This is a genomic window from Bacteroides sp. D20 (assembly GCF_003436255.1).
In the GTDB taxonomy this organism is placed as follows: Bacteria; Bacteroidota; Bacteroidia; order Bacteroidales; family Bacteroidaceae; genus Bacteroides; species Bacteroides uniformis.
The window spans coordinates 115,343-173,013 of sequence record NZ_QSOO01000003.1; the positions used below are offsets into that span (position 1 = coordinate 115,343).

Sequence of the window (57,671 nt, forward strand, 5' to 3'; positions counted from 1 at the left end):
CCTTTCTCCGTGGAATATCTGAAAGTTTGTGTGGCCAATCTGCTGAACAACCGTGAGAAGCTACGGGCTTCTTTTGTCAATTCTCCTTTTGTGCAGACGGGCAGTATGGCAATGACAAAGGCAGATGAATCTTTCCTTAAAACATTGAAGGAAGTGGTGGTTGCCAATATGCAGAATCCGGATTTCTGTCTGGATGATATGGCAAGCCTGCTGAACATGAGCCGGTCGAGCCTGAACCGGAAGATAAAGGGCATATTGGATATGACTCCCAATGACTACATCCGCCTGGAGCGGTTGAAGAAAGCGGCGCAGCTTTTAAAGGAAGGAGAGTGTAAAATCAATGAGGTTTGCTATATGACCGGCTTCAATACTCCTTCCTATTTCACCAAGTGCTTCCAAAAACAATTCGGTATTCTGCCCAAAGACTTCGTGAAATGATAGCATGGAATGCTTGCTAAATATAACAATCCAATCAAATGCCCCTGAGATGTCTCTCAGGGGCATTTTTTGGATTTATAATTGCATAGATTGAAGCGATATTTGCATTAATTTTAGCTTTATGCGGATATATTTGCATCCGAAAGCCAACAATTTATAATACTATGACCCCTATGCCTATGACGTAACAAATCCTAATCAATGTTCTATGATTGGCAGAAGTGACTAATCACTTTCTGCGGTGTATTTAAAAGCGGACGTTAGTTTCCGCATAGTTTTAAAATCTAATTCTATCAAAAATGATCAAGAAAATCTTATTCTTATTCTTTGTTGTGTTTGCAGCTACCGCTTATTCACAAGATGTGACCATAACGGGAACGGTGACGGATGCAAATAGTGAGCCTTTGGTGGGCGTGAATGTATTGGTGAAGGGTACTACTACGGGTGCCATTACCGATATTGACGGTAATTTCTCAGTGAGTGGAAAGAAAGGAAGTACACTCGTTTTCTCTTATATCGGTATGCTTACGCAGGAAGTTGTCTATAAGGGAACTGCCTTGCGCGTGGTGATGAAAGATGATTCGAAAGCACTGGAAGAAGTGGTTGTCATCGGTTATCAGACTGTGAAGAAGTCCGACTTGACTGGAGCGGTTGCCGTTGTTGATACCAAGGAAATGAAGAAAAGCGCTGCAGGAACACTGGTCAGCCAGATGCAGGGTTTGGCAACCGGTATTAACGTACGCAGTAGCGGTAGGGCAGGCGAAGATGCCTCTATTGAAATTCGTGGTGTCGGTTCCTTGAGCAATAACTCTCCGCTGTGGGTTATTGACGGTATGATTACAGACCCGGGTGTTGATTTCAATCCTGCGGATGCAGAGTCCATCCAGATTCTGAAGGATGCTTCTGCTGCTGCCATCTACGGTTCGCGTGCTGCCAATGGTGTGATTATCGTTACTACCAAGAAAGGTACGAAAGGCCCCATGAAAGTGAATGTAAGCGTAAAGGAAACATTGGAATGGAGTCCGAAGTTTGACTTGATGAATGCGGCAGAATATATCAAGTATAATGATATTGCCTACAATGAAGCCATCAAAGACGGTATTGCCACTGTAAACAGCACTCAGAAACACTCACAGTATGATACCAACTGGCAGGATGAAGTGTTGAAGACTGCATTGGTTCAGGACTACAACGTATCGCTTTCTGGTGGTGGTGATTCCGGTAGTTATTTTGTATCAGCCGGTTACTATAACAATGACGGCGTTTCTTATGGAAATACTTTCGACCGTTATAGCTTCCGTGTCAATACACAAGGTAAAAAGGGCTGGTTCTCTTTTGGTGAAAACTTGGCTTATTCACTCACAAACACAGACCCGAACCAGACAAATACCTACAATGACTTTTTGCGTATGATGCCTACTATTCCTATCTATGATGAGAATAATCCGGGTGGATATGGCTATGGTGATGCAGCCAAGTATAATACGTTCGGTGTAAACCCGATTGCCCGTGAAGATTTGGAATACCGTCATTTCCGTCAGAATCGTTTGAATGGTTCTTTATGGTTGGAATTCAAGCCTTTCGAATTCCTTTCTTATAAATTCAATGGTGGTATTGACCTTTACTTTTATGAGAATTCATGGTTCCGTGGAGAAGGTAACTGGACTCAGAACCAGGAACACCGTGACCCGGAAAGCCAGAAGGCACGTGACAATACTTACAATATGCTGGTTGAACATACTTTGAACTTTAATAAGGATTTTGGCAAGCATCATGTGGATGCTGTAGTCGGTACTACTTACCAGCACCATGAGTGGGAAGGTTTGTGGGCTTCCCGTCTGAACTTCCCGATGTTGGGTAACGGTGATTACCTGACCGTATTGAATGCCGGACAGAGCAACCAGCAGAATACAAACAGCATCAGTGAAAATGCGATGATTTCTTATTTGGGACGTGCGAACTACATTTATGATGATAAATACTATTTGACTGCCACCTTCCGTCGTGACGGAACTTCCCGTCTGGCTAAGGAAAATCGTTGGGGTAATTTCCCATCATTCTCCGGTGCCTGGAGAATTTCAAAAGAGGAATTCTTTGATGTACCTTGGATTAATGATTTGAAGATTAGAGGTAACTGGGGCCGTCTTGGTAACTCTTCCATTGGCGATTGGGATTATATTGGAACTATCAACCAGAGTATTGTAACTGTATTCGGAGGTGCTATTGTTCCGGGTTCCACTCAGGTGAAACTTGTGAATGCAGGTCTTGTTTGGGAAACAAAAGAAACAGTGAATGTAGGCTTTGATGCCAGTTTCCTTAACCAGCGCTTGACTGTCAGCGCAGAGTATTACAACTCAAAGACCAGTGATGTATTGGCAGAGACTCCGATTGCCATTTCTACCGGTAACCAAGGAGGTTCTCCATGGAAAAATGCTGCCAGCTTGCGCAACAAGGGCTTCGAGTTTACACTTGGTTGGAAAGATCAGATTTCGGACTTTAGGTATAGCGCTTTGCTGAATGTGACTACTATGGATAACGAAGTATTGAGCTTGGGTCGTGATGGTACTAATAGAGATTATATTGATTCTGGTCAGGCAAGAACTAAACCGGGCAGATCTTTGGCTGAATTTTATTTGAGAAAAACAGACGGTATCTTCAAGACACAAGAGCAGATTGATAATTATGTGACATCTACGGGTACCCCCATTATGATTGAGGGAAAGCGTCCTCAATTGGGAGATGTCAAGTATCTCGATTTGAATGATGATGGAGAGATTACTGATGCCGACCGTGATTATTGCGGTAGTCCCTGGGCCAAGATGCAAATGTCATTGGTATTCAATGCAGAGTGGAAGAACTTCGATTTCAGTATGATGTGGAATGGTCAGTTCGGCAATAAGATATACAACGTATCCCGCTGGCAAGGACGTCTGTTTGCAGACAACTCCAACTATATCCGCTTTGAAAAGGGTGAAGAACCTTACCAGGTAAATCCTAACTCCAATACCCCGCGTATCATTTACGGTGATTTCCGTAACTCCCGTGATGCCGACCGTTTCTTGGAGAATGGCTCTTATTTCCGCATGAAGAATATTTCTATCGGTTATAACTTCAAGCAGAAGTGGCTGACCAACCTGGGTGTTGAGAAACTCCGTCTGTTTGCTACCGGTAGCAATTTGATTACTATCACCGGATATTCCGGCTTGGATCCTGACTTCAAGGGCGCGAATTCCGTTTGGAACAGTGGTACGGACAGTTTTGCATATCCTAATACCCGTTCGGTAATGTTTGGATTGGATTTGACCTTTTAACTTATAAATCAGCTTATAAATTATGAAAAAGATATATTATGGATTAATGCTTGCAGGTGCCTTGACCTTGTGCACCGGATGCAGTTCGAGTTTATTGGATATTGATAATCCCAATGAAGTAACTAATGATACTTATTGGAATAAGCCGGAAGATGCGACAGCCGGTGTCAATGCTTGTTATAGCTTCTTCTATAAGGAAGGCACTTGGATGCGTTGGCTTTCTTTCCGCTATGATTTGACTTCGGACGAAGGATGGAGTTCTTCTCCTTGGATTGAATTGGGCGACTGGACACGTTTTCTCTATAATAATTATAATTTTTATGAAGGCAACAACATACATTGGGAACATTTCTATGTAGGTATTTTCCGTTGTAATCAGGTGTTGGCTCATGTTCCTTCTATCGAAATGGATGAGACGACGAAAAACCAGGTACTGGCACAAGCTTCTTTCTTGCGTGCATTGTGGTATTTTCAGGTAAATTTGTTGTGGGACAAAGGAACTATGCCGTTGGAGCCTAAAGATGCTTCTTATATACCGGAAGATGCTTCCGAGCAGGAAATATGGGACCAGGTAGAGAAAGATTTGACTTTTGCCATGCAGTATCTGCCGGAATCTTGGGATGCTGCCAATCTGGGACGTGCTACCAAAGGTGCTGCCAAGGCATTGTTGGGCAAGGCTTATATGCAACAACATAAGTATGACAAGGCAAAGGAACAGTTGCAATGGCTGATTGATAAAGAGGGCTCTTTATACGGTCTTATCGCCAATCGTGAAGATAATTTCACTGACTTGGACGAGAACAACAAGGAAGGTATCTTTGAGATTCAGTTCGATGACCAGAACAAGGGTGGTACGGGTAATGATGCCAGTATGGCATTCGGTTTCCAGCGTACTCAGTTCTATGCTCCAAGTGGTATAGGTTGGGGAGATGGTAAGGCACGCCGCTGGTTGGTAGACGAGTTCTTGAAAGAGAAACGTGTGGATGGAAAGAATGACTTGCGCTTGTACGGCAGTATCCTTTATCGTGGATTTTCGCAAGACTTCCCCGACCAGCCGAAGAAATATTATGGATTTGAAAATGCCGATTGGAATGACAATTGGGGAACTGACCCGGAAGACTGCTATATCCGTAAATACAATACTTCTTACTATCGTAGTGCAGAAGATTATTTTGCCCGTAACAACTATCGTATCATGCGTTACGCAGATATCCTGATGAACTATGCAGAGTGTCTTGTTGAAACGGGTACTAATCCTGCCGATGCTGCTGTTTATGTGGACAAGGTGAGAGAACGTGCCGGTCTGGCCAAGTTGAAAGACAGTCAGTGGAAAGATTGCTTGAGCTCTAAAGATGCCTTTATCAAGCGTCTGCAGATGGAACGTACTTTGGAACTCTGTTTCGAAGGTTGGCGTTGGGCTGACTTGAAGCGCTGGGGATTACTTGATTCCCAGGCTGGAATTGATGAACTGAAAGCTCGTGACAAAGACTTTGACAACTTTATTGTTGGCAAGCACAGACGTCTGCCTATTCCAAGAGATGAGGTGGAAAACAGCACAGTAGGTGGTGTTGCACATCTTACTCAGAATCCTAACTATTAATAACTAAAGAAGGCTATGCCTGGAAGCCTGTTCTCATTTAGGATGCTTCCGGCATAGCCTTTTCTTTCTTAAATCTTATACCATATGCTTGTCTGTAAAAAACTACTATTACCATTCGCTTTTGCTTGCTGCGGCAGCTTGTTTGCGCAGAACATCCAGAATCCGGTACTTCCGGGAGTGGCGGATGCCGGCGTAATGAAATATAATGGCAAATATTATATTGGAGGGGTCCGTACAAACGGGGATTTCTATGTATCCGATGACCTGGTTCATTGGGGGAAACCTATCCATGTCGTATCCATGGACAATGACTGGACCAGAGGCAGCGGAGCCGGAGATGACCAGATTCATGCCAATGACATGTTCTATCTGAATGGAGATTTTCATTTATACTGGTCAGTCAATTATTGGGGGAAGGACAAGCATGCCGTTCACATTGTACATGCGCAGAGCAAAGATGTCTTGGGCGCTTATACAGAACCGAACAAGAAGACATGGATGGATAACCGTATCGACCCCAAAATATTCAGAGATGATGATGGACAACTATACATGTATATGGTACGTTTTACTGATGGAAATACCATATGGGGACGTAAAATGAAGAACCCGGCAGAATTTGCCGGCGAACCGGTGTGTCAGTTCGCCTCATTGCCGGATACATGGGAAACGATGGATAACAGAGTAGCGGAGGGACCGTGGGTCATGAAGTATAGAGACCGCTACTATATGATGTATAATGCCAACCACACCTCTACAGAGTGGGGCAATTATCAGTTGGGAGTTGCTGAGGCAGACTCTCCTTTAGGTTTTCAAAATGGTAATAAATATAGCTATCCGGTTGTAGGCTGCAATCAGACACAACTGGAGGAGAAGCAAGTGGATTTATTGCGGTATGGCCGCACGTATGAGCCGTTGTTTGCTTATACGGAGAGCAAGCCGGAGGGCGACTGGACAAAAGTGACCTACGATGACTCCGGCTGGGCGAGGGGGGAGACCGGCTTTTCGTCCCGTGAAGTGAAAGGTTCCACAACCCGGCATCTGGGTACTTGGTGGAATACGCCCTCCCTATGGTTGCGAAAGACTTTCTCTGCCGGTAGCGAAACCGGCAATCTGGCACTGCGTGTCGCTCACGACGGAGATACCCGGATTTATCTGAACGGAACAATTGTCTACGAGAAGCAGGGGCGTGATTATTGTATCGTGAACCTGGACAAGAAGCTGCGTGCTGCTTTGAAGGAAGGCACGAATCTGCTTGCCGTAGAAACAAACAAGGGACGTTCGCAATTCTTCGACGTTTCTCTGTTCGATATGAAAGACGGCATTGCCGACGATATTCTGATGACTCCCGGCCAGCCCAATATCCTGAGAGGCCCCAACGGATTTGAATGGTGGCTGATTTATATGGCAAACAAGAACAATGAGCATCGGGGACAATATATCAACCGTGTCCAGTTCTTCGACAAGACGTTGTTTGTGGATGGTATCACCGGCCCCCGCACGGCAGGTTATCATCCCGAACCTTCGATGCCTACCTTTGCGGGTAAAGGCGAGACAGCTTCGTTCGGTGTGTTGCAACAAGTACAGCCGTCCGTGGCTTACTTGTTCGAGACGGGAGTCAAGACCGAGGGTGGAGCCGGCGTCATTGCCTGGTGGAAGGATGCAGATAACTGTGCCTATGTAGGTTTGGATGCCGAGAACCGGAGCTGGTACCTGCGTACACTTGTCGGCGGTAAAGAAAATAAGGAATCCTATGCCCTGCCTGAAGATTTCCGTTGGGGTGTGTACCATCATCTGCGCATTGAGCGTAATGGTGGCTGTCTGAAGATTTGGCTGGATGAGATTCCCGCACCGGGAAAACATGTCTTTGCAGAGGCTCTTCCGGCGGAAGAAGCGGGTGTTCCCGGAGTATTTGACGAGACAAAGTCTGCCTTGTTCGAAGGGGCTACCTATACCATCGGCTTCGATGATGTGCATTTCCAGCTTTCGGGGAATGAGGAGTTGTTGAAGGGCGATTTCTTGAACGATTATGAATTCAGCTTCCAGTTGTCCGGCTTGTCCGGACAAGACAAGGCAGGAAGCTATCCGGTTTATGTGGATAAGGATAACTATGTGAAGGCTCAGTTCGATGGCATCACCCGTATGCTTGAGGTGACAGCCGTGAAGAAAGGGAAAACTGCCTGGAAGAAGGAATTCCCGTTGGGATGCCTGCAAACGCTCTATCCGGATGTGAAGTATACCGACTTCATTGAGAAAGGTTATCGTTTTGCCGCACCTGCATGGTTGGATACACTTTACCTGAATCGTCACGAAGCAGGCAATAAATCCGAATTTGCGGATGACATGTTCGGCAAGTTCGACATAGAATACCTGAATGGCGGCGAATGGCATCCGATAGAAAACAAAGATAGGGGGATAGCAGAACATCCTGCATATAATTATTGTACCTTTACTCCGGTAAAGGCAGAAGGCATCCGCTTCATCAACAAAGAGGCGGAGGATTTGGAACGCCATATCTATAAGATAGGTGTACATGAATTGTGGAAGGAATCCTATAATTTTCGTGCCGTGCGTCGTGCAGACAAGCTGTATCTGTTTGTCGACGGCAGGGAGCTGGGAGCTTTGGATATACGCTACCCTGCATCCCGCATCGGATTCTGTTCGGAGGGCGGCTCTCCGGTTTATAGTGGTACGTTGTATTATCATGTAGGGCAGAGGCGCGATTAGACGCGATCGTGGGATGTGCCGTTCCGTATATATGTAATGAAAGATGTATATAGAAGCCGGTGTTTGTATTTCCTTGTGAATCAGTGTGATGGACTGGGGTGATTCAGTATACGACTGAATGTATTTCAGTATACGATTGAATAGGATTCAGTATACGACTGAATAGGGTTCAATATACGGGTGTAACGGAACATCTTCTTGAAAGTAAATATTTATCATCATAACAATTGTTTAAGAAAGAATCATGAAAAAGAATTTTATATGTATGTATCTGTTTCTGTTGGCCACGCTGGCTTCCTGCCAGTCCTGCTCTTCAGACTATAAGGATGTGGACGATATTGTTGTCGAAGGAGTTGAAACGCCGGTGCTTTTGGGCGACCCGTTCATCATGTTGCACGATGGCACTTACTATGCCTATGGCACCCATGCGGATGACGGCATCGAAGTCTATACCTCCGATGATTTGAAGACTTGGAAGTATAAGGGCATGGCGCTCCAGAAGAAGGATGTCTGGGCCGACCGCTGGTTCTGGGCACCGGAGGTCTACGAAGTGAACGGGAAGTTCTATATGTATTACTCGGCAGACGAGCATATCTGTGTGGCAACAGCAGACTCACCTGCAGGACCATTTACCCAAAGTAAGAAGGAACCGATGATTGCCGATGAGAAATGCATTGACAACTCTCTGTTCATTGATGATGACGGCACGCCTTATCTCTTCTTCGACCGTTTCAACGACGGGCTCAACATCTGGGTGGCCGAATTGGAGAAAGACCTCATGACTATCAAGAAGGAGACCATGCACCCTTGCATCCACGTCTCTCAGGCATGGGAGGAAGTGTGGCCCCGCGTGAATGAAGGTCCGTTTGTCATCAAGCACAACGGACTCTACTATATGACCTATTCCGCCAACAGCTATGAGAGTCCTTTCTACGGCATAGGTTGCGCCACAGCTACCGATTTGATGGGTACCTGGACCAAATACGAGGAGAATCCCTTGCTGCAGAAACCCGGAGAACTGGTTGGGGTGGGGCACAGTGCCACCTTCACCGACAAGGCGGGCAAGCTTCGTATCGTTTTCCATGCCCATAAGGACAAGAGTAGCATCCATCCGCGCGCCATGTACATCAGTGACGTTTCTTTCGAGAAAGTGGACGGTGTGGACCGCATGAGAATCAGCAAGGACTATATGACACCCAAAATAGTAAAATAAGAGATGGATATGAAGAAGAATTATATATTGCTGCTGTTGCTTTGTCTTTGCTTTGCAGGCTGCAAGGAGAAGACGGTTGTAGAATCAGACTATCTGCCGATTGCCGACCCTTACGTAATGCTTTACGACGGCAAGTATTATGCTTACGGCACTGGAGGTACGGTGGAGGGGGAGGGCTTTGCCTGCTTCTCTTCCGATGACCTGAAAAGCTGGACGCGTGAAGGCCAGGCATTGTCGGCTGCCGACTCCTACGGCACGTGGGGATTCTGGGCACCGGAAGTCTACTACATCGGGTCGAAGAAGAAGTTCTATCTGTTCTATTCCACCGAAGAGCATATCTGCGTGGCAACGGCAGATGCTCCCCAAGGTCCGTTTCGTCAGGAGGTGAAGCAGCCGATATGGGATGAGAAGAGTATCGATACCTCTCTCTTCATCGACGATGACGGCACGCCTTACCTCTATTTCGTGCGTTTCACGGATGGCAACGTCATCTGGGTGGCAGAGATGAACGATGACCTGACCGGCATCAAGCAGGAGACGCTGACGGAGTGCATCAAGGTGGGAGAGCCTTGGGAGCTTTCGCAGGACAAGCCCGCCAGGGTTGCCGAAGGTCCTTCCGTCTTGAAGAAAGAGGGTGTATATTACCTGGTTTATTCGGCCAATCACTTTGAAAGCAAGAACTACGGTGTGGGCTACGCCACTTCGGACAGCCCGATGGGACCGTGGAAGAAATACGAGGGAAACCCTATTCTGCAACGTGCCGACGGCTTGACGGGCACCGGACACGGAGCGCCCTTCCGCTGCAAGGACGGCAGTTGGAAGTATATTTTCCATGCACACTGGGATTCTACGAAGGTACAGCCGCGCACTTCGTACATCAAGGATTTTGCCATTTCCGACCGGGGAACGGTTTCCATCGGCGGCACTCTTGTCTGTCCGCAGGTATTGGGCGGCGTATCATCTGAAAAAGTAAAATGAAAAAAATACATAGTATGAAAAAGTTTCTTGTATTATCGGTGTTATGCTGCCTGATAGCATGCTCCTCGTCATCGGCCACAAAGGAAGACAAACCGGGTGAACAGCCGAATGAACAACCGAAGAATGTCTACCGCAATCCGGTGATAAACTACAGTTTGCCCGACCCTTCTGTGATAAAGGGCGGTGACGGCTACTACTATCTGTATGCCACCGAGGACATACGCAATCTGCCGATTCACCGTTCCAGGAATCTGGTGGATTGGGAATATGTAGGTACTGCCTTTACCGACCGTACCCGGCCTGATTTTGAGCCGAACGGCGGTTTGTGGGCACCGGACATCAACAAGATAGGTGATAAATACGTGCTCTACTATTCCATGTCCGTCTGGGGAGGCGAGTGGACTTGCGGCATCGGTTGTGCTGTTGCCGATAAACCGGACGGGCCTTTCAAGGACCACGGGAAGATGTTCCGCAGCGATGAAATCAATGTGCAGAATTCCATCGACCCTTTCTACATAGAGGAGGGAGGGAAGAAATATCTTTTCTGGGGTAGCTTCCGTGGAATCTATGCGGTTGAGCTGTCCGATGACGGTCTTTCCCTGAAGGAAGGCGCCACACCGCAGCAAGTGGCGGGAACCGCTTACGAGGGTACTTATATCCATAAGAAAGACGGACATTACTACTTCTTTGCTTCCATAGGAAGTTGTTGTGAGGGGTTGAAGAGTACTTACACTACTGTTGTAGGCCGTTCAGATAATCTTTTCGGCCCCTATGTCAACAAGAATGGCGGTAGCATGATGGATAACAAGCACGAAGTGCTGATTCAGAAAAGCAATTCCTTTGTGGGTACCGGCCATAACTCCGAGATTGTGACGGACAATGCCGGCAATGACTGGTTCTTCTATCATGCGGTGAGCACAAAGAAGCCTGAAGGCCGTGTATTGATGTTGGATAAGATTAGCTGGGAAGACGGATGGCCGACGGTAGAAGGCTCCGTTGCATCCACGGAAGCGGAGAAACCGAAATTTTGACAAGTATGAAGAAATCTATTTTAATCTCCTTGTTGGCCCTATTGATGATGGGCTGTCAAGTATCGGGTGGCAGTTCCTTGAAAGTGGAGGAAACCACTGTTGAAATGCGGAAGAATCCCGAAGGAGTAGCTGTATCGGCTCCCCGTTTCTCATGGCAACTGGTAACCGGCAAGCAGGATGTGATGCAGACTGCTTATCAGATTGAAGTGGCGGACTCGGACAAGGGTTTGCAGACCGGCTCCGGGCTGGTATGGAACAGTGGTCGTGTGGAGTCTGGCCAATCGGTGCTGGTGAAATATGCAGGGGCGCCTTTGGAGTCGGGACAGAAATATTATTGGCGTGTCACGGTATGGACAAATACCGGTGACAAAGCGCAAAGCAATGTCCGGCACTGGTCAATGTCCTTGCTGGACAGTTCGGACTGGAAAGCCGGCTGGATTGGACTGAACGACAGTACAAACTTGAAACTGGACGGTGAACGGACCATCCTTCCGGCACGTTATCTGAGGAAGGAGTTTGATTTGCCGTCACAGCCGAAGCGTGCAGTCCTTTATGTTTCGGGAGTAGGCTCTTCCGTATGCTATATGAATGGCGAGAGGATTGGAAACGATGTATTCGGTCCTTTGCCTACCTGGTACGATGCTTCTGTATCTTATCTGACCTATGATGTCACCCCCTTGTTGAAGTCCGGTACCAATGCGATAGGCGTGGCTCTGGGCAACGGCCGCTATCTTTCCATGCGCGCCAATGGGATGGTAGGTTTTGGTTTGCCCCGTCTCATGGCGCAGTTGAATATAGAGTACGACAATGGTGAGACGGTGTCGGTAGTCAGCGATGATTCCTGGAAAGCGACGAACCACGGTCCTATAACTGCGAACAACGAATTTGATGGTGAACATTACGATGCCCGCTTGGAATTGGGTAAATGGACGGAAAGCGGCTATGATGATTCCGGATGGCAGTTGGCCGAACGGATGGAGGCTCCCAAAGGAAAACTTGTGGCACAGCTTTCTCCGAGTCTGAAGGTGATGGAGGAGATAAAGCCAATATCCGTTAAATCGGTAGGTGATGGAAGATATATCGTGGATATGGGGCAGAATATGGTAGGAATACAGCAGGTGAAACTGCGTGGCAAGAAGGACAAGCCCATTACTATGCGTTTTGCCGAAGTGCTGAAGGACAATGGTACGGAACTGTATCTTGACAACCTGCGCAGTGCCCTTGTCACGGATATTTATACTCCTGCCGCTGACGGTGAGTTTGTTTGGGAACCGTTGTTTGTTTACCATGGTTTCCGTTTTATGGAAATATCCGGTTTGGACTATGAACCGGCAGCGGATGATTTCACCGGTAAGGTGGTGTATGATGAAATGGCAACGAACGGTACGTTCGAGACTTCCGAGGAGTTGATTAACAGACTTCACAAGAATGCCTATTGGGGAATCCGTGGAAACTATCGCGGTATGCCTACCGACTGTCCCCAGCGTGATGAACGTCTTGGATGGCTGGGCGACCGCACTACCGGTGCCTATGGTGAAAGTTTCATTTTCGGCAATGCCTTGATGTATAAGAAGTGGCTGGTGGATATAGAAGAGTCCATGAATGAAAATGGAAGTATCTCTGTGGTATCTCCCCGTTACTGGACCATCTTCCATGATGACGTGACTTGGCCGGCTGCCTATTTTTACGTAGCCGACATGCTTTACCGCCAGTTTGGCGATGATAGCTCCATCAAAGAGCGTTATCCGTCCATGAAGCGTTGGGTAAACCACATGACGGAGACCAAAATGAAGGACTATATTCTGGTGAAGGATGAATACGGGGATTGGTGCATGCCTCCCGAGTCGCCGGAGCTGATTCATTCGGAGGACCCTGCCCGTAAGACGAACGGTGAAGTGTTGAGTACAACGGTGTTTTACAGTATTCTGCAACTGATGGAGAAGTTCGCGCAAATGAACGGACTTCCGGCAGATGCTGAAGAGTATGCAGCACTTGCCATTAAGGTCAAGGACGCTTATAACAAGAAATTCTTCAATACTGAGGCTGCACAGTATGACAACAATACGGTGACGGCAAACCTGCTTTCCCTCAGACTGGGTCTGGTTCCCGACGGATATGAAGATAAAGTATTTGCCAATGTCGTGGAGAAGACGGAAAAAGACTGTAAGGGACATGTCAGTGCCGGTGTGCTTGGCATCCAGCATCTGATGCGCGGACTTACCGAGTACGGCGGACTGGAACTTGCCTATAAGATAGTGACCAATGACACTTATCCCTCATGGGGTTACATGATTAAGAAGGGTGCAACCACCATTTGGGAATTATGGAACGGTGACACGGCAAATCCGGCGATGAATTCAAGAAACCATGTGATGCTTTTGGGAGACCTGCTGATATGGTTCTATGAGGACCTTGCCGGTATAAAGAATGCTCCTGCTTCCGTCGGGTTCAAGCAGATTCTGATGGAACCGGTATTCCCGGAAAAACTGAATTATGTGAATGCTTCGCATGTATCGCCTTATGGCAGAATAGGAAGTTCCTGGAAACGTGACGGCAATAAGCTGGAGTGGAACGTTGAGATTCCCGCCAATACAACCGCTACGGTCAAGCTGCCGCTTGACTTCCATGTACAGGTAGATGCCGGTCAGGCGGGGATTCATTCCGTGGAGGAGGCTGACGGTAAGCTGGTAGTCGAATTGGGCTCCGGCAAGTATGTATTCATGTCTGAATGATATTTTTCTAACAACAATAAAACAGATGTAACTATGAGACTAAAAAGATTGTTTTTGGGGGTAATGCTTTTGGCAGGCATTACGGGTGCAGGAGCGGCAAATGTTGCTCCGGAAGACATCTCTGCTTCTATTTCCTTGAAAGTGCCGGGGAATGATGCCAAGCAATATCCGCTGGCCTTGCAGAAGATGCAGGATGGTATGTACAGCTGCCGGGCTTCGGAAACGTTGCCGTTGGACATCATCCGCCAGGTGGTGGACAAGGATGGCAAACAGCGCATTACCGTCACACTCAAGGCGCTGGAAAATGTGTATTTCAACTACGGGGAACAGATAAAGACCGGTTACAAGCATTCGGACTGCCAGTTCTACATGCCGGGCTTCTGGTATCGCCGCAACCTGCGTTCGCCGAAGGAAGCTCCTTCTTTCCACACATCGGACAGTTGGCTGGTGCGTGAGGACCGTTTGAGCACTCCGCTGACGGCAGCTTTCAATCCGGCAAGCGGTACGTCCATGTCGGTTATCCGTATTGACAAGTTCGACAAGGAAGCTTTGACCACTCATAAGGAGGGAGAGGTAATCTTGTCCGGCGAGACTTCCATCGGATATACCGGTTTCTGCAATGTGGATGGTGTGACTGTCTTGGCATACGGTTTCCCCTATAAGGAAGCACCGAAGACATATATCCGCAAATTGACGCTGGCTCCTGCCGTTGAGGCTTTCCAGTTGCTGCGTAAGGGCGACAGCATCTCCATGACTTGGGAGGTGTCCGAAAGGAATGCTGCCGATTTCTCGGAATGCGTACAGCGCACCTGGGAGTATTGTTATGACACTAACCGCCCGAAACCGGTTGACACACCTTACACGGTAGACCGCATGAAGGAGGTGATGAGCAACTTCTTTGTGGAAAGCTATGCCAGCAATACCCCCACTCATTATTACTCCGGTGTAGAGTTGGAGACTGCTACTTGTGCCAATACCGATGTTGCCGAAGTGGGCTTTGTGGGACGTACGTTGCTGAACGCTTTCAATGCTTTGGAGTATGGCAAACAGCAGAACCGCCAAGACCTGGTGGACAATGCCAACCATATCTTTGACACTTATCTCCAGAACGGTTTTTCGCCTGCCGGTTTCTTCAACGAAGTGGTGCACTACAACCGCGGCTTTAAGGAAACCAGACATAGCATCCGCCGTCAGTCCGAGGGAGTATATGCCATCTTGAACTATTTGAACTATGAGAAACAGCAGAAGCGTAAACACCCCGAATGGGAGAAACGCATCAAGGGCATGCTGGACAGCTTCCTCAAGTTGCAGAACGAGGACGGCAGCTTCCCGCGCAAGTTCAAGGATGATTTCTCTATCGTGGATGCCAGCGGCGGTAGCACGCCTTCGGCAACATTGCCTTTGGTGATGGCGTCCAAGTATTTCAAGGACAAACGTTATCTGGCAAGCGCCAAGCGTACGGTAGACTATCTGGAGAAGGAACTGATATCCAAAGCCGATTATTTCTCTTCTACGCTGGATGCCAACTGCGAGGACAAGGAAGCCTCCTTGTATGCTGCTACGGCTGCTTATTATCTGGCTTTGGTTACCAAAGGAGAAGAGCGTGCACACTATGCCGGTCTGGCAAAGAAAGCCGCTTATTTTGCCTTGTCATGGTATTATACTTGGGATGTTCCTTTTGCCGAAGGTCAGATGCTGGGAGATATCGGCTTGAAAACCCGTGGTTGGGGAAATGTGTCGGTAGAGAATAACCATATCGATGTATTTATCTTCGAATTTGCCGATGTGCTGCATTGGCTCTCCAAGGAGTACAACGAGCCGCGCTTCTCTGACTTTGCCGAGGTGATTTCCACTTCCATGCGCCAGTTACTGCCGTATGAAGGACACATGTGCGGCATTGCCAAAGTAGGCTATTACCCGGAAGTGGTGCAGCATACCAATTGGGACTACGGACGTAACGGAAAGGGATATTACAACAATATCTTCGCTCCGGGCTGGACGGTCGCTTCTTTGTGGGAGCTGTTCACTCCGGGACGTGCGGAGCAGTTCTTGTTGAAAAAATGATAGTCTAAACAGTAACCAATATTGTATTTATGAATAAGATGATGACTTTGTTGGCAAGCGTGATGCTATTGGCATCGGCTTGCACGGGCAAGCAGGCGAGTGAAAAGACTGCTTCTGGACTGGAACCTGCGAACTTCCGTACGGAAGTGGATGGCAAGCAGACAGACTTGTTTGTTTTGGAGAATAAGAATGGTATGGAAGTTTGTATTACGAATTTCGGTGGACGTATTGTATCAGTGATGGTGCCGGACAAGGATGGCGTTATGCGTGATGTGGTGCTGGGCTTCGATTCCATTCAGGACTACATCAAGTTCCCTTCGGATTTCGGCGCTACCATCGGACGTTATGCCAACCGTATCAATCAGGGTAAGATTACAGTGGATGGGGTAGAGTATCAGCTGCCGCGCAACAATTACGGTCATTGCCTGCATGGAGGTCCCAAGGGATACCAATATCAAGTGTTCGATGCCCGCCAGTTGAGCAGTCAGGTTCTGGAACTGACTTATCTGTCGAAAGACGGAGAGGAGGGCTTCCCGGGTAACCTGACCTGCAAGGTCACTTTCTCGCTGACAGATGACGATGCCATCGACATTCGTTACAGTGCCGAAACAGACCGTACCACTGTTGTCAATATGACGAACCATTCTTACTTCAATCTGGATGGCGATCCCTCCAAGTCCAATTCGGATTATCTGCTTACCATCGATGCAGATGCCTATACTCCCGTGGACAGTACCTTCATGACTACCGGTGAGATAGCTTCCGTAGAAGGTACGGATATGGATTTCCGCACTCCTACAGCCATTGGCGCCCGCATTGACAATGACTTTGAGCAATTGAAGAACGGCAAGGGCTATGACCATAACTGGGTACTCAATACGAAGGGTGACATCACCCACCCGTGTGCCACCCTCGAATCTCTCTCAACGGGTATTGTGCTTGATGTCTATACCAACGAACCGGGCATTCAGATTTATGCCGGTAACTTCCTGGATGGCACACTGACCGGAAAGAAAGGTATCGTGTACGGTCATCGTGCGTCCGTCTGTTTGGAGACGCAGAAATATCCCGATACGCCCAACAAGCCGGAATGGCCTTCGGCGTTGCTGAAGCCGGGAGAAAAGTATGACAGTCATTGCATCTATCGCTTTTCGGTGAAGAAATAAATATAAGGCAGGCGTAGCCTGCCTTATATTTATAATAATCTCTTTTGTTAACTTTAAAAATTAATGCGTATGAAAAAGTATTTATTGTATGCTTGGATTGTATCAGCATTTTGTTCATGCAGTGAGAATAGCATGGAACCCCTTCCTATAGAAGTGGATGCTGATTGTGTAGACATTGTAAATGATGAAAGCTTTGTGCCGGTTAGTCAAGCCACAGAGGTGGCCGGCTTGTTTTTAGCTGCTAATGGTAAAGATGCGGTGACAACAAGAAATGGCTCTATTGAGCCAGATGCCTTTTCTGGTAAAACAGTAAAAGATATTAAGACGGTTTACGGTGAAGACAATACGCCTTCTATGTATATAATAAATTATGAAGGCGGTGGTTTTGTTATAGTAGGTGCTACCAAGAATTACTATCCGATTCTGGCATATTCAGATACTAACTCTATCAATATAGAAAAAGCTAAGCAGAGTGGCTTTTCTATTTGGATGGATGAAACAAATTGGGCTATTAAGGAAAGCGATATGCAAAATGCCGAGACTTTGGCAAATATGCGCTCTATGTGGGAGGCTTACGAAATACTGCCTGCCACAACACGTGATGCTACTTCTGATCATTATAGTGATGGGACAATGTTTCGTGAAAGGTTAGGCGAATTGTATACTTTGTGTCCGGGATATTCGTTTGGTCCTTTAAGTTCTGCAAGATCTTTTCTCTCACAATCAGATTATGAAAGTCTTGTAGAAAAGGCTAATTTTTATGGTTCTCCTCTTGAGTTTACAATAGTAGGATATAATAGTAATAACAGAAAAGTTGGGCCTTTGATGAATACAAAATGGGGGCAGGAGGGAGGATATAGTGCATTATGTCCGAATGAATATCCTGCTGGCTGTGTTGCCATTGCTATGGCTCAGATTGAGAAGTATCATGAATGGCCTCAATCCTTTGACTGGAGCGGTATGGCTAATGATAGACCGACTTCTGCATCTCAATCTCTAATAGCGATGATTGGTAAAGCCGTGAATATGGAATATGGTAAAGACGAATCTGGAGCTTCCTTAGGTGATGCCAAAAGAGGTTTTGAGGCAATGGGGTATGCAGTATCTAAAAAGGATCATGACATGTGGGATGTAGAAAGTGAAATCTATTTTAGAGGACGTCCTGTATATATGACAGGTGACAGGAAAAATTTTATCGGAATAACTTGGAAAGGGCATGCATGGGTTTGTGATGGTGCGGAAGAATATGGAAGTTCCTATAGCTATTTTGTGGAGTATCTTGTAAACCGTTCTACAAATCCAAGTTATTCAAGTTGTGGATTCCCTAATTATATGAATCCCACTACTACTTCTTTTGGTTCTGGTCGCATATATTTTCATATGAACTGGGGGTGGTATGGCACTGGTAATGGCTGGTTTAGTGGAAATAATGTGAATCCTACAGATGATAGGAACTATCAATACGACAGAGAAAATCTGTATGTTTCACCCTTAAAATGACGCATTATGAGAAGAGTATATATCTATTCATTGTTATTGTTTGCGATATGCTTTGCCGGTTGTGAACATAAATTGGACTCTTACCCGCCTCATCTCTATAGATACTATTTAGCATTCATAGATAAATCGGGTAATGATTTGCTTGCAGATGTACCATTTGAAATAAACAGCGAGAGGGATTCTGTTTTATTACGCGGAACTTATACTTTTGAGTTTATCAAATCAACGGAAGATGATTATTTTGATACCAAATCATTAATATTAGGAAAGGTAAGTGGCTATCAATCGCTACGCATTGATGTCTGCATGGAAGACTGGTATGGGCATAAGAAGCCGGAAGTCCTTACTCATAAACTTGCCTGTAAGCATATATTCGGTGATGAGAAAGTACATACGATTGTTTCTTATTGGAAGTTTGATACTGATTATCGGGAGGCAGAACTTATCCGTCTTACAATAGATGATGTGGAGAGTCCGATTCTTGAAGGTTTTGACAAATTTTATCCTCAAGCTCTTGTTAGCTTAGATAAATAGAGAGTATCTTATGTTTTTTATATGGACGATATAATGGTTGGTATACAGCTTATGATGTTAGTCCTATAGAAGATAGATTTATCAATATGATAGAGTAAGTTTGTATGTTTCACTTCAGAAAATATATTATGAGAAATTTTAGATTTTTGTTATTGACTGCTTTATTCCCTTTGATTTTCATGGGTTGCAAAAGTGAGGAAGACTCTTATCCTCCTATTCATTATGGATACAATTTAGCATTTGTCGATGAAAATGGCAATGATTTGATTGAGGGAATGCAAACCGGTCTTGGAAGAAATGGTAAGCCTGCTTTGAGAGAGAAAGATTACTCCTATAAATTGGTAGAACCCGATTCTAAAGATGACTTTACCGGACCGGACTGTATCTATGTGGAAAGCAGGGACGGACTTTTTACTTTGGCAATCTTTGATGCATTATGGGATGGATATAAATATGACAAGAAGCCTGAAGTGTTGACACGTACCTTTGTTTGCCCCTATATCTTTGGTGACGAAGAGGAACATTCCATTATTTCCCATTGGAAGTATAATGATGGTTATGGCAGTGTTGAACTTATTAGAATAACTATAGATGGTGTGGATGCCCGCATCGAATCAGGAACAGACAAATATCAACAACCGTTAGTTATCGCTGTGTTGGCAAAGTAACTTGTTTTTCTTAAATACTCTGTCTTGGTAAAATCAGCACTTTATCAAGACAGAGTTTTTATTCTTTGGAATTACCGCATCGCCAGCGCCTTATTCTCCGCCTCCTCCATAATCTCCCGTTCTCCCGGCCCTTTGTCATTGATGCCGCAAAGGTGGAGGATGCCGTGGATGATGACCCGGTACAGTTCACGTTCGTAGTTGTTATCGGCGAACTGTTCCGCATTGGTGCGTACGGTATCGAGGCTGATGAAGAGGTCACCGCTAAGGCGGTTGCCTTCACAGTAGTCGAAAGTGATGATATCTGTGTAATAATCGTGTTGCAGATATTGGCGGTTCACTTCGAGTATCTTCTCGTCCGAGCAGAAGATGTAGGCGATTTCACCGACTCTTTTTCCGTAAGTGGCGGCTACGGATTTTATCCATTCCGTGGTTTCACGCTTCTTGATGGATGGCATTTCCACGCCGTCTGTCTGATAACTAATCATTTTATTTACGATTTAATGATTTACGATGTACGATTGAAATTACGTTCTTGCGATTAAGCTAGTTCTTTTAAAAGAAGAATAAGTAACTGATGATGATGGCTGCAATGATGCCGGAAAAATCGGCAATCAGCCCACACGTCACGGCATTCCTCGTTTTGGTGATACCTACGCTGCCGAAATACACAGCAAGGATATAGAACGTAGTATCCGAAGCACCGCGTGCCACGCAGCTCATACGGCTGACGAATGAATCGGGACCATATTGCTTCATGGTGTCAATCATCAGTCCGTTGGCACCGCTGCCGCTCAGTGACTTCATCAGGGCAGTGGGTAGGGCACCTACAAAGCTGGTATCTACACCGAATAGTCCTACTACATAACCGATACCGTTCACCAGTATATCCATGGCGCCGGAAGTACGGAAAACGGCGATTCCAACGAGGAAGGCAACCAGATAGGGAATGATGCGTACAGCGGTGGTGAAGCCTTCTTTGGCCCCTTCGATGAAGGCATCGTATACATTGATTTTCTTCCATAGCCCCCAGAGGATGAACAGCAGGATGATGGAGAACAGCAGTATGTTGGCAATTAAAGTGGAATATACACCCATTTCATCACGGCTAATCTGTGTGAACAGATAAATGAGCGCGGCAAAGAAAAGACTGATGCAGCCAATCAGGATAAGTATGGGCTTGTTCAGCAGGTTGATGCGTTGTGCAATGCTGACGGCAATGACACCGACAATGGTCGAGATGGCGGTCGTTATCAGTGTGGGGATAAAGATGTCCGTGGGTTGGGCGGCACCCATCTGCGAGCGATACATCATGATGCTGACGGGGATAAGTATCAGTCCCGAGGTGTTGAGGACAAGGAACATTACCATCGGATTGGTGGCAGTATCCTTTTTAGGGTTCAGTTCTTGGAGTTCCTTCATGGCTTTCAGTCCCATCGGAGTAGCGGCATTGTCCAGCCCCAGCATGTTGGCAGAGAGATTCATGAAAATGGAGCCCATGGCAGGATGTCCTTTCGGTATTTCGGGAAAAAGGCGGCAGAATACCGGACTCAGCCAACGGGAGAGGGCGTTGATCATGCCGCTGTTTTCGCCTATCTTCATCACGCCGAGCCAGAGGGCGAGTATTCCCGTCAGTCCCAGGGATATTTCAAAAGCTGTTTTGGAAGAGGAGAAGGTGGAGTTGACGAGTTCTGTGAATATCTCCACATCACCCATAAAAATGAGTTTGCAGAGGGCTACGATGAATGCGATGACGAAAAATGCTACCCAGATGTAATTTAAAACCATGTATCGTTACTTTGTTCTAATGGATTAATATTTGTTTTCGTTGGCAAGATTCCAGGCGTTGAGGAAAGCTGCTTTGGTTATTTCTATCATTTTTTCCCAGTTCAGCCGGTCGGGGTGGTCCGAAGGCTGGTGGTAATCGGGATGTCCGTCTGTGTGGTACCAGATGATGGGGATGTTGCACAGGGCAAAAGAAGCATTGTCACTTCCTCCCGTGGGGCGGTCCCAGGCGCGGTAGTCCGGTTGCAGGCGCAAGCTGTAGCGTGCAATGTCCTGCTTCAGCCAGTCGCCGAATACGGGGTGGGCGGCGGTGTAGAAGTAGACAACGTGTTGAGGCTGCTCGGGCTTATTGTTACGGCCTATCATGTCGAAATTGAGATAACCTTTCACCTGGCTGATGAAAGGACAGCTTTGTACAAAGTATTTTGAGCCGAGCAATCCCTTTTCTTCCCCATCCCAAAAGGCAAAGATGACCGTGCGCAGAGGCTTCTGTCCAGTGGCAAGAAATGCACGGGCTATCTGCAGGACGGCAGAGACACCGGAGGCATTGTCGTCTGCACCGTTGTATATCCGGTCGTTTGCCAGCGTCTCGTCCACACCCAGATGGTCGAAGTGGGCACCTACGATGACATATTCATCCGATCGTTCTCCCGGGATGGTTCCCAATACATTACTCATCTGCAGGATGCGGTGGACGCCTTGTTTAAGGATGGCGATGGAGTCGGGATGCACTTGCCACCGTCCCCGTTGTTGGCGTTCCTTGTTGTAAGCCTCGAAGGGCTGGTAATAATTGTCCTTTTCCAGCGGGGCAATGCCGGCTTCTTTCAGGCAGGATGCCAGATAGCGGGCAGCCAGTCGTGAACCGTGCATGCCTGCTTCGCGTCCTTGCAGCTCATCATCGGCCAGAAAGCCGACAATAGCCTTGGCTGAAGTGCGGCTGATGCTTTGCAACCCCTTTTCTTGTGGAGATTGTGCATGTAAGGATAGTGCGAAAGAAAGGCAGCAGATTGCTCCCAAAACAGCTTTATACATGTCGTACGGTTTTAAGGATTGGACATACCGGTTGCAAAATTAAAGATAACTTTCCATAGTTTCTATATAAATGTTGTATTTTTGTCCATTGGTGGATGAATTCAAATCCGTGTAAATCAAATGAGAGAAGGATGAAAAAGAAGAATGAAGCAGTGGAAACCGTCTTGTGCGAACGTGTGCTTTCGGCAGAAGAAGTGGCGTGCATCTCGGTACAGATTCAGCAGGAATTGGAGGCGTATATCGACCCGGTGAAAAGGGAGTATCTTCCCCGTTTCTTCAAGACCGGAAAGGGGCAGTATGGCGAGGGGGATAAGTTTCTGGGAGTGGTGGTACCCAACACCCGGCAGGTGGCAAAGCAGCACAAGCACGAACCTTTTGGGGTAATGGCAGCCTTGCTTCAGAGTGAATGGCACGAGTGTCGCCTTTGTGCCTTGCTGATGTTGGTGGAGCGATTCAAAAAGAGCGATGAAAAGGGGAAAAAGGAGATTTATGACTTTTACCTTTCGCAAACGGGCCGTATCAATAATTGGGATTTGGTCGATTTGTCTGCCCCCGGCATTGTGGGCGAATATTTGAAAGACAAACTTCGTAAAGACCTCTACCGGCTGGCGGATAGTCCGCTGCTTTGGGACCAGCGCATTGCTGTGGTATCTACCTATACTCTTATCAAAAATGGTGATTTCATCGATATATTAGCCCTTTCGGAACGGCTGCTCCATCATAAGCATGACTTGATGCAAAAGGCGGTAGGATGGATGCTCCGGGAGATGGGTAAGCGGGACAAGGACTTGCTGGTACAATTCTTGGAGAAGTATTGCAGGACGATGCCGCGAACGATGTTGCGCTATGCCATAGAGAAGTTTCCGGAGGAGGAGCGCAAGGAGTTTATGAAGCGCTGATGGGGAATGAAAATCGTTAAACTGTATTTTGCTCTTCTTGCCAACAAGTTGACAAGTTTTTGCCACCTTATTGGCAAGACTTTGCCACCGCGTTGGCAAACTTTTGCCATAGGCATGGCAAAGTTTTGCCAAAGGTGAGGCAAAGAGTTGGCAAAATTAGTCTCTGATGGTCAGTGCGTTACCAAAGGTAGCCTTCTGCGTAACTATCAAATTCTGTAGCCATGCCGGCATCCAGATGTCTGAAGACGTTCAGTACGGATTGTTGCTCTTCGGGGAGCAGCAGGCGTTCGCCTTTGCGGGCGCGGTAGTAGGTACGTTGGCCGAAGCCGGCTATCAGGTTGGCGATGGCGATTCCCCGCTTGTTGTAGGGTAGGCTGTTCAGCATGTTCATGAAGCCTTTGGCGTAGCGCGCCTTCTGACTGGAGCGGTAGAAGGGGCATTCCCCTTTGACGGTGGCAAGGCGTTTGGGGCTGATGATTTTCCAGTAATCCTTTTCGGTAGGCATGCTCTGCATGGCGAGCTGGCGGAGGCAGGTGGCAGCCTTGGGGCATTGACCGTTGAGGCATAAGGGGTAGTCGAAGGGGACTTGGGTAAAGGATATTTCTTCTTTCATAAGTAGCGTGTTCTATGCATTGTGCTTTCAGCAGGGGTAGATTTGGTTTGCTGTCAGTAAATGGCTGGTTATTTTACACAAATGTAGGAAGAAAGTGTGAACCTGCAAATATATTTCAAGTATATATCTTGCTACTTCTATCGTTTTTTTCTGTAATTTGCCTCCGGGCAGCATAATATTCCGTTGTATGGAGCGTGCCAGGCATGCCATACGCCTTTTACTTATGTGAAAAAAGAAAGGGGATGAGTGCTATCTCAAAATAAATTCGTTATTTTGCAGTAGACAAAAAGCTTTGGAGTATGAAGTCATTGTATATCAAGAACTATAAGAACCTAAGAGAGCTGTCTATTGATTCGCTTGCTCGGGTCAATTTGATAGTAGGGTGCAACAATGTAGGTAAATCTACGTTGCTGGAAGCTGTTTCCATTTATTTGGCAAACGGGAATGACGAATGGCTGAAAACGATTTTGGATTTCAGAGGGGAAATGGTGAATGTAGATTTCGCTAAAGGGGATGTGGATTTCAGCCAAGTATTGTCGGAGCATTACAGCTCCTTGTTTTCCGGGCGTAAGATGGATTTCAGGAATGCCACGGCTATTTCCATTGGCGAACAGAGTGACCTACTGAATATCAAACTTGTACATATAGCCGAGGAACAGAGGGGAGGGACAATTGTACGTTGGGTCTATAATGATGACGATGCTGATTCGGGCGAACACTTATTTCGTTACATAGGTGATGGTTTGAGTGTGGTTTCAGGCTCGAATGCCCCTATGCTAATACCTTTCTTTCGACGTGGCTTTCCGGGCAATGTAAAGGACAGAGTTCCGTTTGAGTACGTATTGGCGCAAGACTTTCATCTTAGAAAAAATGTATTGCTTTTCGACCGTATCTCTCTATCCGATAGAGAAGGTTATGTTTTGGATGCCCTGCGCATCATCGAACCAAGTATTGACCGGCTGAACTTCTTGAATGAGAATGAATATTCCAATAGGCGTGTCCCTTTTGTCACTTTGAAAGATACGGGCGAGCGTGTCCGTTTGAGTTCGATGGGTGACGGCATTAACCGGATTCTTACTGTAATTCTTGCGTTGGTCAATTGCAAAGGTGGCGTCTTCTTGCTGGATGAGTTTGAAACGGGGCTTCACTATACGGTACAGACCCAATTGTGGAGAGTTATCTTCATGCTTTCCGAAAAACTGAATGTCCAGGTATTTGCCACTTCGCATAGTCACGATTGTATCAATAGTTTTATAGCTGTGAACCGGGGAGGTCAGATAATTCGCTTAGACAACCGGGGAGGAGAGATCGTTGCTGTGAACTATAGCGATGACAAGGAGATGGAATTTATAGCACAAAATGGTGTTGAAATACGATAGGATATGAGTAAATTAAGCAAGAGCTTGCCCTATCATTTGTTCGTTGAAGGGAAAAATGACCTTCATGTAGTTTCGTCTTTATGCGGACTACATCATGTGAATCAGAATTTCAATATCAAAGTTTGTGAGAGTGTAGAGAACGCAATCGGGCTGTTCAGGCTGACACTTACTAATCCATCGGCATATCCTCGTATCGGTGTTGTGCTGGATGCTGATACTGATGTGGAAAAACGCTGGAGGCAATTGGTTGATATTTTGAAATCCAGTAATAAATATGACTGTGATGGCTTAGATTTGCCTTCTGACGGACTGGTCTTGTATCCGTTGAATGACTATGACGCTGTAGTAGGTATTTGGATTATGCCCAATAATCGTTTTGAGGGGATGTTGGAGGATTTTGCATTGAACATGATTCCGGCAGAAGACCTTTTGATTCGGAAAGTTGAAGTAGTGCTGTCAGAGTTGGAAGCAGAAGGGATACAACGCTACAAGCAAGTGCATCGCTCCAAGGCAAAAATACATACGTTCTTGGCATGGCAGGATGAACCGGGAAAGCCTATCGGACAAGCTATTACTGCTCGTATATTGAATCCGGATGCAGAAGAAGCAAAAGCTTTTATAGGATGGCTGAATAAGTTATATGATAGATAGTATGGAACAAGAAGATTTTGATATACGCAACCAGCAGCCCGTCACCAGCCGAGAACGTGATTTCGAGAACGCTCTCCGTCCGTTGAATTTTGAGGATTTCAGCGGGCAGGACAAGGTGGTGGACAATCTACGCATATTTGTGAAAGCTGCCCGCCTGCGTGGCGAGGCGCTGGACCATGTGTTGCTTCACGGCCCTCCCGGATTGGGAAAAACAACACTCAGCAATATCATAGCCAACGAACTGGGGGTAGGCTTCAAGATAACTTCCGGTCCGGTACTCGACAAGCCGGGGGATTTGGCGGGAGTGCTTACCAGCCTGGAGCCCAATGATGTACTTTTCATCGACGAAATACACCGGTTGAGCCCCGTAGTGGAGGAATATCTGTACTCAGCCATGGAGGACTACCGCATAGACATCATGATAGACAAAGGCCCTTCTGCCCGAAGCATACAGATTGATTTGAATCCTTTCACGCTGGTGGGAGCTACCACGCGTAGCGGTCTGTTGACAGCTCCGTTGCGTGCCCGTTTCGGTATCAACCTGCATCTGGAATATTACGATGATGATGTGTTGAGCGGCATTATCCGTCGTTCGTCCGGCATCCTCGATGTGCCTTGCTCCGTAAGGGCTGCCGCCGAGATTGCGAGCCGCAGCCGTGGCACACCGCGTATTGCCAATGCATTGCTGCGGCGTGTACGCGATTTTGCCCAAGTGAAAGGTTCGGGGAGTATCGATACGGAAATTGCACAGTTTGCCCTCGAAGCCCTGAATATCGACAAATACGGTCTGGATGAGATAGATAATAAGATACTCTGCACCATCATTGACAAGTTCAAAGGCGGCCCGGTGGGACTGACCACCATTGCCACCGCTTTGGGCGAAGATGCCGGCACGATAGAGGAAGTCTATGAACCGTTCTTGATAAAAGAGGGTTTCCTGAAACGTACCCCCCGTGGGCGTGAAGTGACGGAGCTTGCCTACAAGCATTTGGGGCGGAGTCTCTATAGTAGCCAGCGTACCTTGTTTGGCGACGAGTGATTCATTAATCACTAACCATTAATCATTAATCATTAAAAAGAAGTGGCCGGATTAAAATCATTGGCAAAAGAAACTGCCATTTATGGGCTGAGCAGTATTGTGGGGCGTTTCCTCAATTACCTGCTGGTGCCCGTATATACCATGGCGATGTCCGCACAGAGTGGCGGCTATGGCGTAGTGACGAATGTATATGCGTGGGTGGCCCTCATGCTGGTATTATTGACGTGCGGCATGGAAACCGGTTTCTTCCGCTTTGCCAATAAAGGGGAGGATGACCCGATGCGTGTGTACTCCACGACATTACTCAGTGTGAGTATGGGGGCGCTTACTTTCCTTGCATTGGGGCTGCTGTTTCTCGACCCTATTGCCGGATGGATGGAGTACAGTGAGCATCCCTGGTACGTGGGCATGATGATGATTGTGGTGGCGATGGATGCTATTCAAAGCATTCCTTTCGCTTATTTGCGCTACAAGAAGCGTCCCATTAAGTTTGCGGCACTCAAACTGCTGTTTATCTTCCTGAATATAGCACTGAATCTGGTCTATTATGTAGGGATGAAAGGGGATGACGTGGGCTATGCCTTCCTTTTCAATCTGATATGCACCTCTACCATTATGCTTTGCATGATTCCGGAGTTACGCGGGTTTGCTTATGTGCTGGATAAAAAACTGTTGAAGCGGATGCTTGCTTACAGTCTGCCGTTACTGGTACTTGGCTTGGCGGGTATCTTGAATCAGGTGGCCGATAAGATTATTTTTCCTTTTGTCTATCCGGATGAGGCGGAAGCTACCGTGCAGTTGGGCATTTATGGAGCTGCCAGCAAAATTGCTATGGTGATGGCGATGCTTACACAAGCTTTCCGCTATGCATACGAGCCTTTTGTCTTCGGAAAGAGCCGGGACAAAGACAATAAGCAGGTATATGCGCAGGCCATGAAGTTTTTCATCATCTTTACACTGCTGGCATTCCTGGCTGTCATGTTCTATCTGGATATTTTGCGCTATATCATCGGCCCTGATTACTGGCCGGGATTGCGGGTAGTGCCTATCGTGATGGCTGCCGAAATCTTTATGGGTATCTATTTCAATCTTTCCTTCTGGTACAAGCTGATTGACGAAACGCGTTGGGGAGCTTATTTCTCCTTGATAGGTTGCACGGTGCTGGTAGTGATGAACATACTTCTGATTCCCCGATACAGTTATATGGCTTGTGCCTGGGCAGGATTCTGTGGCTATGGCATCGCCATGCTTCTGTCCTATTTCGTAGGGCAGAAGAAGTATCCCATTCAGTATGACCTGAGGGCTATCGGTAGTTATGTGCTGCTTGCGGCAGTACTCTATCTGGCTGCCGAATATGTCCCGATAGAAAATATTTACCTGCGTATGGCGTACCGTACCGTTTTGTTGCTGCTCTTTGTGGCCTATATCGTGAAGTGCGACTTGCCGTTGAGGCAGATTCCGTTCATTGGTAGGCTGGTGAAGTGAGGTTAGAGAAGTTAGATTGATAAACATTGCGTATTTAACAGTTTTGTCAAGAAAAGCATTACTTTTGTACTGTTATTAAAACTGAAGTGACACAATGGACAGAAAAATCAATCGCATAAAGATTGTTTTGAAATCAAGGATTGTGCAGAAGAGCAAACAATAAATTCAGAATCAAGTATGATTAAATCAGAAGCAATTCAGAATTTCCTCGCAAGATTCGAATCCATTGCGTGTGAATACGAAGGCGTGGAGTGCTGGAGTGCTCGCGAATTATATCCCATTCTGGGCTATGCCAAATGGCAAACGTTTGAGAATGTTTTAGGAAAAGCTAAGGAGGCTTGCCAAAACGCTGGTGTAGAGACGAGTAATCATTTTACCGGCATCAGTAAAACGATACTTATGCCTAAAGGTGCATCAAAGGACATTGAAGACTTTATGCTCACTCGCTATGCCTGCTACCTCGTGGCACAAAATGGTGACCCTCGTAAGTCGGAGATTGCTTTTGCCCAAAATTACTTTGCTGTACAAACACGTGTGGCAGAGGTAATAGAGCAACGACTTCTTGACTACGACCGTGTCCAGGCTCGCCATAAGTTGGCAGAGACAGAGAAACGCCTCTTTGGTGTTCTTTACGAGCGTGGTGTGGATGACAAGGGGTTCGGAATCATACGTAGTAAGGGCGACCAAGCTCTTTTTCGCATGAACACTGCTATGCTTAAACGTAAACTTGGGGCACCGGAAAAACGTGCTTTGGCAGATTTCTTGCCAACTCTTGGCATTAAGGCAAAGGACTTTGCTGCCGAGATGACCAGCAGTGTTTTACGAGGCGTTTCATTGAGAGAAAATTGAAAACTGATAATTGATAATGGAAGAAAAGACGACCGACAACAGAAATACCTTCGCTATCAAGACTTTTCTGAAAGACTATCTTGATTTGCGTAAAGACAAGGACAATGAACTGGAAACTGTAGATTCCATCCGTAAGGGAGTGGAATTCAAAGGAGCCAATCTTTGGATTCTGATATTCGCCATATTCATGGCCTCGTTGGGATTGAATGTAAACTCCACAGCCGTGATTATCGGTGCCATGCTCATCTCGCCGCTGATGGGGCCTATCATGGGCGTGGGGCTTTCTGTGGGGTTGAATGATTTTGAATTGATGAAGCGGTCTTTGAAGAGCTTCTTGATAACTACCTTGTTCAGTGTGACCACTGCTACCATTTTCTTTCTGGTGAGTCCCGTTGCCGAAGGGCAGTCGGAATTGCTGGCACGTACGTCACCCACCATTTATGACGTATTCATCGCCTTGATGGGTGGCTTGGCAGGTGTGACGGCGCTCTCTACCAAAGAGAAAGGAAATGTGATTCCGGGTGTTGCCATTGCCACGGCTTTGATGCCGCCTCTCTGTACGGCAGGCTACGGGCTGGCAACGGGTAACTTGATTTATTTCCTCGGTGCATTCTATCTTTATTTCATCAATTCCGTGTTTATCAGTCTTGCCACTTTCCTGGGCGTGCGCGTGATGCACTTCCAGCGCAAGGAGTTTGTGGATAAGAACCGGGAGAAGAAAGTACGTAAATATATCGTCCTGATTGCTATCTTGACCATGTGTCCCGCTGTCTATCTGACGGTAGGTATCGTCCAGGATACCTTCTTTGAGAGTGCTGCCAACCGTTTTGTCAACGAGCAGCTCTCCTTTGAGAATACGCAGGTGCTGGACAAGAAAATCCATCACGAGGGCAAGGGCCACGAAATACGTGTCGTGCTGATTGGGCAGGAGGTGCCCGAAGCTTCCATCGCCATTGCCCGCAGTAAGATGAAAGACTATAAGCTGGACAATACCAAGCTGATAGTCCTCCAAGGCATGAACAATGAAGCGGTGGATATTTCTTCCATCCGTGCCATGGTGATGGAAGACTTCTACAAGAACAGTGAGCAGCGTCTGGTGGAACAGAAACAGAAGATTGCCACACTGGAGCAGAATTTGGAAAGATACAAAACCTTCGATGAATTGGGCAAGAAGATTATCCCGGAACTGAAAGTGCTCTACCCGTCGGTAAAGACTGTATCAATATCTCATGCGATTGAACTGGCGGTAGATTCTGTACGGGTGGATACTGTGACCCTTGCCGTCTTGAAATTCGGCAAGCATCCGGGTGCGCACGAGAAGGAAAAGATTGCGGAGTGGCTCAAGGCGCGTACGGGTGCCAAGCAATTGAGGCTGATTACTGAATAATACAAGAATTGACGGAATGAAAATAAGATTTATACTGATAGCTGTCTGCTTCCTTTTTTCTCTGCCGGGACAAGCGGATGAAGGGATGTGGATGCTGGGAAATCTGAACAAGCAGACACGCCAGACCATGAAAGAGTTGGGCTTGCAGATGTCTGTCAACAAGCTATACAATACGAAACGCCCGTCTCTGAAGGATGCGGTAGTCAGCTTCGGAGGCTTTTGTTCCGGAGTGGTGGTGTCCGGGGACGGGCTGGTGTTTACCAATCATCACTGCGGCTTCAGCAGCATACAGCAACACTCGTCTGTGGAGCACGACTATCTGAAAGACGGCTTTGTGGCACGTAATCTTAGTGAAGAACTGCCTAATCCGGAACTTTACGTCCGCTTCCTCTTGCACCAGCAAGACGTGACCCGTCGGGTACTTGGAGCAGTAAAACCGGATATGAACGAATCTGAGCGTACAAGTGTAGTAGATTCGGTGATGCTGGTCATTGGCGAAGAGGTTTCTCGTAAAGACTCCACGCTGATAGGCATTGTGGATGCTTACTATGGAGGCAATGAATTCTGGCTTTCCGTTTATCGCGACTACAATGATGTGCGTCTGGTATTTGCACCGCCTTCTTCAGTGGGCAAGTTCGGCTGGGACACTGACAACTGGGTATGGCCGCGCCATACGGGTGACTTCGCCGTATTCCGTATCTATGCCGGCAAAGACAACCGTCCTGCCGACTATTCTCCCGACAATGTTCCCTACCATCCCGAATACGTGGCTCCGATATCTCTGGACGGTTATCGTGAGGGTTCCTTCTGTATGACGATGGGCTATCCGGGCAGTACGGAACGCTATCTTTCCTCTTTTGGCATCGAAGAGATGATGACCACCACCAACCAGGCTCAGATAGATGTCCGTGGTGTGAAGCAGGCCATCTGGAAGCGTGAAATGGATAGCCGTGACAGCATCCGCATCAAGTACGCTTCCAAATACGACGAAAGTTCCAATTATTGGAAGAACAGCATAGGAGTGAACCGCACCATCAAGAAACTGCATGTGCTGGATAAGAAGCGTGCCATGGAGACCGAACTCCGTCGCTGGATACAGCAGACACCGGAGGAGCGGGAACATCTGCTGCATCTTTTTTCCGACCTGGAGCTGAACTACAAGAGCCGCCGTGATGCTTATCGTGCCAGAGCTTACTTTGCCGAATCTTTCCTGAACGGTCCGGAACTGGTGCAGCTTGCTTTGTCCATCCTCAACTTCGACTTTGAGGGGGAAGAGAAAACGGTGGTTGCCAATCTGAAAGCTATCGTTGAGAAATATGCCAATCTGGACTTGGGCATTGACAAGGAAGTGTTTACAGCACTGTTGAAAGAATACCGCTCCCAAGTGGATTCCACCTATCTGCCCGAGCTCTACCAGACGATTGCGACAGAATACGGAGGTAACGAGCGTACCTATGTGGATAGTCTTTATGCCCGCTCGGAGCTGACCACCCCCCGTGGATTGAAGCGTTTTCTGGAGCAGGACACCACCTATCAGATATATAATGACCCTGCCATCAACTTGGGCATCGACCTCATCACGAAGCTATTCGAGATGAATATGCAGGTACAGCAGGCTTCCGGTGAAATCGAGCGGAATGAACGTTTGTTCAACTCTGCCGTGCGACGTATGTACGCATCTCGTAACTTCTATCCCGACGCCAACTCCACCATGCGTTTGAGTTTTGGCACTGTCTGCGGTTATGCCCCCTTCGACGGAGCGGAATATGATTATTATACCACCGCGAAAGGTATTCTGGAGAAAGTCAGAGCCCATGCAGGTGATGTGGATTTTGAAGTGCAGCCTGAGTTGCTATCCCTTCTTTCCTCCGGTGATTTCGGTAGATATGCCGATGAGAAGGGAGAAATGAATGTCTGCTTTATCTCCAATAATGACATTACGGGAGGCAATTCCGGCAGTGCCATGTTCAATGCCAAAGGAGAACTTCTGGGGCTTGCCTTCGATGGGAACTGGGAAGCCATGAGCAGCGACATCCTTTATGAGCCGAAGATGCAGCGTACCATCGGGGTGGATGTACGCTACATACTGTTTATGATTGAGAAGTATGGGAAGGCAGGAAATCTGATTCAGGAACTGAAGCTTGCCAATCCTTAACGTGTGCCCCCTGCCTATACTTTTATGGGTGATATTTTCTAAATCACTCCACGGATACGGTCATCGAATGCCGAGAGTGCTGCCTTTGCCCCTTCGCCCATGGCAATGACTATCTGCTTGTAGGGAACATTCGATACATCCCCTGCCGCATATACCCCCGGAAGTGTGGTACGGCAGAAAGCGTCAATCTTAATCTCCCCGGTCGGAGTCGTTTCCAGCTTGTTGCGGAAAGGAGCGCTGTTGGCTGCCAAACCGATTTGCACGAAGATGCCGTCTAACGGGAAGTCGCGTTCCTCGCCGGTAAGGCGGTCCTTGATGCGGATAGAAGTTACTTTTTCCCCGTTTCCATCGACTTTTACGGTCTGTGACGAGGTGAAGATTTCCACATTCGGCAGGCTCCGGGCTTTCTCTTGCAGCACTTGGTCGGCTTTCAGTGTATCGGCAAATTCGAATACCGTTACCTTCCGGCAGATGCCTGCCAGGTCGATGGCAGCTTCAATCCCCGAGTTACCTCCACCGATAACCGCCACATGCTTGCCTTGATAGAACGGACCGTCGCAATGCGGACAGAATGCCACGCCGCGTCCTATATATTCCGCTTCGCCCTCCACATTCAGTTTGCGCCAGCTTGCCCCTGTGGCAATGATTACCGCCGGTGCATGGAACATCTCGCTGCCTACGGTGGAGACACTTTTCTCCGTTCCCTGCAACTCTACTTTCTCTATCTTACGCTCCTCGAAAATCTCTATCGGATAGTGCTCTATATGTGTGCGGAGTGCGTTGGCAAGTTCTGCACCAGTAGTCTGCGGCACGGAGATAAGGTTTTCTATGCCTACCGTCTCTTTTACCTGTCCGCCTATGCGCTCGGCAACAATCGCCACCCGTAGGCCCTTGCGTGCAGAGTAGATGGCTGCGGAAGCTCCGGCTGGTCCGCCGCCCAATACCAGCACGTCGAAATCTCTCTCTATCGGCGCTTCGTCCTCTTGCGGAGCACTGCCGAAGGCTTCTTCCAGCTTCTGCAAAAGCTCTCCTAAAGAACCGCGACCTACGTGAAGCAGCTTGCCATTAGCGTAGACTGACGGCACGGCTTGTATCTTCAGCGCATCTACTTCCTCTTGATTAAGCGCCCCGTCCACCATCTCGTGGGTGACGTGCGGATTCAGCAATGCGATGATGTTCAGTGCCTGCACCACATCCGGACAGTTGGTGCAAGTAAGCGATACATACGTTTGCAGGCTGATGTCGCCTTGCAACGCCCGGATGCGGCGACGAATTGCTTCGTCCGGCAGATTTTTCCCCTTTCCATCGGCATTCAGCACGGCAAGCAGGAGGGAAGTGAACTCGTGTCCGCCGGGGATGCCGCGGAACTTGATGCCGGTTTCCACATCGTCTTTCAGCAATGTGAACTCCAACACGGGGTTCTCTATCTCACTCATCCGGCAGGAGAGCTTGTCGGAACAGCTTGCCACATCCTTCAAGAATCCGATAAGCTCTTGTGCCTGCTCGTGACCCGGATGATAGGTGATGTGAAAGACGTAGCGGGCTTCCAAATGCTGGAATACGCTCCGCACCTGGTCTAATATAGTTGTTTCTAACATGATTAATAGGGTGTTTGGGGTGAGAAAATAGTCTTTTAATATGTTTGATATAGAGTAGTTGCAGAACTTGTGAGGAAGTACTCCAATACTCCTTCGAAAGTACTGCGGTACTCCTTTGAAAGTACTACAGTACTTCTGTACAAGTACTGCGGACGTCTTAAAGGAAAGCGGACGTCTTTCTATGGTGAAAGCGCCCGCTCCTCCTATTACTTATCAAATCTTTCCTACAAGGTCGATGCTCGGCTTCAAAGTTTCCGCTCCTTTCTTCCACTTGGCAGGGCAGACTTCTCCATCGTGTGTGGCAACAAACTGTGCAGCTTCTACCTTGCGCAGCAGCTCGTCGGCATTGCGTCCGATGTTGTTGTCCTGTATCTCGGCAATCTTGATTTTACCCTCGGGATTTACGAGGAATGTGCCGCGATATGCCATGCCTTCCTCTTCAATCATCACGCCGAATGCGCGGCTCAGCACGCCTGTGGGGTCGGCAAGCATGGGGTACTTAATCTTGCGGATGCTTTCGGAAGCATCGTGCCATGCCTTGTGCACAAAGTGCGAGTCTGTGCTTACAGAATATACTTCTACGCCCATTGCTTGGAATTGGTCATATTTCTCTGCGATGTCTACAAGCTCGGTAGGGCATACGAAGGTAAAGTCTGCCGGATAGAAGAAGAAAATGGCCCATTTACCTTTTACGTCTTCGTGGGATACTGTTTTGAAACTTCCGTTTTGGAAAGCCTGAACCTTGAATTCAGGGAGTTGTGAGTTGATGATCGGTTCCATAATTTTTCTCTTTTAATAGGTTTAGTTTTTTGTTTTACCAATGCGAAGATTGTGCAGACAGAATGTAGAAGCCAGTTTGCTTGATGATGCTGAGGTGCAACCGACCTTCGCTTTTTCTGTTTGCAAAAATATAGCATTTTTCCCCGATAGAACAAAAAATCCGATTGAAAGATTTTATGGAGCGATAGATGAAATCTATACGACTGCTTGGGTTGCTTTCAGTGAGAGCATTTCCTTGGGTACGGAAAGTTTTATCTCCTTAACCAGCACTTCGAGCAGCGTGTGGCGGATAAAGTTCTTATTGGTCAGCAGCACGACCTGGCGGGTGGGGCAGGGGATGGCGAAGGAACGTACCAGCTCTTTCTGGGCATCGCCCAGTTGCAGAACGGCCAGTTCGGGGATGAAGGTCACGCCTTTGCCGCTTTCTACCATGCGCATAAAGGTCTCCATGCTGCCCAAGTGATAGGCAAGCTGGCTGGCACGTGCCGACTTCATCTGGCAGAAACGCACCAGCTGATCGCGGAAGCAATGGCCCTCGTCGAGCAGCCAAAGCTGTTCGCCGTTCAGGTCGGAAGTACGGATTACCTCGTTGTTGAAGAGGGCGTCTTCGCGCGACACGTAGGCAAAGAACTGTTCATAGAACAACGGCGTCTGCTGCAACTCTTCCATACCTGCCAGACTCGCTACGATACCTGCATCTATTTCTCCCGTCTGCAGGGCTTTCTTGATGTCGTTTGTTTTCATTTCGACTACCCGGATGTCGAGGTCGGGGTATTTCTTCATCAGCTGCGGAAAGAAACGGGGCAGGAGGTAAGGAGCTACGGTGGGAAGTATGCCCAGCTTGAAGGTGCCGGTCAGTGAGTGTTTTTCTTCTTCTATAATATTCTTTATACGGTTGGCTTGAACCAATATATTCTGTGCTTGTTCTATGATGTGGATACCGACGGGAGTGGGGCATACCGGCTGCTGGCTGCGGTCAAAAATCCGGGTGTCCAGTTCCTCTTCCAGTTTCTGAATCATGGCACTGAGGGTGGGCTGTGTCACGCGGCAATATTCGGCTGCTTTGGCAAAGTGGCGGAACTGGTTGACGGCAAGGATGTATTCCAATTGTTGTAAAGTCATGATGAACAAGGCATTTGAAGGTTATGTATAGAGTTCGTCTATGCAAAGATAGAAATTATCTGTTTGACAAGCCTTGATTTACCCCTTATCTTTGCAATACCCAAAAGAAAAATAGTATAAATATTTAAAACAATAGAATTATGAAAACTTTAGATTACTTGCATTTGAATGAAAAGAAAGTGGCTGGCGTAGCATCAGCATTGCACCAATTATTGGCCGACTTCCAGGTACATTACACCAATCTGCGCGGTATGCACTGGAACATCAAGGGACACGGCTTCTTTGTGCTGCACGAGAAGTTCGAGAGTATGTATGACGATACCGCCGAGAAGATTGACGAGATTGCAGAGCGCATCTTGATGCTGGGTGGCGTGCCCGAGAATAAGTTCAGTGAATACCTGAAGGTTGCCAACGTGAAGGAAGTGTCCGACATCTCTTGCGGCAGTGAGGCTGTGGACCATATCCTCGAGACTTACGGCTACCTGATTGGTGAAGAGAGAAAGGTAATTGAACTGGCAAATGAAGCTGGCGATGACGTGACGGCAGATTTGATGACCGGCTACTTGAAAGAGCAGGAGAAAATGGTTTGGATGCTCGTTGCATTCAGTACGAAAAGCTGCACGAAATAAAGGATAAAGAGTCGTGAAAAAGGATAGGGTGATAAAACGGTAGCGGATGCTGCCGGTTTTATCACCCTATTATCTTTCTATAGTTTATATCACTTCTTCTTCGGTGTCCGTCTTGCCCACCCTTCTTCACTGAAGTCGGGCTCTGCATCCTTAAAGTCATTGTTGCCCTGGAAGAACTGTTTCCAGTCATCCTTTTTGCCACGGGCTTTGGTGTAACCCCGCTCTTCGCGGCTGGGCTTGCCTTTCTTCTTGTCGTTTGCAGGACTTTCGGCCTTTTCGCTGCGTTTGCCGGTGGCATCGTTCCGTTTGCCGTCTTCCTTGTAACTGCGCTTCTTGCTGTCAAACTCTTTTTTTCCATGGCTTCCGGCTGTACCCGGACGTTTGCCCCTCGGAGCCTCCTTACCCTCGTCTCCGGCAACCTCTACGGATACTTTACGGCCGTTCCAGCTGGCGCGGTTCAGGGCCTTCACTACATTGGTGGCTTCCTTTTCCTCCACTTCGAAGAAGGAGAACTTCTGCATCAGGTCAATTCGTCCCAGCTCTACACGTCCACGTGTATTGTTGTTCAGCAGGCTGATTAATTCGTTGGGGAAGAAGTTGTCCATTTTACCCAGGTTGATGAACAAGCGGGTAAAGCCGGGTTCTGCTTTGCGGCTGCTTCTACGGTCGTTGCGGTCGCCCCTCTCGCCACTTCTTGCACCACGCTCACTACCGGTTGCTGTCTCTATCTCGTCACGGCCGCGATAGTAATCCAGGAAACGGTTGAATTCATGCGAAACCATGCGTTTAATCAGGTCCTCTTTGCTCAGCCAGTCCAGCTTGCGGTAGATGTCGGTCATAAAGTCGGCGATTTCCTCCTCGTTCACTTTCACCTTTTCAAGATCGTCTATCACTTTGAGCAGTTGCTTTTCGCATATCTGTTTGCCGGTGGGCATTTCGCCTGCAATGAATTTCTTGCCGATGATGCGCTCAATCTCGCGCATTTTGCCTTTCTCTCGCAGGTTGATGATGGCGATGGAAGTCCCGGTTTTGCCGGCACGTCCCGTACGGCCGCTGCGGTGGGTATAACTCTCGGTGTCATCGGGCAATCCGTAGTTGATGACGTGTGTCAGGTCGTCCACATCGAGGCCGCGTGCGGCAACGTCCGTGGCAACCAGCAGTTGTAGGTTGCGGATGCGGAACTTTTGCATCACGGTGTCACGCTGCGCTTGACTCAGTTCGCCGTGCAGCGAGTCGGCATTATAGCCTTCCTGCATCAACTTGTCAGCTATTTCCTGCGTTTCTTTGCGGGTACGGCAGAAGATGATGCCGTATATCTGCGGATAGTAGTCCACAATACGTTTCAGGGCAGCATACTTGTCTTTGGCATGTACACAGAAGGCTACGTGTTTCACGTTGCTGGTGCTTTCATTTTTGCGTCCGATGGTGATTTCCTTGGCATCGCGCAGGTACTTCTTGGAGATGCGTGCGATTTCCGGGCTCATGGTAGCGGAGAACAGCAAGGTGTTGCGCTCCTGCGGCACATCGGCGAGAATGGCGTTGATGCTGTCTGTGAATCCCATGTTCAGCATTTCGTCCGCTTCGTCCATAACCACGTTCTGTATGGTGGCGAGGGACACGGTTTTGCGTTCCATCAGGTCCAGCAGTCGTCCCGGTGTGGCTACGATGATGTGTACACCCCGTTTCAGGGCGCGTATCTGGCTTTCGATGGACGAGCCTCCATATACGGGCAACACTCGCAAGCCATCGGTATATTTAGAATAATCGTTCAAGTCGCCTGCTATCTGCAAACAAAGTTCGCGGGTGGGGCAGAGAATAAGTGATTGGGGAATTCGGTTGTTGACGTTAATCTTCTGTATGAGCGGCAGGCCGAACGCTGCGGTCTTTCCTGTTCCTGTTTGTGCCAGTGCTACTACATCATTGTTTTCTCCTAAAAGGTAGGGAATTACTTCCTCTTGTACCGGCATGGGCTGCTCGTAACCCATTTCTTCGATGGCGCGGCGTATCTCCGGCGACACACCGAGCTCTTCAAATGTCTTCATTAAATCTTCTGTATATCTTTATCTTTATATTTCGGGCGCAAAGATAGTGCTTTTCAATGGATAATTGATAATTGATGGTTGATAATTATGCAATTACATGATAAAATCGTTTTTTATTGGCTACTCATTATCCATTATCCATTGTCAATTATCCGTTAAAAGAATGTCTTGCAGTCTCTTTCTTTCTTCTTTTGTCAGACCGATGCCTCTTTGCAGGTAGGTGTCGGTATCTCCATACCTTCGTTCCATTTCTTCGATGGCGGCATTCAGGAAATCCTCGCGTGCCGAGAAGAGGGTGGTGATGGCCTCTTGCGAGCGTGCCGGAAGCTGGTAGGCGTATCGGGAGGCCGCCGGGATGTTGAAGTAGTCGTTGCTGAGGCGGTAGTCTTCCATGATGATGTCTTCGTCCACTCCAAGGGAGGCAAGCACAAGTGCCGATACGATGCCTGTGCGCCCTTTGCCCGACGAGCAATGGATAACGACGGGATAATTGTTCTTGTCCAGCAGAATATCGAAAATCCGGCGGTATTCTTTGGTGTAGTTGCTGATGAGCTCGCGGTTCATCTGCTCCACGATTCGGTAGACAGTGTCGCTCTTGATTTTCTGTTCCTGCACACCTTTCAGGATATACTCCATGTCGCCGGTAGGAATGGGGATATGGATCACTTTGAATGCCTGTTGCAAAGGGCTTTGTCTATTCGCTTCGACAGATGAACGCAGGTCGATGATAGTCCTTATGCCTATGTTCTTGAGCTCTTTGCGCGAACACGGTTTCAGTTTATCTATTTCGGCAGAGCGGTACAGCATGCCCCAATGCACTTTCTTTTGGGTGGGATAGGAGGAATAGCCTCCCAGGTCTCGGAAGTTCTGTATGCCGGGGATGTTGATGTTGCGGGTGGCAATCTTTACCCGGTATTTGTCAGCGAATACAAGTGTGTAGTAGTATCGTTGTGTAGGGTCGGTAGTGATGACAGTCATCTTCAGGTCGGAGATGTTGGCGACGGCAACGGGAACATCTTCGGGGATATGGTTGGGATTGGTCGAAGCATATACCTTCACATTTCCTTTGATGAGAGGGGCCATTTCCCATTTTACAATGCAGTTGCCCACGTTGTTTTCTTCGCATACAACGGAAATGTGAGGGGCAGTGCCGCTGCAGGAAGGGAGCAGCACTGCCAAAACAAGCAAGTTCAATAAGTTCTTATACATAATTCGTAACCTCTCTGATGTCGTTAATCACAAATATATGTAATTTACCCACAGAAGGTAACAGCAATGCCAAGCTTTTATATTTCTTTTTTGAACTTTAAAAAAACTGCTATAGATTCTTTCGTGCATAGGCAGGTTGGTTTACAATGTTACATCAGCGAACCGGGAGGTGGTAATGGGGGGAGTTTCCCTTGGGGCTTTTGTCTCCATGACAGCATGATGTAATTGAGTTGTTTTCCCACTTCTCCGGGTTTAAAGTGTATTTGTTCTTTCAGTTTTACTTCGATTTCCCTATATACATGCAGTGGTACTCTGGCGTATGGGCTAAAGGTCGTGAAATTGAAATTCACTTCCATTACTTTCCCCGTATCCGGACTGAGTAGCATGGTTATTGTGAACTCACGCTTTCCGAGTTCATCTGCCATGGCTTTGGTAAAAGCTTCGTCCACAATGAAGTCTGCTTGTTTACTCATGGAGCTATTGTATTCAATTACTTTTTTTTCATTCCAGCTACCGATGTATATTTTTCCTGTGGCTTTATATACAATATCTTTGTATGTCAACTTGTTCTCTTTGTTATAAAGAGTCACAAACTGGCTACCGTCATCTACGTCACATTGATACGTATAACCATCTACCTCGAAAGTGGTGGTTTTTTTATAAATGACTGTTCCTTCAAGCGATTCTTCTGTTCTGATAGGTTTATCCTGTGCTACACAAGGGTAGATGTATCCTATAAGCAGTGTAATAAGCAATAGTCTTTTCATTCGTCACAATTTTTAGTTGTTAATTTTGTATGTTGCTTACATTAGCGAACCGGGAGGAGGTAATGGGGGGAGTTTCCCTTGGGGCTTTTGCATCCATGCCAGCATAATGTAGTTGAGTTGTTTTCCTTCCTCTATGGGTTTAAAATGAATTTGTTCTTTCAGTTTTACTTCGATTTCCCTATATACATGTAGTGGCACTTTGGCGTATGGCTCAAAGGTGAAAAAATTGAAATTCACTTCCATTACTTCTCCCGTATTTGGACTGAGCAACATGGTTATCATAAGTTCCGTTTTCCCAATTTCATCTGCCATGGCTTTGGTGAATGCTTGGTCTACTATGAAATCTGCTTGCTGACTCATGAATCTGTCATATTCAATTACATTGCTACTCCAGCTGCCAATATATGTCTTCCCCGTGTCTTTATACACAATCTTTTCGTATGTCAGTTTGTTTTCTTTGTTATAAAGAGTCACAAACTGGCTACCGTCATCTACGTCGCATTGGTACGTATAACCATCTACCTCGAAAGTGGTGGTCTTTTTATAAATGACTGTTCCTTCAAGTGATTCTTCTGTTCTGATAGGTTTGTCCTGTGCTACACAAGGGTAGATGTATCCTATAAGCAGTGTAATAAGCAATAGTCTTTTCATTCGTCACAATTTTTAGTTGTTAATTTTATGTTGGGAAAAATATTGGTGATATCCGAATACTCTTTAAATGGATAATTGTCGTATCCTTCCTGACGGAAAGCATTAACGACATTATTAGATATATAGGTTTCAAAGATATCCAAGAATGAAGTTGTAACATGACCTTGCTGATTTACATATTTAGTCAATGAAGTTGTTGCTCTTAGGCGTTGGCTTTTTGCATATTTATCTTGTTTTTTGTCCGTCCACTCCACGCTCCTCCTCAAGAACAGGTATTGCGCATAGTGCGCTTCTATCTCTCTGTTCATCATAGAACTTTTGAACGATGATATAGGCTCTTGTGTGGTTTGGAAAACATGGAACATTTCATGCAGAAGGTTGTTTGCTTCCAATTCTTCCAATCCGATGTGCAAGGTATGCTCTTCCCAATTGTAGGAATACCCTTTGCCGAAATCGAATTCCAGATTGATTTTGTTGTTTTTGACTTTCTCTTTCAGTTGGCTGTATAGGTCTCCTCCCAAACAGTCTTCCATGATTCGGGCTGTCATGTTTTCGGTGATTACCCATAAAAGCGAGTCTTGGTCGGCTTCTTTCTTGAATATATTTCCTGCCGGAGTACCCGGTGAAGAGCCGGAACCTCCAGAACTTCCTCCTCCAATCCACACATCGCCACTTCCTCCTCCACCACTGTTCCAGTTGCTATTATTTATAAAGGCATCATCCACCCAATAGGAATGACTAACGCAGTTGGTATAGCTGTATTCCAGCTGGTCTTTAGGTCCGGTATATACATCCCAGCATTGGGTGACGGTTATTACCGAACGGGTCTGGGCATGAGGCTTGAATGTGAGTCCTTGCGCATTCTCTTCGCCAAATACTAGATAGCTTAACAAGTCGAATATGAACACTTGGTCGCTTTCTCTTATGAGTTCGTCATCACGCTTCAATGGAAAAAACTTCATCCATCCGTCTTTGATGTGCAACAGCCAGATGGCATCGATGCAGTGTGGCTTGTCAAGGCGGTAGAGGGGAACGAAGATACAGGTCTCTTCTCCAGTCAATTTATAGGTGAAGTTCCAGAGAGGAATGCCGTATTTCAACAGGAAAGAAGCGGTGAAATGCTTTTCTTCTTCCACTCTGCGTAGTGCGGAAATCACGGCTTTTAGGGTAGAGTCGGTGTAGGCAAAGAAGTTTTCCGGCTTGAATAACGCTTGCCGGGTCAACGGGACATCGTTTGCCGGGAATCGGGGTTGATAGAAGGATTCTTCTGTTTCGCAAGAGGCGAGTATTCCTAAAAGAATGCACAAGGCAAGGCAGATGTTTTGCCATTTCTGCTTAGGAGGGGTTGGAGAGTGCTGTCTGCTTCCTTTTGTATTCATAGCGCGAATGCTTAAGGTATAAAGGATAGACAAATAAAGCAAAAAAAAAGCAGAAATGAAAGGAAAAGCGGGAGAATTTTGTTAATCCGGAAGCTGTTCTACCACAGATTGCATGGATTTTCAGGCCATGTAATCTGTGGTGAACACCCTTTTGTAAGGGTGTCTATGGCTGGTATTTTCGTGCTTCTGCAAATTCCTTTGAAACGGAGTTGTTGAAACTCTTGCATACCTCGGCGGCAAACTCAATGCCGTATTGGATAACTTGGTCCCAAGTAGCCTCGTCCATGGTATCGAGGTCCTCGTAGCGTACATTATGTTTCAGCAGCCCGAAGATGATGCCTGCGTTGAAGTTGTCTCCTGCACCGATGGTGCTGACCGCCTCCAGTGGGGGGATGGAATATTCCTTGGAAATCGTGCCGGTGCGCAATGACACCTGCTCCGCGCCTGCCGTGCAGAGGAAGTTGCGGCAGTAGAATTTCACCTTGTCTTTGTATATCTTGTCGGCCTCCTGCAGGCCCCACATATAGAAGAAATCCTCTTGCGAGCCGCGTACAATGTTGGCGTATTCCAGATTCTCGATGATGGTGGGAGCCAGCTTGATGGCCTCCTCTTTATGGGACGAACGGAAATTGGGATCGTAGTAGATGATGGCATGCATGTCGTGTGCGCGTTCCAGCAGTTCCAATACCTTGTCGCGCAATACGGGGTTCAAGGCATAATAAGACCCTATTATAACGATGTCGTCCTCTTGAATTTGCGGATACTCTATATCTAACCGTTGTTTGGGATAATCTTTATAGAAGATGTATTCCGCATCGCTCCGGTCGTTAAGGAACGCGAGTGATACGGGTGATTTCCCGTCAGGGAAGACATTGACATGGTCTGTGGGGATATTGTTCTCGCGCATGAAGTTGAGGATAATATTGCCCACGTGGTCATTGCCCGTCTCGCTGATAAAGCAGATGGGGATGCCCGTACGCCCCAGCGAAACGATGCCGTTGAATACTGAACCGCCTGGAATGGCTGCTGTGGGCTGTTCGCCACGGAATATGATGTCCAGTATGGTTTCTCCGATACCTATTACTTTACGCATAGCGATCTTGATTTTTCTCCGAGGTAACCGCCGTGATGGCGCTTGGAGTAGTCTTCAATGGTGAATCCGGTTTCTTTCATGGTCTGTACCACCAGGATGTCGCCGATGACGGTCATGGCAGTGGTCGAAGTCGTGGGCGTCATGCCCAGTGCGCATACTTCTTGCGGCTTTCCGGTGCTAAGGCATACATCGGATTCGTGTGCCAGGGGGCTGTCGGGGTTTCCGGTGATGACGATAAACTTCAGTTCTGGGTTCAGGTTATGTGCCAGCTGTGTCAGCTCCACGATTTCGCGAGTTTTGCCCGAATTGGAGATAAGTAGCAACAAGTCGTTCTCCTGGAGGATGCCGAGGTCACCATGCTGTGCTTCGCTGGGGTGCAGGAAAACGGACGGAATACCGGTAGAGCAGAAGGTGGTAGCGATGTTCATGGCTATCTGTCCTGCCTTGCCCATGCCCGAAGTTACCAGTTTCCCTTTTTTGCGGTGCACTTGTTCTACGATGAGTTCTACAGCTCTTTCATAAGCGTCCGTCACTGGAATGTTCAGTACGGCTTGTGCCTCTTTCTGCAAAAGCTCTTGAATGGATGCAATCATACTTAATGTGCTAATTTGATTAATGTGCTTAAAATTATAGCAATTGCAAATATCTGCAATTTTCTATAAACGGCAATAAGTTTTATTGTATTTTTGTCGCCTCAAATAGTTTGAAACGTCAGAATGAAGAACTTAAAAGAAAATTTACTGCCAACTTTCAATCAATATACCCTGCCCAATGGCATGCGCATCATTCACGAACCCTCAGCCTCCAAAGTGGCTTATTGTGGTTTTGCCGTAGATGCGGGTACGCGCGACGAGCTTGAAAACGAGCAGGGTATGGCGCATTTTGTGGAGCACCTTATATTTAAAGGTACCGCCAAGCGCAAGGCATGGCACATTCTGAACCGCATGGAGAATGTGGGCGGTGACCTCAACGCTTACACCAACAAGGAAGAGACGGTGATTTACTCTGCTTTCCTGACCGAGCATTTCGGCCGTGCCTTCGAACTTCTGGTGGATATTGTATTCCACTCCACCTTTCCGCAACGCGAGATAGAGAAGGAGACAGAGGTGATTATCGACGAGATACAATCCTACGAAGACAACCCTTCCGAGCTAATCTTCGATGATTTTGAGGACTTGATATTCAGGGGGCATCCCCTGGGACGCAACATTCTTGGCAATCCCGAGCAGTTAAAGCAGTTTCGCAGTGAGGATGCTGCCGCATTCACTGCCCGCTTCTACCATCCCAACAATATGGTTTTCTTTGTTCTGGGTAATCTGAGTTTCAAGAAAGTTGTGCTTATGGCAAAAAAACTTCTGGCGGATATACCGGCAACACCGGTGCATTATGGTCGTACTCTGCCGCCCCTCTATGTACCCGAGCATCTTGTAGTGCATAAGGATACTCACCAGGCACATGTCATGATTGGCAGCCGGGGATATAATGCATACGATGACAAGCGCACCGCACTTTACCTGCTGAACAATGTCTTGGGTGGCCCGGGCATGAATAGCCGCTTGAACGTCTCTCTCCGTGAACGTCGTGGGCTGGTCTATAACGTAGAATCCAACTTGACTTCCTATACCGATACGGGAACTTTCTGCATCTACTTCGGTTGCGACCCTGCAGATTTGGACTACTGCACCCGTCTGGTATATAAGGAATTGAAACGCTTGCGTGATGTCCGGATGACTTCCTCGCAGCTTGCGGCCGCCAAGAAGCAGCTTATCGGGCAAATCGGTGTAGCTTCGGATAATAATGAGAACAATGCGCTGGGTATGGGAAAGACTTTCCTGCATTATAATAAATGCGAAACTTCCGAAGCCGTGTTCCATCGCATTGAACAGCTCACTTCGGAAGCTCTGTTAGAGGTGGCGAACGAGATGTTTGCCGAGGACTATCTTTCGACGCTCATTTATCGCTGACCGCTTTTTTTATTTGAAAACCTGCAACATAGGACGTCCTATCCATACTTGTGGCTGTTTCAGCCCGAAGATGTGGGCAATGGTGGAGGCAACGTCATACTGCATCATGCTTTCGTGGAATTCGCCTTCTTTCTTAATGTTCTTTCCGGAGATGATGAAGGGAGTCTGCATTTCCTGCATGGTCTTGCCGCCATGTCCTTTTTCAATGCCTCCGTGGTCGGCAGTAACGATGAAGATGGTTTCTTTCAGCATGCCTGCCTCTGTAACGGCCTGGATGATGCGGCTCACATAACCGTCGAGTTCTTTCAGTTTGGCGTAATATTCAGGAGTATTGTGTCCGGCTTGATGGCCTACATGGTCGGGGTTGTCAAAGCAAATGGCAAGAAGGGTCGGTTGTTTCTCCTTGATATACTTTTCTGCCATACCGCATAAGGCTTCGGGATGTTTGTTGTAGTCGGGCGCTTGCGCATAGTGGCTTAAGGCAAGAGTGTCTACAAGGTATTTGATACCGTCCCATTCATACAGGCAGCCTATTTCCGCTTCCGGCCGGGCATCACGTAGCAGCTGGAAGATGGTAGGAAATATGCCGTGCTGGTTCAGTACGCGTGACGGAAGCTCGGGAGTCTTGGAGCCCCATTGCGTATATCCGTGCAATTCAGGACCTGCCCCCATAAACATGCTTGCCCAGTTGACGGCGCTGGAGGAGGGAAGTACAGTCCGTTTTTCTAATGTATAAGAACCGTCTGCCATCAGTTGCTTGATGTGGGGGATGTCTGCTTTGGGAACACTGTAGCTACCCCAGCCGTCAAGACCGATGAAAACTACGTGTTTTGCTTTTCCCTTGGCATTGCAGGGAACTGAAAAGAGGCATGCCACTGCTAGGGCGATGAATAATGTAAAAGTCAGTTTCTTCATGTTTTCTTTAGTTCTTATTGTTAACATGAAACAAAGTTACGGGAAACGTACCTAGTTTTAGTACGATATCGTACATAATCCAGCCGATTTTATATCGTTTCGTTCTTTTCCAACCGTTGCATGCTGAATTCACAGCCGCAATACTGCTGGTTGTAGAAGTCATACTCTTTCAGCAGTTGGTTGCGCCGGTCCTGAAGTCCGCCTTTCCGCCAGTTCTGTTCCCAGAAGAGGGTGCCCGGGTAGAGCGCGGCGGCACGGCGTCCGGCTTCATTGATTTGTTCCAGGCTTTTCCAGCGCGAAGAGGCGAGGGTAGTGGTGAATACGGAGAAACCGTGTTCGGAGGCGTAGCGGGCTGTCTCTGTCAGGCGCAGGGTGAAGCACTTCAGGCAACGGCTGCCGCGTTCCGGTTCGTGCTCCAGGCCTTGCATGGTGTGCAGCCAGTGTGCATAATCGTAGTCTGCATCGATGAAATCGATGTTTTTGGAGGTTACGAAACGGATAGCCTCGTTTTTCCTTATCTCATATTCCGCCTGCGGATAGATGTTGGGATTGCAGTAGAATACGGTGGGGCGTATGCCGTTCTCCAGCATGCACTCGATGATGGCAGAGGAGCAAGGTGCGCAGCACGAATGCAGCAGCACCTTGCGGTCACCGTTGGGTGTTTGGACTTTCAACATTATACTTTCAGTTTAATCTTGCCTTTCACCAGCAGGCCGGTCAGCCCCACAATGACAAGCGAGAAGACGAGGGACTTGAGCAGCCCCGGTACACCGCTTCCCAATGCTTCGGGATAGTGCAGATGCAGCAGTTGCTGGACAGCATACCAGATGTAAGGGATAATATAGCAGGTCAGCGTTGCCGTGCCTGCGGGTTTGATAATATCGAACCAGTTGGTCTTGCCTTTCACGTCCGTCAGCCAGTAGAAGAAGCCGAACAAGGGGAAGAACATGGCGAGGCAGTAGAACAGCCATGTCGGTGTGGCTTGTATTTTGGATATAATCCAGAACGGGTGTGAGACGAGGGCAAGGACAAGCATTCCTATGCCGAGGGCACAGAGCATGCCGATGAACCGTCCCGGCCGTTCCCGGTCGGCATAGCGCTGCATGAGCAGGGAGGTCAGTACGCCGGACATACCAAGGGCATGCAGCGTCCAGTCGCTCGGGATAAAGGGAAGCAGGACAATCCGGCTGCCGTACTCTCCCGGTATCAAGTCGGAATGGCTGACTACGGCAAGCAATACGACCACGAACCAGGCAATGGCATTCTTCCGCAGGTTCTCCCGAGTGAATAGATAGATGCCTGCACATACCGCATACGTCCAGCCGATAAGTCCGAGGATGCCCCACCAGCTTATCTGGAACGGTTTCCCGTTCATGTCCTTGTAGATGACGAGGAAGGCAAGCAGAAGCACGCCTGCTGTTTTCATTGCGGTGAAAAGGACCTTTTTCGTTCCTACCGCTTTGGGATATACCCCCCAGGTGAGGAAGAAACCGATGACCATCAGGATGGAGAACCATGGGTGCGAGAGGCCGCCTTCGATGCCTCCGCTGTTCAGTGAAAACAGTCCCATGGCAATCAGTGCCACTGTCCGCCAGAAGATATGGGCCACGACTTGCAGGGTGTTGTCTCCCTTTTTGTACCGGTTTTGTATGGCAAAGGATACGGACATGCCCATGCAGAAAAGGAAAGCAGGGAAGATGGTGTCGGAGAATCCCATCATGTCTTCGTCCATCCTGGCATGCATCAGCCAGTGGGGCACGTTTTTCAGTCCGGGAATGTCGTTGACAAAGAGCATGAGGAACATGGTGAGTGCGCGGAATACGTCTACCGCGGCAATCCGTTGGAGTGTTAAGCTTTTCATGATAGATAATTTGTTTGGGGGTTTTGAACGCAAATATAGGAAACTATTCTTTCCGATACTACTGCTTTGCAGGATTTCTTGCTATATTTGCATGAACTTTATGGTCATGGAAAGGAGATTGTTCATTTTTTGTTTTCTTGCCGTCGTGGTATGGCAAAGTGTGGCTTTGGCTGCCGGCACGTCGTCTTTCACTGCACTGACGGCTTCTTTGGATGAGGCTATCGAGGCGCATCGGCACTATGTCGCCGTGCGTGAAGGGCGCATTGCCCGGCTGAAGCGCCAATTGCTGGATGCCGACACCGCCAATCTCTCTTTTTTTCGATGGAATGGGGAAATTTATAAGGAGTACAAGGCATATATCTGCGACTCTGCCATCCATTATCTTCGTGTCAATCTGGATTGGGCAGAACGCTATGGCCAACGGAATGCAGCACTCGAAACAAGGCTGGAGCTTGCCCACCTGATGGCTTCGGCAGGCATGTACGAGGAAGCCGCCGAACTCTTGAGGCAGACGGACAAAGCCTCCCTTCCCACCCATCTGATGCCGGATTATTACAATGCCTGTCATAAACTTTACACAGAACTGAGTTTCTATACGCTGGACGATTCTTTCAAGAAGCATTATCAGGCTTTGGCTACCCATTATGACGATTCTTTGATGCAGGTACTTCTGCCTTCATCCCCCCTCTATCTGGAACGAAGAGAGACGCGGGAGGCCGCTGCAGGCCATCCGGACGAAGCCTTGAGCATCAATGATACGCGTCTGGCACATGCCAAGCCCAATACTCCCGAATATGCGCTGGTGACCTATCAGCGCTCATTGCTCTACCGCCGGCTCGGGAACCGGGAGGAGGAGAAGCGCTATCTGGCTTTGTCTGCACTGACCGATATTCGCCTGAGCATCACAGACCATGCCTCACTCTGGAACCTGGCGGAACTTCTTTATGAGGAAGGGGATATGGAGCATGCCTACCGTTACATCCGTTTCTCGTGGGACGAAACCAACCGATACAACGCCCGTAGCCGCAGCCTCCAGACTGCCGGCATCCTTTCACTGATAGACCTCACTTATCAGGCCATGCGTGAGAAGCAGAATGACCGGCTCCGGCTGTACCTCTGGCTCATCAGCGCTTTGATTGTGCTGCTGGTGGTGGCAGTGGGCTTTATCTACCGGCAGATGCAGCGGCTCTCTGCCGCACGGAACAAGCTGGAGCATGCCAACGAGCAACTGCAACTCTCAAACAACATCAAGGAGGAGTATGTGGGCCGTTTCATGAACCTCTGCTCCGTTTATATCAACCGGCTGGATACCTACCGGCGGATGGTCAACAAGAAAATCTCTGCCGGGCAGATGGAAGAGCTGCTGAAGATGGTGCGTTCCCGCGAGGTGCTGGACACCGGACTGAAGGAACTCTATGATAACTTTGATACTGCCTTCTTGCACCTTTTCCCCGATTTTGTCGATAAATTCAATGACTTGCTACAGCCCGAAGAACGCATCGTGCTCCGTAAAGGCGAGTTGCTGAATACGGAACTCCGCATTTTCGCCTTGATTCGTCTGGGCATCGACGACAGTTCGCAGATTGCAGAATTCCTCCGTTATTCCGTAAACACCATCTATAATTACCGTGCCAAAGTGAAGAACAAGGCCCGCATTTCGCGCGAGGACTTTGAAATACGGCTGATGCAGATACGCTGACAATACGTCAAACCGGCTTTTTGAATCCACTTTCTGCCTTTCTCTTCTTTTGCTTATATTTCTGATTATTAGTTGTTTGTTTGTTCATGCTTCTTCACTCCTTCCACCTATTCCCGATTCGCCGGTACGAGGTGTTCTTATCTTTCCTAACTTTGGGGAAGCAAAAGCGAATATCGCAACTGATACTATAACCAAAATTATTGCCATGAAACATTTATTAGCGACAAGCATTTCCATCGCCTTGCTGTCTTTGGGCCTTGCGGGATGCGGTGAGAAACAAGCGACAAAAGAAGTAACTTCGGATGCATTCGTAACCATTCAGGGTCAGGACTTGATAAAGCCCGACGGTACCAAACTCTTCATCATGGGTACCAACCTGGGCAACTGGCTGAATCCGGAAGGATACATGTTCAAGTTCAACAAGACCAATTCCGGCCGTTTCATCAATGAGATGTTCTGCCAGTTGGTGGGACCGGACTTTACGGCCGACTTCTGGAAAGCATTCAAGGACAATTATGTAACGCGCGAGGACATCCGCTTCATCAAGGAGCAGGGTGCCAACACCATCCGCCTGCCTTTCCATTACAAACTGTTTACAGACGAGGACTATATGGGGCTGACTGCCGACCAAGACGGCTTTGCCCGCGTGGACAGCCTGGTAGAGTGGTGCCGCGAATCGGACTTGTACCTCATCCTCGACATGCACGACGCTCCCGGCGGACAGACGGGCGACAATATCGACGACAGCTACGGCTATCCCTGGCTGTTCGACAGCGAAGTCAGCCAGCAACTCTACTGTGACATCTGGCGTCGGATAGCCGACCGCTACAAGAACGAACCAGTCATCCTCGGTTACGAACTCTTCAACGAGCCCATTGCCCCTTACTTCGAGAACATGGAGGAACTCAACGGCAAGCTGGAAGATGTATATAAGAAAGGTGTAGCCGCCATCCGCGAGGTGGACAGCAACCACATCATCCTGCTGGGCGGTGCGCAATGGAACGGTAATTTCAAGCCTTTCAAGGACTCCAAGTTCGACGACAAGATAATGTACACTTGCCACCGTTACGGAGGCGAACCTACCCAAGCTGCCATCCAGACGATTATCAACTTCCGCGACAGTGTGAACCTGCCCATGTACATGGGTGAGATAGGCCACAATACGGACGAATGGCAGGCCGCTTTCTGCCAGACGATGCGCGAGAACAACATCGGCTATACCTTCTGGCCCTACAAGAAGATGGACGGTTCTTCTTTCGTCGGCATCACTCCGCCGGAGAACTGGGCAAACATCGTGTATTTCTCCGAAGCACCGCGTGCCACGTACAAGGAAATCCGTGAGGCACGTCCCGCGCAGGCCATGTCCCGCAAGGCGATGATGGACTTTATCGAGGCATGCAAACTGAAGAATTGTGTGGTTCAGGAGGGTTATATCCGGTCATTGGGAATGAAGTAGCGGGTGCTGCCTCGCTGCAAACAGTACGTATCAAGTCCCAGAGGATGAGATGCCGGGACTTAGCATGAAAGAGGTAGGGACTGAGCTGTACACACCATAGGACTGAGTATCCAAAACATCCGGATGTTTTAGGGTAAAACATGGGGATGTATTGGGATAAAACATCCGGGTGTTTTGGGGTAAAACATGGGGATGTTTTGGACAACAACATCCGGATGTTATGGGTACTCACTATACGGGTGTAAGGACTTCAGTTCCTATGTAGGTAGGGCTAAGTCATATTCCCTTGTATGTTGGGGATTATCAATGGTACGGACTGATTATGATTGCTTACTTATATAACAACTTAATTATACAACAATGAAAAAAGTATTATTCGGTTTGGTTCTGGCCGCTGTCGCGCTGCCTCTTTCGGCCCAGCAGAAGCCCGTCTATCTGGACGCAAGCAAACCTATTGAAGAAAGAGTGGAAGACGCCTTGAGCCGTCTGACCCTGGAAGAGAAAGTGAAGTTGACTCATGCGCAAAGCAAGTTCAGCAGTGCGGGTGTGCCCCGTCTGGGCATTCCCGATGTATGGACGGACGACGGCCCCCACGGCATACGTCCCGATGTGTTGTGGGACGAGTGGGAACAAGCCGGATGCACCAACGACTCCTGCGTGGCTTTCCCTGCCCTGACCTGTCTGGCGGCAACCTGGAACCCCGAAATGTCTCTCCTTTACGGACAGAGCATCGGTGAAGAGGCGCGCTACCGCAACAAGTCCGTCCTGCTGGGCCCCGGTGTCAATATCTACCGCACACCGCTCAACGGACGCAACTTCGAGTATATGGGTGAGGACCCTTATCTGGCCGGAAAGATGGTGTCGCCCTATATCCGGGGCGTGCAGCAGAACGGCGTGGCTGCCTGCGTGAAACACTTCGCCTTGAACAACCACGAAGTGAACCGCCACACCACCAACGTCATCGTGGACGACCGTGCTCTTTATGAAATCTATCTGCCTGCTTTCAAGATGGCCGTGCAGGAAGGCGGAGCGTGGAGCATCATGGGTGCCTACAACCTATACAAAGGCCAACATCTTTGTCACAACCAATACACATTGAACGATATATTGAAGGGCGAATGGGGATTCGACGGCGTAGTCATTTCCGACTGGGGCGGCACGCACGATACCCGGCAAGCCATCACCAACGGGCTGGATATGGAATTCGGCAGTTGGACCAACGGGCTCTCGAACGGTGCCAGCAACGCATACGATAACTATTATCTGGCAAATCCCTATCTGAACCTCATCCGCGAAGGTAAGGTAGGTACCACGGAACTGGACGACAAGGTACGCCGCATTCTGCGCCTTATCTTCCGTACGGTGATGAACCCCGATCGTCCGTGGGGAAGCATGCTCTCTCCGGAACATTACGAGGCTGCCCGCCGCATCGGTGAGGAGGGCATCGTACTGTTGCAGAACAAGGGCAATGTGCTCCCGATAGACCTGAACCGGGCTAAAAAGATTCTTGTAGTGGGCGAGAATGCCATCAAGATGATGACCGTAGGCGGTGGTAGTTCTTCCCTGAAGGTACAGCGCGAACTCTCTCCGTTGGACGGCATCAAGCAGCGTGTGGCCGGCAAGGCCGAGGTGGTCTATGCCCGTGGCTACGTGGGCGATGCAAGCGGTGAATACAACGGGGTGGTGACCGGACAGAATCTGAAGGATGACCGTACTCCCGAAGAGCTGATAGCTGAAGCCGTGAAAGAGGCCCGGGATGCCGATTATGTCATCTTCATCGGCGGCTTGAACAAGAGCAACGGCCAGGACTGCGAGGACTCCGACCGTAAGGGTCTGGGCTTGTCCTACGGTCAGGATGCCGTTATCTCCGCACTGGCCGAGGCGAACAAGAATCTGATTGTCGTCAACATCTCCGGCAACGCCATTGCCATGCCGTGGGTGAACGAGGTGCCTGCCATCGTGCAGGACTGGTATCTGGGTTCCGAAGCCGGCAGTTCCCTTGCCGCCATCCTCATGGGTGATGTCAATCCCAGCGGCAAGCTTCCGTTCACCTTCCCCGTGAAGCTGGAGGACTGCCCGGCCCACAGCTTGGGCGAATATACCGGCAAACGGAGCAAGGACATCATCGACATCAAGTATAATGAAAGCATCTTCGTGGGCTACCGTTGGGCCGATAAGCAGAAGAAGGTGAAACCGTTGTTCCCCTTCGGCCACGGTTTGAGCTATACCACTTTCGAATATGGCAAGCCGACGGCCGACAGCAAGACCATGCAGGCCGACGGTACGCTGACCGTGAAGGTTTCTGTAAAGAATACCGGAGCGCGCGAAGGGCAGGAAGTTGTCCAACTGTACATCAGTGACAAGAAGTCCTCTCTGCCTCGTCCCGTCAAGGAACTGAAAGGTTTCCAAAAGGTGAAACTGGCTCCGGGCGAAACAAAGGAAGTCACATTTACCATTGATAAGGAGGCTCTTAGCTTCTTCGATGACACCCAGCACGCTTGGGTGGCCGAGCCGGGCAAGTTCGAGGCTGTCATAGCAGCTTCGGCAGCCGATGTGAAGGGAACGGTTCCTTTTGAATTGAAATGATGTAGGAAAATAAAGTTTCCTTTTAGGTTATTATCAAAGATAGTGTAGATGGAGGGTGTGGCCGTGAGGTTGCACCCTTTCTTTGTACTCTTTACAAGCCAATATGTTTTCTTATATTTCTGAGTTTCTTCGGGTTGGCTAAGGAAGATGCAGATATGCTGGATGTTAGAGTTAAAGCAGTGATGTTTTGTAGTAATGGGTGAGTTTTTACCGCCGTGTTTGGGCAGATTTTCATCTTTTATATTTATTTTTACAGAAATGATCGGGACAATGGTTCTTGTCCTGATGGGATGTGGTAGTGCTGTCTTTGCCGGAAGTGCGGCGGGGGCGGTTAGTGCAGGTGTCGGAACGCTGGGAGTGGCTTTTGCTTTCGGCTTGTCCGTTGTGGCGATGGCATACGCTATCGGAGGAATCTCGGGCTGTCATATTAATCCTGCCATTACCCTGGGCGTTCTGTTGTCCGGCAGGATGAGCGGGAAAGATGCAGCCATGTATATGGTGTTTCAGGTTATCGGGGCGGTTATCGGTTCTGCCATTCTTTATGCATTGGTGTCTACGGGCGCTCATGGTGGTCCTACGGCTACCGGTTCCAATGGGTTTGCTGACGGAATGATGTTGCAGGCATTCATTGCAGAGGCTGTGTTCACGTTTATCTTTGTGCTGGTTGTGTTAGGTTCTACTGATTCCGAGAAGGGGGCGGGTAATCTTGCAGGATTGGCCATTGGTCTTACGTTGGTATTAGTGCACATTGTTTGTATTCCTGTTACGGGAACTTCTGTCAATCCTGCCCGTAGCATCGGTCCGGCACTGTTCCAGGGTGGCGAGGCTCTCTCTCAGTTGTGGCTGTTCATTGTAGCTCCGTTTGTGGGTGCTGCGCTGAGTGCCGTTGTATGGAAAGTGCTTGCTGCAAAAGAAGGTAAATAAATGTCGGCAGACAGTGCCTTAAGAAGAGGCGGCTGATGGCAGAAAACTTATAAAGGGAAGCCCTCCGTCCGAAACTTTGAAGTTTCGGACGGAGGGCTTCCTGTTCTTTCCTTATGCTTGCTATATCTTGTGCCTTATTCGTACAGCGATTTGGCTATACCCATTTCCAGTCCACGAAGCTCTGCCAGTCCGCGCAGACGGCCGATACAGGAATAGCCGGGATTGGTTTTCTTCTTCAAGTCGTCTACCATCTGGTGTCCGTGGTCGGGTCGCATCGGGATAGAGACACCACGGCGTTGTTGCAGTTCAAGGAAGGCTTTCATCACGTGATACATGTCCACGTCTCCTTCCAGGTGGTTGGCTTCGTAGAAATTGCCTTCGGCGTCGCGTTGTGTACTGCGCAGATGGACAAAGTTGATGCGGTCGGCAAATTGCTGCATGATGGCTGCACAATCGTTGGCGCTGCTTACACCGAGCGAACCGGTGCAGAGGCAAAGACCGTTGCTCTTGTTGGGAACAGCGTCAATCAGTGCCTGGAAATCGGCAGCACAGCTCATGATGCGTGGCAGGCCGAGGATGGAGCACGGTGGGTCGTCCGGATGGATAACGAGCATGACACCTGCTTCGTCGGCTACCGGAGTGATTTCTTGCAGGAAATAGATCAGGTTGGCACGCAGGCGTTCCGGAGTGATGCCCTTGTAGCGGTCCAGTTCCTGTTGGAACTGTTCCAGGGTGAAGCTTTCTTCTGAGCCGGGAAGTCCGGCAATCATGTTGCGTACAAGCAGTTGTTTGTCTGCCTCTGTCATCTGTTCGAAGCGGGCACGGGCTTTGGCCTTTTCTTCATCGGTGTATTCGCCTTCTGCACCGGGACGACGTAGCAGGAAGAGGTCGAAGGCGATGAAAGAGGCACGTTCAAAGCGGAGGGCACGACTGCCGTCGGGTAGTTCGTAGGCGAGGTCGGTACGTGTCCAGTCCAGTACGGGCATAAAGTTGTAGGTGACAATGTGAATGCCGCATTTGCCCAGGTTACGCAAGCTCTCTTTATAGTTGTCGATATACTTCCGGAAGTCTCCGGTTTGGGTCTTGATATGTTCGTGTACGGGTACACTTTCTACTACAGACCAGCGCAGACCGACGGCTTCAATCATTTCTTTCCGTTTCTTGATTTCCTCTACTGTCCATATTTCCCCGTTTGGAATATGATGCAAGGCGTTTACAATGCCGGTAGCCCCGGCTTGTTTGATGTCCCAAAGGCTTACCGGGTCGTTGGGACCGTACCAGCGCCAGGTTTGTTCACAAAGAATCATGTTATTTATTGTTTGATGATTTGCAATTTACTATTTACATGGCGAATGCGTTGAACCCTCCGTCCACTACAGCCACCGTACCGGTGACAAAGCTGGAAGCATCGCTGATGAGGTATTGGATGGTTCCGCAAAGCTCTTCTGCACGGCCCATACGTCCGAAGGGAGTTTGGCGAATCACATCTTGCCCACGTTCCGTGTAGCTTCCATCCGGGTTCGTCAGCAGGGCACGGTTCTGCTCTGTGAGGAAAAATCCGGGTGCGATGGCATTTACACGAATACCTTCACCAAACTTCTTGGCAACTTCCGTAGCCATGAAGGCTGTGAAATTGGAGATACCGGCTTTTGCGGCAGCATATCCGGCTACACGCGTCATGGGGCGGAAAGCAGCCATGCTGGAGAAGTTGACAATAGCGCCTGTCTTCTGTTCCACCATCGGTTTGAGGAAGACTTGTGTAG

General features: G+C 48.2%; 45 protein-coding genes and 1 pseudogene (2 of these 46 running past the window's edge). 27 read left to right on the plus strand and 19 right to left on the minus strand.

Annotation, left to right across the window (positions count from 1 at the left end):
• The 13 genes from DXD78_RS03980 to DXD78_RS04040 form a co-directional block, all read left to right on the plus strand.
• On the plus strand, positions 1-438 hold the 3' portion of the coding sequence (locus tag DXD78_RS03980; RefSeq protein ID WP_009037460.1) for a hybrid sensor histidine kinase/response regulator transcription factor. It extends 3,516 nt beyond the left edge of the window; the window shows 438 of its 3,954 coding nt (coding positions 3,517-3,954); its start codon lies off the left edge, out of view; its stop codon occupies positions 436-438.
• Between the two features lie 299 nt (positions 439-737).
• On the plus strand, positions 738-3,749 hold the full coding sequence (locus DXD78_RS03985) for a TonB-dependent receptor (RefSeq protein ID WP_009037459.1): 3,012 nt from the start codon (positions 738-740) through the stop codon (positions 3,747-3,749).
• A gap of 22 nt (positions 3,750-3,771) precedes the next feature.
• Positions 3,772-5,349: a RagB/SusD family nutrient uptake outer membrane protein gene (locus tag DXD78_RS03990; RefSeq protein ID WP_009037458.1), complete on the plus strand. Its 1,578-nt coding sequence runs from the start codon at positions 3,772-3,774 to the stop codon at positions 5,347-5,349.
• A gap of 84 nt (positions 5,350-5,433) precedes the next feature.
• Entirely contained in the window at positions 5,434-8,076 is a 2,643-nt protein-coding gene (locus DXD78_RS03995) for a family 43 glycosylhydrolase (RefSeq protein ID WP_009037457.1), read from the plus strand.
• Positions 8,077-8,320: 244 nt separating this feature from the next.
• Positions 8,321-9,289 (plus strand): glycoside hydrolase family 43 protein, encoded by a 969-nt coding sequence (locus tag DXD78_RS04000; protein WP_005826146.1) that lies wholly within the window; start codon positions 8,321-8,323, stop codon positions 9,287-9,289.
• 3 nt (positions 9,290-9,292) lie between these two features.
• Positions 9,293-10,267, plus strand: coding sequence for a glycoside hydrolase family 43 protein (locus DXD78_RS04005; protein WP_009037456.1), 975 nt, complete (start codon positions 9,293-9,295; stop codon positions 10,265-10,267).
• 14 nt (positions 10,268-10,281) lie between these two features.
• Positions 10,282-11,298: a family 43 glycosylhydrolase gene (locus DXD78_RS04010; protein WP_009037455.1), complete on the plus strand. Its 1,017-nt coding sequence runs from the start codon at positions 10,282-10,284 to the stop codon at positions 11,296-11,298.
• Between the two features lie 5 nt (positions 11,299-11,303).
• Positions 11,304-14,030, plus strand: a complete 2,727-nt coding sequence (locus DXD78_RS04015) for a glycoside hydrolase family 78 protein (protein ID WP_034529187.1) — start codon at positions 11,304-11,306, stop codon at positions 14,028-14,030.
• A 33-nt stretch (positions 14,031-14,063) separates the two neighbouring features.
• On the plus strand, positions 14,064-16,094 hold the full coding sequence (locus DXD78_RS04020) for a hypothetical protein (RefSeq protein WP_009037453.1): 2,031 nt from the start codon (positions 14,064-14,066) through the stop codon (positions 16,092-16,094).
• Positions 16,095-16,123: 29 nt separating this feature from the next.
• Positions 16,124-17,260 (plus strand): aldose epimerase family protein, encoded by a 1,137-nt coding sequence (locus tag DXD78_RS04025; protein ID WP_009037452.1) that lies wholly within the window; start codon positions 16,124-16,126, stop codon positions 17,258-17,260.
• Positions 17,261-17,329: 69 nt separating this feature from the next.
• Positions 17,330-18,760 (plus strand): C10 family peptidase, encoded by a 1,431-nt coding sequence (locus DXD78_RS04030; protein ID WP_016272137.1) that lies wholly within the window; start codon positions 17,330-17,332, stop codon positions 18,758-18,760.
• Between the two features lie 6 nt (positions 18,761-18,766).
• Positions 18,767-19,294, plus strand: coding sequence for a hypothetical protein (locus tag DXD78_RS04035; RefSeq protein WP_008662148.1), 528 nt, complete (start codon positions 18,767-18,769; stop codon positions 19,292-19,294).
• 128 nt (positions 19,295-19,422) lie between these two features.
• A complete protein-coding gene (locus DXD78_RS04040) occupies positions 19,423-19,962 on the plus strand; it encodes a hypothetical protein (RefSeq protein ID WP_009037451.1) in 540 nt (179 codons plus the stop codon).
• Between the two features lie 71 nt (positions 19,963-20,033).
• Here DXD78_RS04040 and ybeY read toward each other — a convergent pair whose 3' ends face one another.
• The 3 genes from ybeY to DXD78_RS04055 all read right to left on the minus strand — a co-directional run bounded on the left by ybeY (position 20,034) and on the right by DXD78_RS04055 (position 22,776).
• A complete protein-coding gene (gene ybeY, locus DXD78_RS04045; RefSeq protein WP_005826129.1) occupies positions 20,034-20,447 on the minus strand; it encodes an rRNA maturation RNase YbeY in 414 nt (137 codons plus the stop codon).
• Between the two features lie 67 nt (positions 20,448-20,514).
• Complete coding sequence (locus DXD78_RS04050; protein WP_009037450.1) at positions 20,515-21,747, minus strand: nucleoside recognition domain-containing protein; 1,233 nt, start codon at positions 21,745-21,747, stop codon at positions 20,515-20,517.
• A gap of 24 nt (positions 21,748-21,771) precedes the next feature.
• Complete coding sequence (locus DXD78_RS04055) at positions 21,772-22,776, minus strand: M28 family metallopeptidase (protein WP_009037449.1); 1,005 nt, start codon at positions 22,774-22,776, stop codon at positions 21,772-21,774.
• Positions 22,777-22,907: 131 nt separating this feature from the next.
• Here DXD78_RS04055 and DXD78_RS04060 point away from each other — a divergent pair, with 131 nt between their 5' ends.
• Positions 22,908-23,675, plus strand: a complete 768-nt coding sequence (locus tag DXD78_RS04060) for a DNA alkylation repair protein (RefSeq protein ID WP_009037448.1) — start codon at positions 22,908-22,910, stop codon at positions 23,673-23,675.
• A 178-nt stretch (positions 23,676-23,853) separates the two neighbouring features.
• Here DXD78_RS04060 and DXD78_RS04065 read toward each other — a convergent pair whose 3' ends face one another.
• Positions 23,854-24,288, minus strand: coding sequence for a DUF6078 family protein (locus DXD78_RS04065; protein WP_005833904.1), 435 nt, complete (start codon positions 24,286-24,288; stop codon positions 23,854-23,856).
• 299 nt (positions 24,289-24,587) lie between these two features.
• On the opposite strand from DXD78_RS04065, the gene DXD78_RS04070 reads away from it, so the two are divergent.
• From DXD78_RS04070 to DXD78_RS04100, 7 genes and pseudogenes are all read left to right on the plus strand, one after another.
• The gene (locus DXD78_RS04070) at positions 24,588-25,667 is read left to right on the plus strand and encodes an ATP/GTP-binding protein (RefSeq protein WP_009037447.1); all 1,080 of its coding nucleotides are present in this window, start codon (positions 24,588-24,590) and stop codon (positions 25,665-25,667) included.
• Between the two features lie 3 nt (positions 25,668-25,670).
• Entirely contained in the window at positions 25,671-26,318 is a 648-nt protein-coding gene (locus DXD78_RS04075; RefSeq protein ID WP_005833902.1) for a DUF3226 domain-containing protein, read from the plus strand.
• 1 nt (position 26,319) lies between these two features.
• A complete protein-coding gene (ruvB, locus tag DXD78_RS04080; protein WP_034525480.1) occupies positions 26,320-27,357 on the plus strand; it encodes a Holliday junction branch migration DNA helicase RuvB in 1,038 nt (345 codons plus the stop codon).
• 42 nt (positions 27,358-27,399) lie between these two features.
• Positions 27,400-28,842, plus strand: coding sequence for a lipopolysaccharide biosynthesis protein (locus tag DXD78_RS04085; protein ID WP_009037445.1), 1,443 nt, complete (start codon positions 27,400-27,402; stop codon positions 28,840-28,842).
• A gap of 180 nt (positions 28,843-29,022) precedes the next feature.
• Positions 29,023-29,655: pseudogene (dinD, locus tag DXD78_RS04090) on the plus strand (DNA damage-inducible protein D); the annotation flags it as partial.
• Between the two features lie 52 nt (positions 29,656-29,707).
• Positions 29,708-31,078 carry a TIGR00341 family protein gene (locus tag DXD78_RS04095; RefSeq protein WP_005826112.1) on the plus strand — a complete coding sequence of 457 codons (1,371 nt, stop codon included), beginning with the start codon at positions 29,708-29,710 and terminating at the stop codon, positions 31,076-31,078.
• 16 nt (positions 31,079-31,094) lie between these two features.
• Complete coding sequence (locus DXD78_RS04100) at positions 31,095-33,233, plus strand: S46 family peptidase (protein WP_005833898.1); 2,139 nt, start codon at positions 31,095-31,097, stop codon at positions 33,231-33,233.
• Positions 33,234-33,271: 38 nt separating this feature from the next.
• Here DXD78_RS04100 and ahpF read toward each other — a convergent pair whose 3' ends face one another.
• The 3 genes from ahpF to DXD78_RS04115 form a co-directional block, all read right to left on the minus strand.
• Positions 33,272-34,831, minus strand: a complete 1,560-nt coding sequence (ahpF, locus tag DXD78_RS04105; protein ID WP_009037443.1) for an alkyl hydroperoxide reductase subunit F — start codon at positions 34,829-34,831, stop codon at positions 33,272-33,274.
• A gap of 213 nt (positions 34,832-35,044) precedes the next feature.
• Entirely contained in the window at positions 35,045-35,611 is a 567-nt protein-coding gene (ahpC, locus tag DXD78_RS04110; RefSeq protein ID WP_005826106.1) for an alkyl hydroperoxide reductase subunit C, read from the minus strand.
• 195 nt (positions 35,612-35,806) lie between these two features.
• Complete coding sequence (locus DXD78_RS04115; protein ID WP_005826104.1) at positions 35,807-36,733, minus strand: hydrogen peroxide-inducible genes activator; 927 nt, start codon at positions 36,731-36,733, stop codon at positions 35,807-35,809.
• A gap of 140 nt (positions 36,734-36,873) precedes the next feature.
• On the opposite strand from DXD78_RS04115, the gene DXD78_RS04120 reads away from it, so the two are divergent.
• Positions 36,874-37,362: a Dps family protein gene (locus DXD78_RS04120; protein WP_005826103.1), complete on the plus strand. Its 489-nt coding sequence runs from the start codon at positions 36,874-36,876 to the stop codon at positions 37,360-37,362.
• Positions 37,363-37,451: 89 nt separating this feature from the next.
• Here DXD78_RS04120 and DXD78_RS04125 read toward each other — a convergent pair whose 3' ends face one another.
• The 7 genes from DXD78_RS04125 to DXD78_RS04155 all read right to left on the minus strand — a co-directional run bounded on the left by DXD78_RS04125 (position 37,452) and on the right by DXD78_RS04155 (position 45,096).
• Positions 37,452-39,404: a DEAD/DEAH box helicase gene (locus DXD78_RS04125; protein ID WP_009037442.1), complete on the minus strand. Its 1,953-nt coding sequence runs from the start codon at positions 39,402-39,404 to the stop codon at positions 37,452-37,454.
• A 144-nt stretch (positions 39,405-39,548) separates the two neighbouring features.
• A complete protein-coding gene (locus DXD78_RS04130; protein ID WP_009037441.1) occupies positions 39,549-40,613 on the minus strand; it encodes a tyrosine-protein phosphatase in 1,065 nt (354 codons plus the stop codon).
• Between the two features lie 149 nt (positions 40,614-40,762).
• Positions 40,763-41,380: a DUF5043 domain-containing protein gene (locus DXD78_RS04135; RefSeq protein ID WP_005826097.1), complete on the minus strand. Its 618-nt coding sequence runs from the start codon at positions 41,378-41,380 to the stop codon at positions 40,763-40,765.
• Positions 41,381-41,416: 36 nt separating this feature from the next.
• The gene (locus tag DXD78_RS04140; protein ID WP_005826095.1) at positions 41,417-42,031 is read right to left on the minus strand and encodes a DUF5043 domain-containing protein; all 615 of its coding nucleotides are present in this window, start codon (positions 42,029-42,031) and stop codon (positions 41,417-41,419) included.
• The gene (locus tag DXD78_RS04145) at positions 42,028-43,410 is read right to left on the minus strand and encodes a hypothetical protein (RefSeq protein ID WP_005826092.1); all 1,383 of its coding nucleotides are present in this window, start codon (positions 43,408-43,410) and stop codon (positions 42,028-42,030) included. Before DXD78_RS04145 ends, DXD78_RS04140 begins: the two co-directional genes overlap by 4 nt.
• 163 nt (positions 43,411-43,573) lie before the next feature.
• Positions 43,574-44,503, minus strand: coding sequence for a carbohydrate kinase (locus DXD78_RS04150; protein WP_009037440.1), 930 nt, complete (start codon positions 44,501-44,503; stop codon positions 43,574-43,576).
• Complete coding sequence (locus DXD78_RS04155; RefSeq protein ID WP_009037439.1) at positions 44,491-45,096, minus strand: SIS domain-containing protein; 606 nt, start codon at positions 45,094-45,096, stop codon at positions 44,491-44,493. The genes DXD78_RS04150 and DXD78_RS04155 overlap by 13 nt, the downstream gene beginning before the upstream one ends.
• Before the next feature lie 123 nt (positions 45,097-45,219).
• On the opposite strand from DXD78_RS04155, the gene DXD78_RS04160 reads away from it, so the two are divergent.
• Positions 45,220-46,467, plus strand: coding sequence for a pitrilysin family protein (locus tag DXD78_RS04160; protein ID WP_009037438.1), 1,248 nt, complete (start codon positions 45,220-45,222; stop codon positions 46,465-46,467).
• Positions 46,468-46,476: 9 nt separating this feature from the next.
• On the opposite strand, the gene DXD78_RS04165 is transcribed toward DXD78_RS04160, so the two are convergent.
• The 3 genes from DXD78_RS04165 to DXD78_RS04175 form a co-directional block, all read right to left on the minus strand.
• Positions 46,477-47,382 (minus strand): alkaline phosphatase, encoded by a 906-nt coding sequence (locus DXD78_RS04165; RefSeq protein ID WP_008662118.1) that lies wholly within the window; start codon positions 47,380-47,382, stop codon positions 46,477-46,479.
• Between the two features lie 89 nt (positions 47,383-47,471).
• A complete protein-coding gene (locus DXD78_RS04170; protein WP_009037437.1) occupies positions 47,472-48,059 on the minus strand; it encodes an epoxyqueuosine reductase QueH in 588 nt (195 codons plus the stop codon).
• Positions 48,059-49,243 (minus strand): DUF5009 domain-containing protein, encoded by a 1,185-nt coding sequence (locus DXD78_RS04175; protein ID WP_009037436.1) that lies wholly within the window; start codon positions 49,241-49,243, stop codon positions 48,059-48,061. Before DXD78_RS04175 ends, DXD78_RS04170 begins: the two co-directional genes overlap by 1 nt.
• Positions 49,244-49,349: 106 nt before the next feature.
• Between DXD78_RS04175 and DXD78_RS04180 the strand changes: the two genes are divergently transcribed.
• The 4 genes from DXD78_RS04180 to DXD78_RS04195 all read left to right on the plus strand — a co-directional run bounded on the left by DXD78_RS04180 (position 49,350) and on the right by DXD78_RS04195 (position 55,908).
• Complete coding sequence (locus tag DXD78_RS04180) at positions 49,350-50,942, plus strand: DUF6377 domain-containing protein (protein WP_034523271.1); 1,593 nt, start codon at positions 49,350-49,352, stop codon at positions 50,940-50,942.
• Between the two features lie 205 nt (positions 50,943-51,147).
• Positions 51,148-52,398, plus strand: coding sequence for a glycoside hydrolase family 5 protein (locus DXD78_RS04185; protein WP_009037434.1), 1,251 nt, complete (start codon positions 51,148-51,150; stop codon positions 52,396-52,398).
• 360 nt (positions 52,399-52,758) lie between these two features.
• Entirely contained in the window at positions 52,759-54,984 is a 2,226-nt protein-coding gene (locus DXD78_RS04190; protein WP_009037433.1) for a glycoside hydrolase family 3 C-terminal domain-containing protein, read from the plus strand.
• Between the two features lie 258 nt (positions 54,985-55,242).
• Positions 55,243-55,908 (plus strand): MIP family channel protein, encoded by a 666-nt coding sequence (locus tag DXD78_RS04195; RefSeq protein ID WP_085931073.1) that lies wholly within the window; start codon positions 55,243-55,245, stop codon positions 55,906-55,908.
• Between the two features lie 134 nt (positions 55,909-56,042).
• Here DXD78_RS04195 and uxuA read toward each other — a convergent pair whose 3' ends face one another.
• Both uxuA and DXD78_RS04205 read right to left on the minus strand, forming a co-directional pair.
• Positions 56,043-57,215, minus strand: coding sequence for a mannonate dehydratase (gene uxuA, locus DXD78_RS04200; protein ID WP_009037432.1), 1,173 nt, complete (start codon positions 57,213-57,215; stop codon positions 56,043-56,045).
• A gap of 34 nt (positions 57,216-57,249) precedes the next feature.
• Positions 57,250-57,671, minus strand: partial view of an SDR family oxidoreductase gene (locus tag DXD78_RS04205; protein WP_005833879.1) — the 3' portion only. Its footprint extends 391 nt past the window's final position; the window shows 422 of its 813 coding nt (coding positions 392-813); the start codon falls outside the window, past its right edge; its stop codon occupies positions 57,250-57,252.

Coding starts and splice junctions, on each gene's coding strand:
- ahpC (WP_005826106.1), bottom strand. CDS start 35,611: ATGGAACCGATCATCAACTCACAACTCCCTGAATTCAAGGTTCAGGCT.
- DXD78_RS04075 (WP_005833902.1), top strand. CDS start 25,671: ATGAGTAAATTAAGCAAGAGCTTGCCCTATCATTTGTTCGTTGAAGGG.
- DXD78_RS04035 (WP_008662148.1), top strand. CDS start 18,767: ATGAGAAGAGTATATATCTATTCATTGTTATTGTTTGCGATATGCTTT.
- DXD78_RS04055 (WP_009037449.1), bottom strand. CDS start 22,776: ATGTATAAAGCTGTTTTGGGAGCAATCTGCTGCCTTTCTTTCGCACTA.
- DXD78_RS04040 (WP_009037451.1), top strand. CDS start 19,423: ATGAGAAATTTTAGATTTTTGTTATTGACTGCTTTATTCCCTTTGATT.
- DXD78_RS04135 (WP_005826097.1), bottom strand. CDS start 41,380: ATGAAAAGACTATTGCTTATTACACTGCTTATAGGATACATCTACCCT.
- DXD78_RS04195 (WP_085931073.1), top strand. CDS start 55,243: ATGATCGGGACAATGGTTCTTGTCCTGATGGGATGTGGTAGTGCTGTC.
- DXD78_RS04120 (WP_005826103.1), top strand. CDS start 36,874: ATGAAAACTTTAGATTACTTGCATTTGAATGAAAAGAAAGTGGCTGGC.
- DXD78_RS04130 (WP_009037441.1), bottom strand. CDS start 40,613: ATGTATAAGAACTTATTGAACTTGCTTGTTTTGGCAGTGCTGCTCCCT.
- DXD78_RS04050 (WP_009037450.1), bottom strand. CDS start 21,747: ATGGTTTTAAATTACATCTGGGTAGCATTTTTCGTCATCGCATTCATC.
- DXD78_RS03995 (WP_009037457.1), top strand. CDS start 5,434: ATGCTTGTCTGTAAAAAACTACTATTACCATTCGCTTTTGCTTGCTGC.
- DXD78_RS04190 (WP_009037433.1), top strand. CDS start 52,759: ATGAAAAAAGTATTATTCGGTTTGGTTCTGGCCGCTGTCGCGCTGCCT.
- DXD78_RS04065 (WP_005833904.1), bottom strand. CDS start 24,288: ATGAAAGAAGAAATATCCTTTACCCAAGTCCCCTTCGACTACCCCTTA.
- DXD78_RS04115 (WP_005826104.1), bottom strand. CDS start 36,733: ATGACTTTACAACAATTGGAATACATCCTTGCCGTCAACCAGTTCCGC.
- ahpF (WP_009037443.1), bottom strand. CDS start 34,831: ATGTTAGAAACAACTATATTAGACCAGGTGCGGAGCGTATTCCAGCAT.
- DXD78_RS04160 (WP_009037438.1), top strand. CDS start 45,220: ATGAAGAACTTAAAAGAAAATTTACTGCCAACTTTCAATCAATATACC.
- DXD78_RS04095 (WP_005826112.1), top strand. CDS start 29,708: ATGGAAGAAAAGACGACCGACAACAGAAATACCTTCGCTATCAAGACT.
- DXD78_RS04165 (WP_008662118.1), bottom strand. CDS start 47,382: ATGAAGAAACTGACTTTTACATTATTCATCGCCCTAGCAGTGGCATGC.
- DXD78_RS04180 (WP_034523271.1), top strand. CDS start 49,350: ATGGAAAGGAGATTGTTCATTTTTTGTTTTCTTGCCGTCGTGGTATGG.
- DXD78_RS04125 (WP_009037442.1), bottom strand. CDS start 39,404: ATGAAGACATTTGAAGAGCTCGGTGTGTCGCCGGAGATACGCCGCGCC.
- DXD78_RS04025 (WP_009037452.1), top strand. CDS start 16,124: ATGAATAAGATGATGACTTTGTTGGCAAGCGTGATGCTATTGGCATCG.
- DXD78_RS04070 (WP_009037447.1), top strand. CDS start 24,588: ATGAAGTCATTGTATATCAAGAACTATAAGAACCTAAGAGAGCTGTCT.
- uxuA (WP_009037432.1), bottom strand. CDS start 57,215: ATGATTCTTTGTGAACAAACCTGGCGCTGGTACGGTCCCAACGACCCG.
- DXD78_RS04140 (WP_005826095.1), bottom strand. CDS start 42,031: ATGAAAAGACTATTGCTTATTACACTGCTTATAGGATACATCTACCCT.
- DXD78_RS04185 (WP_009037434.1), top strand. CDS start 51,148: ATGAAACATTTATTAGCGACAAGCATTTCCATCGCCTTGCTGTCTTTG.
- DXD78_RS04175 (WP_009037436.1), bottom strand. CDS start 49,243: ATGAAAAGCTTAACACTCCAACGGATTGCCGCGGTAGACGTATTCCGC.
- ruvB (WP_034525480.1), top strand. CDS start 26,320: ATGGAACAAGAAGATTTTGATATACGCAACCAGCAGCCCGTCACCAGC.
- DXD78_RS04010 (WP_009037455.1), top strand. CDS start 10,282: ATGAAAAAGTTTCTTGTATTATCGGTGTTATGCTGCCTGATAGCATGC.
- DXD78_RS03985 (WP_009037459.1), top strand. CDS start 738: ATGATCAAGAAAATCTTATTCTTATTCTTTGTTGTGTTTGCAGCTACC.
- DXD78_RS04150 (WP_009037440.1), bottom strand. CDS start 44,503: ATGCGTAAAGTAATAGGTATCGGAGAAACCATACTGGACATCATATTC.
- DXD78_RS04030 (WP_016272137.1), top strand. CDS start 17,330: ATGAAAAAGTATTTATTGTATGCTTGGATTGTATCAGCATTTTGTTCA.
- DXD78_RS04155 (WP_009037439.1), bottom strand. CDS start 45,096: ATGATTGCATCCATTCAAGAGCTTTTGCAGAAAGAGGCACAAGCCGTA.
- ybeY (WP_005826129.1), bottom strand. CDS start 20,447: ATGATTAGTTATCAGACAGACGGCGTGGAAATGCCATCCATCAAGAAG.
- DXD78_RS04020 (WP_009037453.1), top strand. CDS start 14,064: ATGAGACTAAAAAGATTGTTTTTGGGGGTAATGCTTTTGGCAGGCATT.
- DXD78_RS04000 (WP_005826146.1), top strand. CDS start 8,321: ATGAAAAAGAATTTTATATGTATGTATCTGTTTCTGTTGGCCACGCTG.
- DXD78_RS04100 (WP_005833898.1), top strand. CDS start 31,095: ATGAAAATAAGATTTATACTGATAGCTGTCTGCTTCCTTTTTTCTCTG.
- DXD78_RS04060 (WP_009037448.1), top strand. CDS start 22,908: ATGAAAAAGAAGAATGAAGCAGTGGAAACCGTCTTGTGCGAACGTGTG.
- DXD78_RS03990 (WP_009037458.1), top strand. CDS start 3,772: ATGAAAAAGATATATTATGGATTAATGCTTGCAGGTGCCTTGACCTTG.
- DXD78_RS04145 (WP_005826092.1), bottom strand. CDS start 43,410: ATGAATACAAAAGGAAGCAGACAGCACTCTCCAACCCCTCCTAAGCAG.
- DXD78_RS04015 (WP_034529187.1), top strand. CDS start 11,304: ATGAAGAAATCTATTTTAATCTCCTTGTTGGCCCTATTGATGATGGGC.
- DXD78_RS04170 (WP_009037437.1), bottom strand. CDS start 48,059: ATGTTGAAAGTCCAAACACCCAACGGTGACCGCAAGGTGCTGCTGCAT.
- DXD78_RS04005 (WP_009037456.1), top strand. CDS start 9,293: ATGGATATGAAGAAGAATTATATATTGCTGCTGTTGCTTTGTCTTTGC.